This is a genomic window from Gemmatimonas aurantiaca (assembly GCF_037190085.1).
In the GTDB taxonomy this organism is placed as follows: domain Bacteria; phylum Gemmatimonadota; class Gemmatimonadetes; order Gemmatimonadales; family Gemmatimonadaceae; genus Gemmatimonas; species Gemmatimonas aurantiaca_A.
This window is the reverse complement of record NZ_JBBCJO010000002.1, coordinates 115344-173014: the sequence shown is the minus strand read 5'-3', so window position 1 is coordinate 173014 and position 57671 is coordinate 115344. Positions and strand designations below refer to the sequence as shown.

Below are 57671 nucleotides of genomic sequence, written 5' to 3'. Positions count from 1 at the left end.
CGCATGCTTCTCGCCGCCATCGAAGCCGTACACGTAGAACATGCCCCAGCCGGTCTTCTGGGACCACCAGAGGAAATCACCGCCCTTCTTGAGATAGCGGATGGGTTTGGGCTCCAGAGCCGCGCCTTCGATGGCATCGGTGAGCAACGTCTTCGTCGCGCCGGTGGTGACATCCACTTCGATGAAATCGATGGCCCGCTGCGGACGATCGCGACGCACGAGCCGCACCTTCTCGCCGCTCACCGGCCAGTGCACGTCGAGCAGCGTCTGGTCCTTCCACTTGCGCACGTTGATCTGCTTCACGGCCGGTTCGCCACGCCGATAGATCCACAACTCGGTCTGCGTGACGTCTTCCTCCCCCGGCATGGTGTACTTGTAGTGCAGCAGCGCCGGCCGAGGCTGGGCGAGCACATTCACGAGGAAGAGTTCCTTCACCTTGCGCTGATCGCGGCGCAGGAACGCAAAGCTCCGGGAATCGGGCGACCACACGACCGCGGGGCGCACGCGCATGTCGTTGGTATTCCCTTCGTCGCGTTCATCGTCGTTCTCGCCCTGGTTCTGCTGGCCGCCGCTCAGCGCATTGAGCTGACGTCGGTTCTCGGTCGTGTCGCGGAATCCGAACGTGTAGTCCTCCACGCCGTCATTGCTGATCTTCGTGGTGTCGCCGCGCGCGACGTCCACGACGTACAGGTTGTGATCGCGGGCAAAAACGAAGGCCGTGCTGTCGGGCGAAAAATTGCGGTAGTCGCGATTGGCGCCGCCGCCGAAACCACCACCACCACCTCCTCCGCCACCACCGCTTTGTGTATCGCGCTCTTCATCGGCTGGTGGTGGTGCGCCGCGGGGCAAACGTCCGAGTGACGCCAGCGTTTCCGTGGCCAGCGTCCATTCGTACCGCACCGTGTCGACCGTGAACCGGAAGCCCTTGTGGCTCTTCAGGAACGTGATGGTCTGGAACGGCAGGTTCGTCGCGTCGTACGGCTTCTTGCTGAGCAACGTGAGCTGCTCGGCCATCTTGCTCGGATCGAAGAGCGGACGTTTGGTGCCGCCCGTGGCCGAAGGGACGTAGAGCATGAAGCGCGACCCGTTCCGGTCACGCCAGTTGTAGAACATCGTGTCCGACTGGCCCAGGAAACGTGGCTGCAGTGTCTGTGTGTAGGTGATCGCGCGCAGCGCGGCGGCACTGAATCGATTGGCGAGGGCCCAGTTGGCGCGCTGCACGCGGCCGTCGGCCGGTGCGGCGGCGGACGGCCCTTGCGTGGTGCCCTGTGCATTCTGCGCCTGCAGTGCGCTGGTGGTCAGCAGCAATGCCGTGGTCAATGTTCCCAGCGTTCCTGCCGTTACCGCCACGCGACCGCGATGGCGTCGATGAACCGTCATGTCCTGCATCCTCCGGTGAGCGAGTCCCGCGGTCGACCGAAGGCGTGGACACGCCATCGTCGCGCCCTGCACAGGTTGTCGCCACAGATTTACTCACCGGAGACGCTTCGTGCTGGCCGTCGCGTGGGAATCGCCGCCGCCGCAGGGAGTCGCCGTTCTCTTCCTACGCCCTCATTGCACGGATCGGAGCACGCTGCTCAGGGAGCCTCCCTGCGCGAGTTCGCGGATACGGGCCTCCACCCGCGGGAAGATCGTGTCGGCGTCGGTGCGGAAGCGCGCGAAGAGGGCCTTGAGGTCACTGGCGGAGAGTTGGCGTCCCTGCGCGTAGTACTGATCGGCCACATGGCCGAGCGCGTACGTGGCGGCAAACGTGACGGCCGCGCCGGAGGCCAGTCCGGCCACCGAGCCTGCCGCGCCGCCCACCAGGCCACCGAAGGCTCCCAGCAGACCGCCCGCCAGTCCGCCGAATGTGCGGCGGACCGCCTTTTCGAGCACCTGAGCCGCGGCGCCCAGGCCGAGTGTGGCCGCAAGATCCTTGATCTGCGCGGCATCGATCTGCTGCAATCCGTGTGATTGCCCGATGTGGTGCACCAGCCGGAGCTGCAGCGGCAGGATGCCCAGATTGGCCAGCCGGTCGGGAAGGATCTCCAACGCGGCCGTCAGCATGGCCTGATCGAGGATGTACTGATCGAGCGCGGAACGCGGGGCTTGGCCGGCACGCGCACCGGGATCGTCGGTCAGGCGATTCACGGCAGCGATCGCGTCTTCCGTGCCGCCCACATCCGCGCCCACCAGCGACGCGAGTTCGCGCAGGAAGGCCGCTTCGCTGGGATTGATCCAGCCATTGGCGTGACACACGGCGGCGGCGGTGTCGTAAGCCGCCTGCCGGGCTTCCCGGGAAGAGAGGGAGGCGGCCAGCGAGGCCAGGCTGCGTTCACCGGCGGCGGCGCTGCGGATGATGGCGTCCGCGTCGCTCAGGCCCAGCGTCGCGGCGGTTTCCGCGATCCTCGCCTGTTCGGCGTTGTCCTGCTGGCCATCGGCGAGGGCGGCCAGTGTCGCGATGGCCAGAATGGTGGTGGCGTCGTTCTGCGTCATGTTCAGAGGAGGTGGGTATCCAGATGCAAACTGTGCCATACCCCACCCGTTGTGGAAGCGTTCAGGCATTCACGCCGGCCGGTGCGGTGCGCAGATTTCAGGATTCACGGGATACTGACGACGAATCGGGAGGACGCGATGGGATTGCTGGACGACGCACTGGGACAGATGGCGGGCTCGTTGTTGAACGGGCAGGGCGGCGCGAAGGGCGGCCAGGCGCCGCAGGACATGCTGGGCGGTCTGCTGAAGCAGTTCGGTGGTGGCACCGGCGGGGCTGGCAACGCGGGCAACCTCCAGGGACTGCTGGCGGTGGCGATGAGTCTGGTGCAGCAGCATGGAGGCCTCGAGGGCATCGTGCAGAAGCTGCAGGCCGGCGGACTTGGCGATGTGGTCCAGTCGTGGATCGGCACCGGTGCCAATGTTTCGGTGACCGGCGCGCAACTGCAGAAGGCGCTCGGCGGCGATGTCATGCAGAACGCCGCGGCCGAAGCGGGGGTGTCACCCGAGGAAGCGAGCGAAGGACTGGCCTCCGTGCTGCCCGAACTCGTGAATCATCTCACCCCCGGCGGACAGTTGCCGGGCAACAACGGCGATCTCCTCAAGTCGGTCATGGGGATGCTCGGGCGCTGAATTGCGCGTGTGGAATGCGGTGTCGTTGCTCCGCGTCTCCCACCTGATCAGCTCCTGTCTGCTGGATATCAAGAGAAAGCAGGCAGGAGCTGGTCAGGAGGGAGATCGATGGCAACAGCAACTCAGGGGAGATCGATAATAGCTGCACCTCAATGGTAGTCATGCCTCGGCACGTGATCCTCACCGCTGCCAAGTTTCAAGGCGCGGAACTTCCGGGCCCGGATGTGCACCACGCCGCTCTCCACCTGCAGCATCCCGCGGATGAGCAGCAGGGGTTCACGCGAGATGAGGTCCGCGTTGGGCGCGAAGCGGTCGGGTGTGACGACGATGTTGAGCATGCCCGTTTCGTCTTCGAGCGTGAGAAAGACGAAACCGTGGGCTGTCGGTGGACGCTGACGACAGATGACGATGCCGGCCACCGCCACGGTCTCTCCATCGGTGCCCTGGGTGAGGAGGTCTTCGATGGTACGAACGCCGTTGGGTTCGAGCACCGCCCGCGCGTGCTTCATGGGATGGCCCGCCAGTGACACACCGGTCATGCGATAATCGGCTTCGGTGAGCTCCACCGGCGTGCAGGCGGCCAATGATGCGGGTGGCGGAGAGGCACGTCGGGGAGCGAGCGGCAGTGCCGGCTCCTTGGTCATCGCGAGCACTTCCCAGAGGGCCACGCGCCGGCGTCGCTCGGGCGGTTCATGAGTGAACATGCCGTCCAACGCACCCGCCTCGGCGAGGGCACGCCACGCCCGCGCGTCGAGAGTCACACGTCGCACGGCTTCCTCGAGGGTGTGGAACGGGCCTTCCGCGAGTGCCGCTTCGAGTGCGTGACGCGCCTTGGTGCCGAGGTTGCGAATCAGGCGGACACCAAGCCGGACGGCGACCGCAGGAGGTGGTGTCGTGGCGTCGCTGCCTGCGGCCGCTGATGCCGTTGTCGATGCCGTTGTCGATGCCGTCGTCGATGTCGTCGTCGATTCGGCCATCGCGGTGGTCGGTGTCTGCCGCGGCCCCCAGCGGATCACGCCGTCGTTGGGCATGAGCGTCCGGCCGTCGGGCAACTCCAGGGAATGATCCCACCCGCTTCTGGTCAGGTCGACGGGGCGGACTTCCACCCCATGCCGTTTGGCATCCTCGATGAGCGTACCCGGCGCGTAGAATCCCATGGGCTGCGCGTTGAGAATGGCGCAGAGGTATTCCGGCGCGTAGTAGAGACGCAGCCAGGCCGTTGCATATACCACGAGGGCAAAACTCGCCGAGTGGCTCTCGGGGAAACCAAAATCGGCAAAGCCGTTGATCTGCTGGCAGATGCGGTCGATGGTGTCGTCGTCGATCTCGTTGCGCCTCATGCCATCGCGCAGCTGCACCTCGATCTTCGCCATGCGTGCGCGGGAGCGTTTGTGTCCCATGGTCCGGCGCAGTTCATCGGCCTGCTGCGGGGTGAAACTCGCCAGTTTGATGGCCACCTGCATGCCCTGCTCCTGGAAGAGCGGCACGCCCAGGGTGCGCTGGAGAATGGGCTCGAGATCGTCGTGCAGATACTTCACCGTTTCGAGTCCGGCCCGCCGTCGCAGATACGGATGCACCATCTGCCCCTGGATGGGTCCGGGACGGATGAGCGCCACTTCGACGACGAGATCGTAGAAGCACCGTGGCTTGAGACGCGGCAGGGTGCTCATCTGCGCGCGGCTTTCGATCTGGAACACGCCCACCGTGTCGGCGCGGCACATCACGTCGTACACCTTCTCATCGTCCATGTCGAAGCGCGCCAGGTCGATGTGTTCGTCCTGCGTATGACGGATGTACCGCAGACAGTCCTGCACCACGGTGAGCATGCCGAGACCGAGCAGATCCACCTTGAACATGCCCACCGGATCGAGGTCGTCCTTCTCCCATTGGATGACGGTGCGATCCGCCATCGAGGCCGGCTCGATGGGCACGAGGGAGCCGAGCGGTTCCTCGGACAGCACGAATCCCCCCACGTGAATGGAGCGATGCCGTGGCAGTTCTTGCAGCCCGTTGATCACGGGTGCGAGCTGCTGCACGCGAGGATCGGCCAGATCGAATCCGGCGGCCTGCAGATGGGTGCGTCCTTCCGGCGTTTCGAACAGATCGGCGGTGGTGTGCGCGCCGTGGCGGTCGTTGAACGTGGCCAGTGCATCGCCCTGCTGGGGGGAGAATCCCAGCACGCGGGCAGCATCGCGGGATGCACTGCGTCCACCCCAGGTGATCTGTTCACAGACCATCGCGGCGTGTTCACGTCCATACCGGTTGTAGACGTGTTGCAGAATGCGTTCGCGATCCCGATGGGCGAAGTCGATGTCGATATCCGGCGCTTCGTTGCGGTCTTCGGCGAGAAACCGTTCGAAGAGCAGACCGAAGTACACGGGATCGACCGCCGTGATGCCGAGGCAGTAACAGACCGCGGAACTGGCCGCCGATCCGCGTCCCTGGCACAGAATGCCTTCTGCACGCGCATGACGGACGATGCCCCATACAGTGAGAAAGAATCCGGCATACCCCTTCCGACGGATGAACGCGAGTTCGTATTCGAGTTGATTGCGCTGAGCATCGGTCAGCGTGGCGCCCCAGCGTTCCGTCGCGCCGGTGTAGGCGAGATCGGCGAGATAGTCGTCGGCACTCATCCCGGACGGCAACGGATAGGCCGGCATGGTCGGCCGGAGTTCCTCCAGTCGGAAGAGACAGCGTTTCGCGATGTCGACCGTGGCGTGCACGCCCTCTTCCGCTCCCCGCCAGCGCCGGAAGATGAGTCGCGGATCCTTCAGCGCCCATTCGGCGTTCGGACGCAGGCGTGTGCCCATCCCGTCGAGCGTGCGGCCATGTCGCAGGGCATTCAGGGTGTCGTGCACGATGCGTTGTGAGGCTTCCGCGTAATGCACGTTGTTGGTCACCACCCACGGAACGCCCACCTGCTGCGAGAGGGAACGCAACTGATCCACGAGGGCGCGTTCCTCGGGCAGACGATGATCCCAGCATTCGATGGCCAGGTGCCCCTCGAAAGCCGCTGACAATTCCTCGACAGCCGTGCGGGCTTCGTCCTGGCGTCCTTCGGCGAGCAGTTGCGGAATCCAGCCGCGTGGACATCCGGTGAGGGCGGTGATCCCCTTGGCATGCTGTGCCACCAGGGCCAACGGCACACTGGGGTGCCCACGCTCGCTGTCCATGCGGGCGCGCGTGACGAGCGTGGAGATGTTGCGATAGCCTTCACGGGTTTCCGCGAGCAGGACGAGATGCGTGCGTCGGCTGCCACGTCGTCCATCCAGATGCGGCACGCGCACGGTGAGTTCGACGCCGAGAATACCCCGGGTCGCCTGTTCACGGCTGGCCACCCCGAAACGCACGATGCCGCCCATGTCGTCATGATCGGTGAGGGCGAGCGCGTAATACCCGAGTTCCCGCGCGCGCGTGACGAGATGCTCGGGGTGCGCGGCACCATCGAGCAGGGAAAACGCCGAATGACAGTGCAACTCCGCGTATTGGTCGGCATACGGGTTGGCCGATGACGGGATCGTCCGGTCTGCCGTCATCTCTTCGTCATCCTTCAGTTCCTTTTCAGTCATACCAGCCGTGCATGTACCAGTGCACACCTTCGAGATAGAGCAGCAGTTCTCCGTCGTCGTCGGACAGACAACGCCAGTAATCGCGGGCGTACCGGTCACCGCGCCACCAGTCTCCACTCAGGCGTTCCGGCCCCCGGGCCTGCGTGAACGTGATACGTCGTCCGCGCCACCAGATCATTCCGGGGGCTCCGTGCGGTGCGACGACCCGCACGGATTCCGGTGTCGTGAGCAGACGCAGAACGGGAGAGGTGAAGGCCGGGGGCAGAGATGTGGGTGCCGATGCCGACGATGTGTTCGTCGGTGCTGGTGCTGGTGCTGCCGCTGTCGGCAACGCGGCTTCCGCCATGGCCATCGCGTCCACGGGAATCCAGGCTCCGGTTTCTTCCACACGATGGGTGTCCCGTGCCTGGGGACGCACGACGACATCGCCACGATGCTCGGGGTCCAGTGCGGTCCGGAGACGGGCAAACACCGCTTCGGCATTCATGGCGGCATCACGCCATGACGGCACGAGCAGATCCCCCTGGTCGGCCGCGAGCGGTGCCGTGACCGGAATGCTGATGCTGACGCCGATGATCGGCGCCGGAATGCGCCAGCGTTCCAGCAGCGTGCGACACTGATCGAAGAGCGGATCGAAGCGCGCCAGTGGCCGGGCCGGGCGGACTTCACGCGTGATGGTGCGCTGCGGGACATTGAGCAGGTGCGACGGGATCGCGGCCCCGTGGTCGCAGGCACGATGGGATGCGTGAGCGAGCCCGTGATCCGATCCATGACCGAGTCCATGACTCGCCCCGCTCGCTCCCCGGCCCGTGTCGTCGCCGAACTCACTGCCGATCGCTTCGAGTGGGTAGTAGCGTCCCGCGTCGAGAATCAGCGTGATCGCGACGGCGGCGGCCGCCCGGCCATCGCGCACGCAGTCGTTCAGCAGACGCTGCAATTGCGCACGCACCACGAACAGCACGGGTTCGGCGCTTTCCGCGACACCGGGCAGTTCCACCGTGGTGCTGCGAGCCATCTCGGTACGCACGAGACCGGGACGCCGGGGATCATCCCCGTGCGCCAGACGCCACGCGGTCAGACCGTCGGCGCCCCAGCGCTCCTCCACATCACTGGCATCGAGTGCGGCCAGTGCTCCGATGGTGCGGAAGCCCAGGGCCTGCAGCGCTTCGCGCAACTCTTCCGGCATGGGCAGCAGGCCGAGTGGTGCCGTGGCGAGATAATGCGCGCACCGATCCGGTGGAATGCGCGTGATCTGCGTAAGCTGCTGCGCGAGCGGCACCCATGTCGCGGCGCGGGCGGCCACACAGGAATCGGCGATGGCCACACGTGCCTGCGGATGCCACTGCCGCGCGATGTGCAGCAGTGTCTGCGCCAGCATCTCCTCGCCGCCGAGCGCGGCGAACCCCGTGGCTCCCACCCACCACATGCCGGGTGTGCCGATGACGGGAGTGACCTGGGGACTGGCGGTCAACAACGTGGTGGTTCCTGCCAGCACGGCGTCGTCGATCGCGGTGCGATCCCAGAGGCGGACATCCAGCTCGGCGCAGCGGGCACGGGCTTCGTTGATCCGCATGCCGGCACGAATGCCGAGACGGCCCGCGGCCATCGACACCGCGCGCAAGGTCGTATCCACGGCCAGCGCCCTCGGCAGATCATCCCAGTGTGGACGTGAGGGAGACTGACGGGTCGCGCTCGTTGGACGTGTCGGGTGTGTCGATGGCTGACGCGATGTCCGGGGCGTCTTCGACAGCGCGTCGGGATTCCGTGAGCCGGGATTCCGTGAGCCGGGATTCCGCGAGCCGGGACTCCGCGATTCGTCGTTCATCGGCCCGTCGCTGGTCAACGGCAAAGTGAGTTGGTCCGGAAACGCCAATTCCGTACAGGTCGTGGGTGACGACCCCGATCCCGCCTCCGGAGACGGTGGTGGCGTACCGATGCTCCGTGTGGTCGATGTCGCGGGGGACCCAGGGACGGCGCGTGCTGTGCGCCACCCCGCGCCGATCGGGAACCTCGGGATGCGCACACAGGCGATGCGCCATGTTGAACGGGACGTCGACACGATCCACCTCGATGGCAAGACGCTTGCCGGTGATGAGTCCACCTTTTTCCACGGTCACCTGCATTCGAGGCGCTGTGAGAGTTCCAGCCAGAGTTCCAGCCAGCGTTCCTGTCAGAGGTCCAGCCATTGCAGCCCCCTGCCGCGGAGCCCCCTGGAGGGCGATGCGAAGGCGCATCGTGCCGGTCAGGCGGGGAGAGCGGGGCACACCCGGTACGAGGTGGTCGATCACCACACAGGCGGCGTCGCGCTCCCGGGCGAGTTGTGTGAGCCGCACGCCATGGATGCGCGACAGCGGTGGGGCGCCATCGATGACCACGAGTCCAAACACGCCACTGCGCAGCAGCAGATCGGCCGTCCACGCGGTCCGGCGGGGAGCCGGCAGGCGGATCACGACAAAACGTTCCCCGAGCCCCGCCCAGGGCGCGGGTGCCAGGGTTCGGCTCGCATCGATCCAGGCCACCCAACTGCCGGTGGACAACACCTGCCTCACGAGCCGGTGCATCAGCGCGCTCTTGCCCACGGCGAGCGGACCGGTGACCTCGGTGATCCGTCCCCGCGGAATGCCACCGCCCAAAGCCCGGTCGAGTTGGGGCACCCCGGTGGACCAGGGAGCCCCCTGGACGCGGTGACTGGAGACGATGGCCTGGATCCGGGCCACGGTCTGGGGGGAAAGAGCGGGTGACATCGAAGAAAAACCGAATATTCCGGGCGTGGCAGGTTGCAGAAGGCGGACGTCGATGGGCCGACGTCAGAGACCGGTGTTCTGGAAGGCCAACTGCAGTTGCTCTTCGATGTTTGTCTTTATTTCATCCTTTGAGTCTTCTTTTGTGGCATCGCTCTTTCCCAAGGCGTCGCTGGCGCCGGTCACGTCATATCCCGGCTCCAGCCGTCGATACTCCCGCAGCACCAGGCCGTGTTGTTGAGCCAGACCGAGCATGTACTGGCTCAATCCTGTCCGATAAGTGTCTTTGGCATAGACACTTTCGCGATACGTGGACTCGTACCGATCGGCCAGGGCCGGAAACTGCTCGCGGATCATCGGCAGATACCGACGCCGCGAAGCCGATCGCAGGCGGAGGGCGCAGGCGCCAAAGCTCCGGGCTCCGGTCTCGGCGATCCGGGCCACCAGCTCCTGCAGCATCTCCGGGTGGTCCGTGATGCCCGGCAGGACCGGCATGCAGTTCACGCTCACATCGATATCCGAGGCCGCCAATCGCCGCACGGCCCGTAACCGGGCTTCCGGCGTGGGCGCTCTCGGCTCCAGCCGGCGCGCCAGCTCCCGGTCGACCGTGATCAGGGAGATGTGCACGCCCACCGTGTTGTGCCGGGCCAGCCGCTGCAGCACGGGAATGTCCCGCGTGACCAGCGGACTTTTGGTGATGATCACGATGGCCCACCCACGCACGTCGGCCTCGGCCAGGGCCAGCAGCACACCTTCGGTGACCCGGAAACGGCGCTCGGCGGGCTGGTAGGGGTCGGTGGCCGATCCGATCACCAGCGAATCCCCGGCCTTGGGTGCCCGCGATGACCGCAGCGCTTCCCGCACCCGGATGGCCGCATGTTCCTTCACCAGGATCCGTCGCTCGAAGGCCAGCCAAGGGGGCAGGCGATTGGCGATGGCCTGTCCGATGGGACCGGCCCGCTCGAGGGTGTACCGATGGGTGTCCCGCGCATAGCAGTACGCGCAGCCGAAGGCGCATCCCACATAGGGATTGATCGACCAGAATCCCATGTGTGTCGCCGATGGCGGATTGAAGATTCCGCGCGCGGGGGCGGCGTGATACTGCAGATCCGCCTGATGCGTGAGCAGACGCAGAGGCTCGGCGGCAAGCGACGGAAACACCGGCAGCGGGAGCGGCATGATTCCATGTTACCGAATAAATGCCGAAGATGCAATCCGCCGCCAAACACCCTACTCTCCATTCATGTCTGCCTCAGTCCCTTCGGCCCTCTCCGACATCGAGATCCAGCGCGCATTGGGGCCTCTCCCCGGCTGGTCGCGGAAAGGCGACGCCATCTGCAAGAGCTACCATTTCGCGACATTTCCCGCGGGCATCGCCTTCATTGCGCGGGTGGCCGAGGTGGCCGAACGACTCCAGCATCATCCCGATATCGATATCCGATACACCCGGGTTCTGTTTCAGCTCAGCACCCACGATGCCGGCGGGATCACGCAGAAGGATTTCGAACTGGCCAGCCAGATAGAGGCATTGGCCGCCGCCTGACCCGCAATTGCCTCAGTACGGAAGTACGTAGTAATCCCGATTGTTGATGTCGGAATTAGCCGCCAGACTGTACCCCGCTCACTACTCGCAGGGTTCCGTTTACAACCAGTCAGGCGATGAAGAAGAAGAGACACAGTTCGCACAAGGCGCTTACCGGTGTCCTGGTGGCCACGTCGGCCGTCGGGCTCGTGCCGGCCAAGCTGCCTGCGCAGGGGGTTGAAGCCCGCAATCGCGCGCAACAGCCGGCCGCTCGTCCCGAGCGTTTCGATGTTCCGGCCGGTCCCCTCGATGCCGCCCTCAGGCAGTTCGAAGCGGCGACTGCTCTCACGCTCCGCATCGACGCGCCGATCGTGGGCATGCAGACCAAGGGCGTGCAGGGAGATTTCACGCCGCAGCAGGCGCTGGCGCGTCTGCTCGATGGCACCGGGCTGACCTACGTCTTCACCGGTGAGAAGGTCGTCATGGTCCGTCCACGCGGCACCGCTGTGCTGGACGCCGTGAACGTCACCGCCACGCCGCGCGTGTCGTCGGCCAAGTACACCGAACAGCAGGTGGACATCACCCGCTCGATCGCCGTCATCTCGAAGGAAGTGCTGCAGCAACAGGCGGCCACTTCGCTACGCGACGTGATTCGCAACGTTCCCGGTATCACCATCAATGCCGGTGAAGGCGGTAGCATGCCGGGTGACAACTTCAACATCCGCGGCTTCAGCGCCACCAACGATCTGTTCGTCGATGGCGTGCGCGATCTCAGCGGATTCTCCCGCGAGTCCTTCAACCTCGAACAGGTCGAAGTCATCAAGGGGCCCAACTCCGGCGTCAGCGGACGCGGCTCCACGGGTGGCACCATCAACATGGTGACCAAGGTGCCGAGTCTGCGTGCCGAGCGCAGTGGATCCATTGCCCTCGGCTCGGCCGATCAGCGTCGCGCCACGGTGGATGCCAACCAGCCGTTGGCGGTGCCCGGTATTCCGGGGGTCGCGGTGCGCGTGGCGGCCGTCTCCAGCAACAGCGGTGTGGCCGGCAACGATGTCATCGAGTACAACAGCTGGGGGGTCGCGCCTTCGCTGTCCCTCGGACTCGGCACCTCCACGCAGGCCACCATCGCCTACACACGCTCCGAACAGGACAACATTCCGTCGTACGGCGTGGAGAGCTTTGCCGGGGTGCCGACCGTCAACACCCGTCATTTCTTCGGTCTGCGCAGTCTCGATTTCGAGAAGGTCCATGCGAACAACACGTCGCTGAAGCTTTCCCATGTCTTCAACGACCATCTGACGCTGCGCAATCAGCTCACGGACTCTCACTCCGACGTCGGACGTATCGTCACGCCGGTGAATCCCACTACCGGTGTCCGCAGGCCCAAGACGCACGCGGTCGAGAACGACATCCTCGCCAACCAGACCAGTCTCACCGCGGCATTCCAGACGGGTGCACTCGCGCACGACATGGTCATCGGTGCCGATGTTTCGCGTGAGAACAGTGTGCGCGGATCGTACACGATCGCGACGCGCACGTATCCATCGATCGCCGATCTCAACAACCCGACCGCCGATGCCGACTATCGCTCGGAGATCACACGAACGGTCGCCCGCAGGGTGAAGGCGCAGTCGGCCGCGTTGTACGCGTTCGAGACGCTGAAGATCGGCACGAAGCTCGAACTGAACGGCGGGCTGCGCTGGGATCGCTACAAGCCGGAGTACACCGACTCCGCGTCGAAGGCCACGATGGCGAGCACGGGCAACGCGCCGATCGAGACGCGCAATGTCAGCGGCAATGCGGGCATCAACTTCAAGCCGACCGTGGGGAGCAGTCTCTACTTCTCGTACGGCACGTCGTTCAATCCGTCCACGGAAAATCTCTCCAACGATGCGGTGAACGCCAACAGCAAGTTGCCGCCCGAGAAGAGCCGCACGTTCGAGATGGGGGCGAAGTGGGAGCTGTTCAAGCAGCGTCTGCTCACGTCGTTCGCGCTCTTCCGCACGGAGAAGACGAACGCCCGCACCACCGATCCGGCCAACCCCGGTCTCGGGACCATCCTCGCCGGCAAGCAGAAGGTGGAAGGCGGGGAGGTCTCCATGACGGGACGGGTCACCGACGACTGGACGGTGCTGGCCGGATATTCGCGCATGATCGGCAAGTACGTGGAATCGCCGAATCCCGCGCAGACCGATGCGCCGTTCACGAACGTACCAGCGCACAGCCTCAGTGCCTGGACGAGCTACGCACTCACGAAGCGTCTCGAAGTCGGCGGCGGGGGACGGTATGTCGATCGTCGTCTGTTGCGTGCCACCGCCGCGGCCACGGTCTACGTGCCGGGATATCACACCTACGACGCGATGGCGAAGTATCAGCTCAGTCCCACGCTGGGACTGCAGGTGAATCTCCTCAATCTCACCGACGAGCTGTACTACGACAGTGGACGCATGTGGGTCCCCGCGGCCGGTCGTGCGGTGTCGGTGACGACCTCCGTGAAGTTCTGACCCTCACGCCGAGCCTTTCATGTTGTTGCAGGTACCCGAAGTTCTCACGCCCGACGAAGTGCGCGCGCTTCGCACGCAACTCGACCAGGCCGAATGGGTGGATGGACGCGTGACGGCGGGACACCAGTCGTCACGCACGAAGAACAACATGCAGATTCCCGAGGACAATCCGATCGCCCGGCAGGTGGGCGATCAGATCCTCGCGGCCCTGCAGCGTCATCCGCTCTTCATGGGAGCGGCGTTGCCGCTCAAGGTCTTCCCGCCGCTGTTCAACAGCTATGCGGGCGGTCAGTCGTTCGGCATGCATGTCGACAACGCCATCCGCCAGGTGCGCGGTACACCGCATCGCATCCGCACCGATCTGTCGGCGACGTTGTTTCTCACCGACCCCGAAGACTACGAGGGGGGAGAACTCATCATCGAGGACACCTACGGGCAGCATCGGGTCAAGCTGCCTGCGGGGCATCTCGTGCTGTATCCGTCCACCAGTCTGCACCTGGTCGAGCCGGTCACGCGTGGTGCGCGTGTGTCCTCGTTCTTCTGGATCCAGAGCATGGTGCGCGACGATGCCGAGCGAACGCTCCTGTTCGATCTCGACATGGCGATCCAGCGGCTCAATCAGGATGCGCCGGATCATCCGACGGCAGTCCAGCTCACGGGCATCTATCACAATCTGTTGCGTCGCTGGGCGGATGCCTGACCGTCCCACGAGGCGCCCGATGGACTGAGTGCAATGCAGAGAGCCATGGCGATTCGCCATGGCTCTCTGATTTCCCCCGTTGGTGTTTTTCGCCGCGCGTTTCCGCGGTCCGTTCAATCGGGGTGCCTTCAGTTCAGGCGGCGCAGGGTGATGGCTCCGTTCACCGTGCTGGCACGCAGCCGGGTGTGTCCGTTGCCCACCGTTCCCCGCAGCCGACGCGAGGACAGGGTTCCCGACACGGTGATGGGGAAGTCGGTGTTCACGCGGCCGTTGACCGTCGAGAGATCGAACTGCGCGCCGAAGTTGTCCGGCAGTTCGATGGTGATGGCGCCGTTCACCGTAGTGTATTCGAGTTCCTCGGCGCTGCCGACGGAGCCCATGGCCACGTAGATGCTGCCGTTCACGGTGGTGGCCCGCACCGGCCCGCCCGCGCTGCGGGCCCGCAGACTGCCGTTGACGGTCGTGGCCACCACTTCGCTCGTGACGCCGTTCACTTCGATGCCGCCGTTCACGGTGGAGAGATTCACGCGGACGCCTTCGGGCACACGCACCGTGAAATGCACCGAGACGTCGTTACGGTCGCTGTGCCGGGAGCTCCGGCGCGAGCGGATGCCGTCTTCATCGCAGGTCGACTCTTCGTTCCAGAGGGCGCAGATCACGACGTTGTCGCCGGAGCGCTTCTGCTCGATGCGGACCTGTTCCGGATTTCCCCGTCGCCACTGCTTCTCGGCGGTGACTTCCACGCGTCCGCTGCTGCTGCGCTCCACGTCGATGCCGCCATTGATGTTCTTGATGAACAGTTGACGGCCGGACGGGATGGTGCCGGACCAGGTGAAGGCGTTCTCGCGCCGGGAGTCCTGCGCGTGCGCGGGTGCGGCCATGCCGATCAGCGCGAGCGCGAGCACACCGGTGGTGAGACGCGATGCGATGCGGGAACGGGCCGACATGGGCACCGGGGACGAAAACATGTCGAACGTGGGGAACGGGCTGAACATGCTCATGAACGATTGCCTCGCAGAATGCGGACGTCGCCGTTGAAAGTCGTGATATCGAACTGCAGCGGACCACCATTGCCCATCTGGTATCGACGAGCGGAGCGTCCCCCGCGGATGGACGTGATGTTGCCGGGGGCCAGGGTCATCGGAAAACCGGCGGTCAGATTGCCGGAAACCGTGGAGACATCGATGCGGCCATGCAGGGTGTCCGGCAGACGCAACACGATGTCGCCGGAGTGTGTGCTCAACTGCACGCGGGCGTCTTCGGTGAAACTGCCGCCAAAATCCACATCGGCACTCATGGCTTCCACCAGGAGACGGGACAGCAGCGCCTCGTCGATGCGGACATCACCGCTGGTGGAATGCACTTCCACCTCGCCCCGCGCCCCGCGGATGGCGATGTCACCGCTGACCGTGGTGAGTCGCACGGATGTCGGCGCCCCGGTGATGGTGACGTCTCCGGAGAGCGACTCGGCGATGACCCGTCCGCGCACTTCCTGGAGTCGCTGCGTGCCGCTCTGCGAATAGACTTCGAGTTCACCCGTGAAGTCCTGCACGTCGACATCGCCCGACCGGGTGTTGACCACCACCCGCACCCCACGCGGCACATCGATCTCGAGCGCATCACGGTTCCGGGCACGGCTCCGCGTCCGACTGCTCCGGTCATCGTCGTCATCGGCCCGGCCGGCCACCGTCAACGCCACCCCAGTGCTGCGGACCCGCTGATCGCTGCGCAGACCGCGCACGCTGCCCGTGGTGCCGCCGATGCCACGGATGATCACGTTGCCCGAGGCCAGTGTGACATCCACCACCGACGTGCGTGTCATCTCGACCGTCGTATCGCGAACCCGCTGGGCAGCCAGCGGAACCCACGCGCCGCTCAGGAGCAGAGCCGTGGCCACTCCGGCCACCAGGGGTACACGATATCGGGTCTTCATCGTCATCGGATCGATCACAGCAACGCCACCCGGCGCATCAGCGACAGCTTGGCCTGCAGCGCGCGATCGAGTTGAGAGGAAACGACCGCACTGCGGGGATCGCGGGCCAGCGCCGTGCGACTGTCCGCGATGGCCTGGTCGATGATCTCGAGATTGCGGCGCAGCACCGTCACGGTGCCGCTGTCGAGTTCCCCGAAGCGTTCGTCCACGATGTGACGGAGCGCGGAGATCTCGCGTTCGTAGGTGACGTCCACATCGAGGAGGTCGGCGTCGTCGTTGGCCACCGCCGTCACGCCGGCCCGTCGGGCGTTGCGCGGCAGCGGCGAACCGGTCGCGACATGCGTGGTGCCGGTGGCCGAGGGGATGTCGAGGGACACGTCCCGCGGCGCGGACGAATCGGCTGGAGAGATCCCCGCCGGTACTCCCACCGACGCCGGCGTATCGGCCCGGGCGATCACCTGTGCGGGATTCGATCCGGTGGAGTCGGATGACGTCATGCCGGTGATGCCGCGCCGCGCCACCTGCCAGGTCACCACGGAGCTCACGGCCACCAACAGGGTGGCGGCGATGGCGAACCAGCGTACCGTGACGGTGCGTTGACGTGCGGGCGTTCCGGCTGGCGCTCCGACAAATGTCGACGGGATGGGGATGACCGGCGCATCCAGTCGGCCTTCGATCCCCTGCCAGAGATCACGCGGGGGCGTGAGGGGTGGGAGCGTCGACGCGTCCGCGATCACGGTCTCGAGATCGGCGACGAGCCGCGCGCAGGCGGCGCATCGATGACGATGCGTCGTCATCCACTGCTGCGCACTGGCGTCGAGATCGTGTTCCAGCCAGGCGCCGAGCTGCGCTTCGAAGTGCGCGCAGTCGTTCGCGTGGGAAACCGAAGATCCGGTGGTCGTCATGATGAGCTCAGGAAATCGGAGGTGCGTGCGGGCTCGATGCCGTCGGTGAATGGAGCGAATGGAACGTGAGAACGCGTTGGAATGCTCATCGAGTGAGCGCCGTGCGCAGGAGAAGCCGTGCGCGATGCAACTGCGCCTTGCTTCCGCCCGTGGTGATCCCGAGTTGTTCGCCGATCTCTTCGTGCGTGAACCCCTCGACATCGTGAAGCACGAAGATCCGCCGGGCGCCCGCCGGTAGACCGGCAATGGCCTCCTCGAGATCGAGGCGCTCCGACACGCTGTCCGGCCGTGAGGGGGTTACCTCCAGCGTGTCTTCCTCGGCATGTCGTCCATGCTGAATGCCCAGATTCTTCCGCCGGGAGAGGATTACGTTCACCGCCACCCGATGGAGCCAGGTGGAGAACGCGGCCTCCCCCCGAAACCCCGGGAGTTTCTGCCAGACGCGCACGAACACGTCCTGCGTGACTTCCTCGGCCAGCACCCGGTCCCCCAGCATGCGAACGCACACACTGAACACCCGCTCCGCATGTGCCCGGTATACCCGCTCGAAGGCCTGCCGATCGCCCGTCGCGGCCGCAGACACGTCGTCCTCCCCCGGTGAGGACACCGGGGCCGGAAACGGCCGGGATTCGGCGAAGGGATCAGTCACGGCGAGTGCAAGCAAGGGGACTCCGGTAACGTTGCACCGATTGGATGGTCCGGAGCCCCTGATGGTTTGAAAACGCCTGAAATGGCTGGTGATCGTTCGAACGGGCCGCGGGCGGGCCCGCAGCGGGGCCCTGGACGGCTTCAGTCGAGCTGTCGGACGATGTCCGGCAACTCACGAAACGACGTCATCCAGAAATCGGGAGCGGCCGGCATCAGGGCCTCCCGGGAGAACGGGCCCCAGAGGGCGGCCGCGGTTTTCACCCCCGCCGCCCGGCCGGCATGCATGTCGTGGGGCGAGTCGCCCACAAAAAGCGCCCGGTCGGGGGCAGCGTCGAGCCGGTCGAGTGCCAGCAGCACGGGGTCGGGCTGCGGCTTGTGGCGGGCGGTTTCCTCGTAGGTCACCACGGTGTCGAACAGCGCGCTCAATCCCACATGATCCAGGGAGCGGGCAGTCATGCCGCGTCCCTTGCTGGTGACGATCGCCGTGGGATGCCCCTTGGTCCGGGCCCAGGTCAGGATGTCCAGCACGGCGGGATAGGGGGTGGTCAGGCGCTCCAGATGGTGGTCCTGATACTCGCGGTACCGGGTCACCAGCCCCTCCGCTTCCTCGTCCGACGTACACCACTCGGCCAGTTGTGTGCGCAGCGGCGTGCCGATGCCCGCTACCCACTCGTCGCGGGTGGGCGCCCGGAGGCGGCCGTCGAAGGCATGCTGCATGCTCTCCAGCAGCAACTGAATGGAATCGATGAGCGTGCCATCGAGATCGAAGAGCAACGCGCGTGGGGGACGACCGTAAGACATTCCTGAAGACTAATCCATATGCCGATTCACGAGCAGGATCATGGCGGTGATCCGCCAGTGCGTCGTACCGACGGGCGCGGATGCATTGGCCGGCAGGCGCCCCCGCAGGGGATCGGCGGTCCATGCCACGAGCCATGACTGCACCTCTGCCGGCGAGGCCTGCGGGAAAGCCGGGGCCTGCGCACACCAGGCCGACACGGCGGCCGCGGTCCCGGCTCCCCGCATCCCGTCGATGCCGCGGCGGATCGTGGTCACCTGCTCGCGCCATCGCGTGCGTTCGGGCATGGGCAGGCTGGTCATGACCTGATTCATCAGACGATGGGCCCGCGTCTGGATGTGTGTCTGCATATGTGTACGCCGTTGCCGGGATGCCGGGTCGTGATGCCCCATGCTCGCGGAGACGCGCTGTCGCTCCAGCCAGGCCATCGTGTGGCGATACACCCGCGCGATGAGCCGGTCGATGCGCTGACGGACGACTGGTGCAAGGTCGACCTGCATCGCCTGCAGCTCCAGCGACCGCATGGCTGCCAGCAGCGCTTTTGTACCCCGGGCAACCGGATGAGTAGAACCGGGAACCACGTGAATCATCATCGCGGCCGCAGGGTCCGTGTTCGGCACACGCGACTCGAGCAGCACCAGAGCGCTGTCTCCCCGGCCGCGTGGCCGCGCGCCGCGTCGACCGATGGCCGCGATGATCGGCACAGCGGTCGATGTTCCGGGCCTCTCCGGGTGCGCTTCGTCCGACGTTTCAGCGGACGCTTCGGTTGACGCTCTGGTTGACGCTCTGGTCGATGCTGCGGCTGATGCTGCGGTCGATGCTTCCTGATGCCCGATGCCGACTCCATCGCTCCATGTCTTCAGTTCTGCCCGCAGCAGTGTCAGGGCCTCCGGTGCACTGGGTCGTGGCGGAGTTCCGGTGATGTGGCGACGCATCAGGCGGGCCTTGTGAAGAAGACGCGCTTCCATGCGCAACGCCCGTGCGACATGGCCGGACGGCATGAGCCGATACACATGCACGTGTTCGTGGGGCGAGCCGAGGCGTGCGCATCGGCCCACGCGTTGAGAGAGCAGTGCGTCGGTCCAGGGCAGATCGAGATGGACGATCACACCTGCGTCCTGCAGATTGACCCCTTCCGCCAGCAGGTCGGTGGTGAGGAGGAGTCGCACGACCTGATGGGGCGCCGGTGGTGCGCGTCCTTGTGCACGCGGAGCGAAGAGACCCAGGAGTTCATGGCGATCGATCGGTCCGCTGGCGATGTGTCCGCGCTTCCCGGTCAGCGCACCAATGCCGGCGATGTCCCGCAGTGCACGGTGGAGTGCCACGACGGTCCGTTCGAATTGTGAAAACGCAATCACCGGCCGATCGGGATGGCGGCGCAAGATCCGGCGCAGCACATCGGCCCGTTGCGCATCGGATTTCGCGTGGGTGCGGTGATGATGCGCCAGAGCGGTGACGGCCTGGAGATGGTGCTCCAGCGTGGCCAGTATCGCGGACGTTCCCGAACGGTCGATCCGATGATCGATCAGCAATTCGGGAAAGCCGAGTTGGCTGTAGTCCTCGCCCACGAGCCACGTGCGGAACTCGCGCCGTGATGGATGACGCCCGACGCGCAGCGCATCCCGGAGTGCTTCACTGCGCAATCGTCGTGACCGCAGCGTCTGTGTGAATGCCGCATCGCTCGAACACCAGGCCCGCAGCAGACCGAGCCGGATGAGCGCGCCCGTGGCGGCACCATCGCGCAGAGGCAGTGGCGGCGGCAGGGTGAGGATCTGCTCCAGCGTTTCCCGATCCTGCGGTAGGCGGAATGGGCGGTGTTGCCGGATGGAGGGACGACGTGCGCGCACATCTGTGGCTGCATATGTGTGTCTGTCTGCACCCGTATCCACAGGCGTATCCACCGGCGTATCCGCCGCGGCGCCGTTCACCGGGCTTCGAACGATCACATCGTTTGGTGTCGCACGCGAACTGCTGTTGCTGCCACCGGACGCACCGCCGAATGCATCCGGTGGCAGGAACAGCGCACAGAGGGTGTGCACATCGTCCACCCGGTTGTGCAGCGGTGTTGCGGAGAGCAGCAGCGTGTCGGCGCCGGCGATGACCCGGGCAATGGTGCGGTACCGCGCGGTGTGTGCGTTCCGGAGATGGTGGGCTTCGTCGATGATGACGAGTGCGGATCGTGAAGCCGGCAACGGTTCGTGAGAGCCGAGCGAGTAGCTGGTCAGCGATTGCAGCTGCACGGGAGGGCCATCGGGCAGTCCATCCCGTATGGCATCGCGCCACATGGGGAGCAGCGTGGCGGGGGCGATGACGTGCACGTGTTCGTAGTCTCGTGCCACGGCGAGGGCCACGAATGTCTTGCCCGATCCGACATCGTCGGCGAGCAGGGCACCCCCGAATTGCCGGATGACGAGTTGTACCCGTCGTGCGGCTTCGATCTGTGCGGGAAGGAGACTGATGACGCCGAGGACTTCCGGAACAGGAGCAGCCGGATGTCGGACGCCGAGCAGTGCGGAGGCAAACCGACGCCGGACGACCGGCAGCGGTTCGAACACTGCGCAGAGTGTATCGATGGAGGCATGGAGAGGCACATGCGGCACACGCGGCACATGCGGAAGTTCAGACATGCCGATACCAGTCGAGCAGCGGTTGCAGGTCGGAAAGGCGGAGTCCGAACGACTCGGCGACCGCTTCGTCGAGCGCGCTGGTCAATGCCGCCGTGTCGGAGGCCGACGGCCTCGTGCCCGTGGCACCGGCGCTCACTCCCGAAGTGGGTGCACAATCCGTGGTCGATCGATGAAGACGCTCACCCAGCGGCGCGAGCGTTTTTGTGGCCCGCGCCCAGTCATGCGGTACGGGGAGAGAGGCGACCGTCCAGCCCAGGAAGCGTCGGAATCCTCCGCGGGCGGGTTCGGCGAGAGGATCGAGCCACGCGGCGGCGATGGACGATTGCAGCAACGCGTGCAGCGCGAACGCGTCGGAAACGGAAGGCACACGCACGACATAACAACTGTTGAGCGGAATGGTGGGATCACCCGCCGCGAGCACCTGTGTGCGGAGCCGTTTGCCGATATCCGCCCAGACCACCCGCGGGAGATCGCTGCGCGCCGCTTCGGTGCGGAACAGTGTCCACCACGGGGCGCGACGACGGGCATCGCGACGGGCCTGGAGCCGCGGTCGCCATTGGGCGAGCCATCGTGCGGACGCCGGCGGCAATACGGAGAGCGGGCCGCCATCCCGTCCGTGCGTCCAGATGATGCGCAGATCGGGGTGTCGGTCACGCACCATGCCGGCGGGGACGCCGAGTGAGTCGGGAACGGATTCACCACGCAGAGCCGGTCGTAGCAGATGCCGCTCGATGACCCCCTGCCGGGGGTGATCGACATCCAGTGAGGTGACGGTCGCCGAATTGTCGTCGTGTTCGACGGCTTCGACGAGGAACGCCGCGTTGCATCCACACTTGACCCCGAGCAACGGACGCCCGATGGGTGAGAGCGACAGCGGCTGGCCCGCGTGGCGGAGGAGATGAAACGCCTCGCGCGCTTCGGGCGGCAGGAGCAACCATGGTGCGCCGCCATCGTCCTCGAGTGGAAGCGTGTCGGCGTGCGTGAAAAAGCGACGGGCGCTGCGGCGAACCACGGTGATCCGCAGCGCCGGTGAGGGGGACGTCTGGCCATGGCTGGAGGTGTTCCCGTTCGTTGTCACCGGGCCCGGTTCGGCCGTGCGTCCCGTGCCGGCGCGCAAGAGAGCCGGCGCCGTCATGCGCGGGACGCCGTCGTGCAGACGTGGACGTTTGGTGGCGACGATCAGGGCGGGGTAGGTGGCGGCCTCGAATTGCGCGGGGGCATCACTCCAGTCGTGCAGGGCCCGGAGCGTGGTGTCCTGCTGCAGCAGGCGTCGGATGCCACCACCGGAGAGGGTGCGCCAGAGCTTGGCCGGCACGAGCAGGGCCAGGGTGCCGTTGGGCGCGAGGAGCTGGACACTGCGTTCCACGAAGGCAACGGCGAGGTCGGCCTGGGCAGCGAAGCCGGCTCCGGCCCCGGCTCGAGCGGCGCCCGATCGCCAGCCCGCATGACGCATGGTCCGGAACTCGTGACGCAGCCACTGACGGTCGTTTTCGCGCAGGGCGTGCGGACGCACCCAGGGTGGATTGCCGACCACGAGACAGAAGCCCGATGCCGCCCCCACGTCGGCGAACATGGCCCCGAACCGGAACGGCAGGGCGCCGCCCTGTTGGAGACGCTGCCGCTGGGCGACCAACTCGCGTGAGGAGACCCGCAGGGTCTCGAGGCGGGACCGATCGGTCCGCGATGCCCGCGTACGCTGGCCAAAAAGATCGCGTCCCCGCAGCGTCAGCAGCAGTTGACGGCGTTCGTGGTGCAACGCCGAGATGCGGCCGGAGAGTTCGGCGATACTGCGTCGCCGTTCCTCCTGGTCGAGCGCCGACGCGATGGTGAGTTTGCGCGCGCCGCTGGCGCGACTGTAGCGGGTGCGGAGCGAGGTGAGTACGCGTCCCGCCGGTGGTGCATGGCGGAACGTGCCACCGGCGAGCGAATCCCCGATGCGGATGTGATGATCGAGATTCGGCAGCGGCGCGAGGTGTTCGATATCCGGGTCGTGACACTCGATGACCACCGACAGCCACAGGCGCAGTTCGCAGAGCCACACCGCCATGGGGTCCCGGTCCACACCGAAGATGGACTGTGTGAGCAGCGCGCGTCGTCGTTCGTGCGTCGGGCGTTGATCGCCGGCCCGTCGCAGGAGCGCATCGAACCGTTCGAGGGTGCGCACCAGAAACGCCCCCGATCCACAGGCCGGATCGAGCACCCGCGCACAACTCAGGCGATGCGTGACGGTGAGGGCACCGTCGATCGGCAGCGGGTCGCTCAGATGCTCGTCGAGCAGCGCCGGCGGGATGCTGGGCAGCAGCGCGACGAGCGCTTCGGAGATGGCCGCATCCACCAGATGCGGTGGGGTGTAATACGCGCCGGAGCGATGCCGTTCGTCGGGAGCCATGAGATTCTCGAAGGCTCGGCCCAGCATCTCCGGATCGACGGCGGCCTCCGACCAGGCGGTGGAGTCTTCGTGAGCGGTGAACCGATAGCGGTCGAGTACACCCGTGATCAGGGTGGTGAGGGCTTCGTCGCTGAAGTTGAGACGATGCGCGCGTCGCTCGAGCGCTGTGGGCGCGAACAGCCCGCCATTCAGAAACGGCACCCGCCCGAATTGTCGTGCCGCCGGCGCCCGTGAGCGGCGCGGTGTATTGAGTGTGCCGAAGAACAGCGGCCGCAGGAAACGATCATGCAGGCCGCCGCCGGCTTCGAGGACCCGCAACGTGTGATGCAGCAGAAAGTCGCGCCGGTCGTCCAGCCATCCCTTGGCTTCGAGGAAGCCGAGGAAGAGGCAACGGGACACGCAGAGAAGCGCGAGCTCGCGGCGGTGTGGCGCCGAGAGCGCCGGCGTGAGCGATTCCGCGAGGGAGTGCACACTTCGTTCGAGAGCGCGGTAGAACCGCATCGACAGGGCATCACGCTGCAGAATCTCGGTGAAGCGCACATGACGGAGTTCCGGATCGTCACCTGGGATCGATCCCGAGGCCGATCCCGATCCTGCGGCCGACGCGAGTGCGCGGAAGGTATCCGCGTCGGAATCGAGTACACGCCGGCGGTCGATACGGAGTGCGGCGATGCGGGGGGCATCGACGCCGCTGCGCAAGGCGCCACTGCGCACGGTGGCGATGCAGAGGGCGAGCCCGTCGTGATCGAGCACGCAGAGGCACCAATGTCGGGTGGGGGCATGCCGCGCCAGGGCCACCCCTGCCCGGCGGGTCCGTTCCCGGAGATCGGCGCCATCGTCCAGCGTATCGGGAGGCATGAGTTCGACCGTGAGCAGGCGGAGGGGACCGGCGCCCTCGAAGAGTTCGGCCCGACGGACCAGCCCGTGCAAACCAAGTTCGCGGCGGATGGGGGCCGGGACGACGATGGGAGGCGCCTCGAAGCCCAGGTGGGGGGCGAGGAGTCGTAACGCCGAGTGGGAGTCGGCGCGGGCGAGCAGTCGGGCGGCGGCGCGGAGGGTGAGCACGACGGCATGATGTGGCCATCGGGGCATTCGTGTGTCATCAGAATCGTGCGACCATGATCATGGGAACGCATTGTGTATCTTTCCGGGATCGCGATCAGATATCACGATTCCACGACCCCATCATTTTTCCGGTCCCCGCCATGCGCACCTGCTGGATCAACGGTCAGTTCGTTCCCGAGTCGGAAGCGAAGCTCTCCATCTTCGATCGTGGCGTTCTCTTCGGTGACGGGGTCTACGAGGTGGCCGCGGTGTTCCAGGGACGGTTGCTCGATGCGGATCTGCACCTGGCCCGTCTGACGCGCTCGCTGGGAGAGATCGGCATGCCGGCGCCGTTGGCGAACGAGCGCTGGCTGGAAGTGATGCAGGAACTCGCCACGACCAATGGCATCGACGAAGGGCTGGTCTATCTGCAGGTGACGCGTGGGGAGGCGGAGCGCGACTTTCCTTTTCCGGCCACGGTCAAGCCGTCTGCCTTTGCCTACGCGCGCCCGAAGCGTCTGAGCGACGACCCCAATGCCGGCGGCATCGCGGTGCATGTCGTGCCCGATCTGCGGTGGTTGCGGTGTGACATCAAGTCGACGTCGATGCTGGCGCAGGTGCTGGCCAAGCAGGCCGCGCGTGCGGCGGGCACGTACGAGGCCATGATGCACGAAGACGGACTGGTGACCGAAGGCGGTTCGAGCACCCTGTGGATGGTGAAGGACGGGGTGCTCCATACGCGTCCGCTGTCCAGCGACATTCTGGCGGGCATCACACGCGATGTCGCCATCCTCCTGGCGGGAGAACTGGGCATCCGTCTCGAACAGCGGGCCTTCACGGTGGACGAAGCCCGTTCGGCCGACGAGTGTTTCCTCACCAGCGCGACGAGCTTCGTCCTGCCGATCACGCGCATCGACGACGCGGTGGTGGGCGGGGGCACACCGGGGGCGGTGACCTCGCGCCTGCGCGAGGCGTATCTCGACCGTGCCTGTCGTCTCACGTCCTGAGCCGGCGTCTCCCTGGCGATGTCCCTGTGACGGTGCTCGTATGACGGTGTTCGTATGACCGCATTCGCGTGCGGGCTGCGGGAGCCGCCTCCGCTCGGACCGGGTGCGCATGTGGCGCTCGTTTCTCCCTCGGGACCGCTCGCCGGGCCACACGAGGTGGAGCGGGCCGTGGCGACGGCCGAGGGGCTGGGGTGGCGTGTCTCCGTGGGAGCGCATGCCCTGTCGCGCACCGGTTACTTCGCCGGTGACGATGCACAGCGGGGCGACGATCTGGTGGCGGCATTGCTGGACGAGTCGGTCGACGCCATCTGGTGCCTCCGGGGAGGATATGGCGCGGCGCGCCTGCTGCCACGCATCATGCCGGCGCTGACGCAGATGGCGTTACGTTCCACACCGCAGGCGTTGATCGGATATTCGGACATCACGGCCCTGCACGCCGCCTGGCAGAAGGCCGGACTCGTGAGCTACCACGGACCGACGGCCCGCTCGCCTCTCACGGCGTTCACACGCGCCTGGTTCGAAACCGTGATGATCCCGCCGCGTCAGCCGATCATCTTCGAGGCGCGGGACGCGGTGGCGGTCGTGCCTGGGCTCGCCACCGGTCGCCTCGCCGGCGGCAATCTGGCACTCGTTGCCTCCCTCTGTGGTACACCATGGGCAATGGACTTCCGTGGGGCGATCGTCGTACTGGAGGACATCGACGAAGCCACGTATCGCATCGACCGTATGCTCACGCAGCTCCAGCTGGCCGGCGCGTTCGACGGGTGTGCGGGGTTCGCGTTCGGACAGTTCACGAATTGCCTGGACACGACGTCGGACGGGACACGCCCCCTGCCCACCGTCATCCAGGACGTTGCCGACTCGTTGCAGGTTCCGATACTGCTCGGCATCCCGCTGGGGCATATTGACGACCAATGGACACTGCCCCTTGGCGCACTCGCGACGCTCGATGTGGATGGACGAACGCTGCACGTGCATCGTGATGGATGATCAATCACCGGCAACCGGATCCCGCAGATGAAAACCGCTCAACAGCTCATCGCCGAAGCAAAGGCGCAGATCAGTGAAGTCACGGCGCGTGAGGTGCAGGATCAGCTCGCGCGTGGAGAATCGCTGGCCCTGATCGATATCCGTGAACAGAACGAGTGGAGTCTGGGTCACGCCAAACCGGCGCAGTACATCGGCCGGGGTGTCCTGGAGAATCAGATCGAAGCAAAAGTGCCGCGTGACGCCCGGGTCGTGCTGATGTGCGCCAGCGGCAATCGTTCGGCGCTGGCCGCGCTGACGCTCCGCGAGATGGGCTACACGAACGTCGCATCGATGGCAGGTGGGTTCCGCGATTGGGTGGCGTCGGGCGGTGAGGTGGCGGACTGAGGCCGCACGATCGCCCGGAGGCGTCCGCGGCGGCGGCGTTCGCGACCCCGTTCGGAGAGACGCCTCCACATCCGGTCCGGCCGGAGCTCGGACACGCGCTCCGGCAGGCCGATGTGTCGCGTCTGACGCATCGCCTGGCGACCCGGATCCCGGTCGACGCCGACGATCTGTCGGGGGTACGTCTGGCCGCGGTGACGGCCGTGTTGCGGGTGGTGGAGGAGGAGCCGGAGCTCCTGTTCATCAAGCGGGCCGAACGTGCCGGAGATCCCTGGAGTGGCCATATGGCCTTTCCCGGTGGACGCCATGAGCCCGGTGACGCCTCGCTGGAGATGACGGCGGTCCGGGAGACGTTCGAGGAACTGGCTCTGGATCTCCGGCAGGGGCTGATCGTGGGACGCCTGGACGATCTGGCGCCGCGCAGTCCGTCGCTGCCCCCCGTGGTCATTCGCCCGTTCATTGCCGTGGTCGCGCCGGATGTCACGTTCGTGCCCAACGTCGAGGTGGCGTCCACCTACTGGGTGCCCCTGTCCATGCTCCGGCACCCGGACACGCAGGCCGAACATGTCATGACCATCAATGGCGCCCGCGCCCGGTTTCCCGGATTCCGCGTCGATCGCTATATCGTATGGGGGCTGACCGAGCGCATCGTCAGTCAGTTGCTTCCCCTGTTCGATCCTGTGTTCGATCCCTGAGGGCGCATCGTCATGTCTTCCCGTACTCTCTCCGTCGCACTGCTGGCCGGTGCACTCACGGTCGCCTGCGCCAAGCCCACGGGCGAAGGTGCCGTGGCCCCCATGGCCGGCAAACGTGTCGAAGGACGCGCCGGCATGGTGGCCGCATCGCACCCCGATGCCGCGGCCGCGGGGGTCGAGGTACTCCGCCAGGGTGGCAACGCCATCGATGCCTTCGTGGCCACCGCGTTCGCGCTCTCGGTGACCGATGTCTCGCAGACCGGTCTGGGCGGCGGGGGAGCGATGACGTTCTATGACGCGAAGCAGAAACGCGTCGAACATCTGTCGTTCTATCCACGCACCGGTGGCGATCCCGCGTGGGGACGCGCGGACACCTCACAGGGGCGGGCGATGGGGCGCGCCGCCGCCACGCCGGGTATGGTGGCGGGATTGCTCGAAGCTCACGGCAAATGGGGAAAGCTGACGCGCGCGCAGGTCATGGCGCCCGCCATCCGTCTCGCGCGCGATGGTTTCATCGTCTCACCGCTGCTGGCGCGGACGATCGTGTCGTCGCGGCAGAAGCTCACCGCCGATTCGTCGGCGATGGCGCTCTTCATGCCCGGTGGTCAGGCGCTGCGTCCCGGTGACCGGCTCGTGCAACCCGAACTCGCGGCCACGCTCGAACGCATTCAGCAGGAAGGACGGGACGGGTTCTATCGTGGAGCCATTGCCGAGCGTCTGTCGGCCAAGGTGAAATCGAAGGGCGGGTTGATCACCGTGGAAGACTTGAACAGCTATCCGGTGACGAGTCTCCGGCCGCTGTGCACGACCTGGCACGGGTACACCGTACTCGGCGCGCCGCCGCCGATGGGCGGATCGGCCGTGCTGGAGATGCTGCAGATGGCCGAGGCGTCGGGTATGAACGGCAGCTTCACGAACACGCCGGAGTCGGTGGTGAAGATGGCCGATATCCTGCGCATCGCGGGTGCCGATGCGAATCGGTGGCGCGGTGATCCCCTCGTGATGCAGGTGCCGGCACGTGGGGTGTCCGCTCCCGGTTTTGCGAAGCAGCGGGCTGGCCTGGTGGGAGGCGCGCTGCCTGACACGTCGGTGGCCGGTGACGCGATGGCCTTCGATGGCCAGCCCGTGCCCGATGCCTGCACCCGATTCGATCCCTATCCCACGTCACGCGCCATCCCGACCGCGCCGGGCGAGGACATGAACGCGGCCGTGGAATACGACGAGCGCCACATGCAGAGCTTCACGTCGCATCTGGCCGTCGTGGATGCCGATGGCAGTGCCGTATCGGCCACGACGACGGTGGGGGTGTTGTTCGGATCCGGCGTGTACACCAGCGGATTCTTCCTCAATTCGTCGGGCAGCAACTTCGATGCGCGCACGCGGGGCACCCACCGCTACGCCAATTCGACGATGTCGCCGACCATTTTGCTCGCCGGGGACAGGATCCGGCTCGTGATCGGCGCGGCCGGTTCGCAGTACATCCAGCCGGCCATTGCGCAGGTGACGTTGCGCATGCTGGCTTTCGGCGAAGATCCGTGGGTGGCCATCGCGGCACCGCGCATCAATGCGTCCGCGACGCAGAAGGATGTGGAAGTGGAGGCCGGCTACGCACCGTCCGTGTACCAGGCATTGGTGCAGCGCGGCTATCGTCCGCTGAGCCGCGTGTCCGACATCAGCTTCGGCGGGGTGCACGCGGTGTACGTGGCCCCCGATGGCCGGCGGATCGGTGTGGCGGATCCCCGCCGCGACGGGGTGGCCGCCGGAAACTGAGAAGGCGGTCCGGGCTTGAGAAATTTTTAGCGTGGCCTAAAATTTCAGTATGGCCATGCGGAAGGCGGAATTGCCGGCGGAAACCGGTACGGACGGCAAAGAGCTCGCGGAGGGTACCGGCGAGGCGGGGTGGCGGCGAGCCCGTCTCGCCCCCTCGCTCGCCGAGGTGCACCGCTCGGTGGAAGTGCACGGAACCTCGTGGTTCCGGAAGCTGCTGGCCTTTGCCGGGCCGGGATACCTCGTGGCGGTGGGCTACATGGATCCCGGCAACTGGGCCACGGATCTGGCCGGTGGCTCGCGGTTCGGGTATGCGCTGCTGTCCGTCATCCTGCTGTCGAACCTCATGGCGGTGCTGCTGCAGGGGCTCGCCTCGAAGCTCGGGATCGTCACGGGGCGGGATCTTGCCCAGGCCTGCCGCGATCACTACAGCCCGCGCGTGTCGTTCGTGCTGTGGGTGTTGTGCGAGATCGCCATTGCGGCCTGTGATCTGGCCGAGGTGATCGGATCGGCGATCGCGCTCAATCTGCTCTTCGGGATCCCGCTGGCGTGGGGGATCGCACTCACCGCGCTCGACGTGCTGCTGGTGCTGTATCTGCAGAACAAGGGGTTCCGCATGCTCGAGGCGCTCGTGATCGCGCTCGTGGCGGTGGTGGGCGGCTGTTTCCTGTTCGAACTGATCATCTCGCGCCCCGATCTCGGCGCCGTGGCGCGCGGCTTCGTGCCGTCCACGGAGATCGTGCGCAATCCCGAAATGCTCTACATCGCCATCGGCATTCTGGGAGCCACGGTGATGCCGCACAATCTGTATCTGCATTCGTCCATCGTGCAGACGCGGAAGTACGCCGAGAATGCCGAAGGTAAACGGGAGGCGGTACGCTTCGCCTTTGCCGACTCCACCATCGCGCTCACGTTCGCGCTGTTCATCAACGCCGCGATTCTCATCGTGGCCGCCGCGACGTTCCATCGCACGGGCAACACGCAGGTGGCGGAGATCCAGGACGCCCATCAACTGCTTTCTCCACTGCTGGGTGTCACGGGCGCGAGCGCGGTGTTCGCGCTCGCGCTGCTGGCGTCGGGTCAGAATTCGACGCTGACCGGTACCCTGGCGGGGCAGATCGTGATGGAGGGGTTTCTCGATCTGCGCATCCGTCCCTGGCTGCGGCGGTTGATCACGCGCGCGATCGCGATCGTGCCGGCGGCGATCGTGGCGGTATTTTACGGCGAGAGCGGGACGGCCAAGTTGCTGGTGTTCAGCCAGGTCATCCTCTCGTTCCAGCTGTCGTTCGCGGTGTTCCCGCTGGTGCGCTTCACCTCCGACCGGGTGAAGATGGGCTCCTTCGTGAATTCCACGCCGCTGCGTGTGGCCGCGTACGCGGTGGCCGCGCTCATTGCGGTACTCAACGTGTGGTTGCTCTTGCAGACCGTCAGGGAGTGGATGGCCTGATGTATCGTCGCATTCTCGTTCCGCTGGAGCACTCGTCGTACGACGACGTGATCATCGCACACGTGCGGCAGCTGGCGACGTTGTGCCGGTCGTCGCTGTTGCTGATTCACGTGGCCGACGGGTGGGCGGCCCGGCATCAGCGGTCACTCAAGCTGCGCGAATCGGAAGAGATGCGCGTCGATCGGGAGTACATCGAAGGGTGGTGCGCCAGGCTGCGGGGCGAGGGGTTCGAGACCGATTCCATTCTGGCCGGCGGCGATCCGGCCTCGGAGATCGCCGCCGCGGCGGATCGTGAACATTGCGATCTGATCGCCATGGCGGTGCACGGACATCGTGGGCTGCAGGACGTGATTTATGGCACCACGGCCAATACGGTGCGTCACCGGACGATGGTGCCGGTGCTCATGGTGCGCGGTCCCGCGGGTGGACGTCCCCGCTGAGTACCGCTGGGTACCGCCAAGTACATTTGACGCACCGCGCCGCGCTAGATTGCTGGCATGCCACCCCGCGCCACCGCCGCCCCGCTGTCACTGACCGAACCGGTCGAAGACTATCTCAAGGCGATCTACGAGCTGGAAACCCGCATGGGGGCGGCCGCGACGTCCGATGTCGCGCAGGCGCTCAATGTGGCACCGGCGTCGGTGACCGGGATGATCCGGCGGTTGGCCACGCAGGGATTCGTCGATCACGAGCCGTATCGGGGCGTGCAGCTCACCGAGCTCGGACGTCGCACGGCGCTCCGCACCATCCGGCGGCATCGCATTCTCGAGACCTATCTCACGCGCGTGCTGGGGTACGCGTGGGACAAGGTTCACGATGAGGCCGAGCGTCTCGAACATGCGGCGTCCGACGATCTCATCGAGCGCATGGCGGCAGCCCTGGGGCATCCGGTGGCCGATCCCCATGGGGCACCCATTCCCACCGCCGATGGCGTCGTGGACGAACGGTCGCATCGCACGCTGGCCGATCTCGAGGTGGGCGAGTCGGCGTGCATGGTGCGGGTGAGCGACAAGAACCCTTCGCTGTTGCGCTACCTGGCCGAGATTGCTTTGCAACCCGGCGCGCACGTCACGCTGGCGGCGCGGGCGCCGTTCGATGGACCGCTGACCCTGCGGATCGGTGCGGCGGAACAATCCGTCGGCCCCGGTCTGGCGGCGCAGATTCTCGTGGAACCCGTGCCCGACCGGAACATCGTCCCCGATCCCTCGCGCGCGCAGCCGCCTTCGTCGACACGATCGCAACCACGCGCGCGCAGGAAATAGCGTCAGGAAACCGCGGTGGGCCCTTGGATCAGGAGGTCCGGTCCGCGATCAGCTTGCGGGTCTCGGCGGTGAGCGTGTTCCGCTTGCGCAGCTCCAGCAGACGGGCGGCATCACGCTCGGCCCTGGCCCACTGCTTGGCATCCCGGTTGAGCCAGAGGGCGTCGAGGAGTGCGCAGGCTTCCGTGTTGTCGTCACCGCGTTCCGCGGCGTCGCGCGCGAGAGCGTTCATCACCTGTGCGGCATCGCGGCTGTTGTCCTGCGAGAAGAGCACACGCGACAGACCGAAGGACGCGGCCACGGGCAGAAGACCCGCATCACGATCGAGCGCGGCGGCGATGACAAAATCCCGTCGGGCCAGTTCCAGATTTCCCTCGCCAAGCGCACGTCGCGCCCGCGCGACATACTCGTCAGATGGGGTGTCGTGCGGAGGCGCGACGGTGGAGACCGGTGGCGGCGTGGTGGCGGGCGCGGTCGCCGCAACGATTCGGGCCGGGACCGGAGTCGCGACCTGGAACGCCGCGAATGCAGTGAGGACGATTGCCAGCATGGGACAGCTCCTCGAGTAACTCGAATATCAGGATGGAAGAAACAGGCCGTCGTTCCGCCTGTATCCCCTTAGACGGAATCTGACCCGGGGGAGATTCGTGGCAGGGTCCACTGGCACCCCGGCGTGACCAATGGCGTTGGCCATGCTCCCGTCGGCGGTTCAGGGGCTCGTTGCCATCGGCTCTCCGACCTCCGCGTTTCGCTCTATACTTCACACATGTCTGCGCACACACCGCCTCCGGTTTCCGCCGACGACGCGATCCGCCTGGTTCGAGGGGAATCGGTCGCGCCGCACGACCTCCTCGGCGCTCACGCTCTGGTCGTCGACGGGGTCGAGGGCGTCGTGATCCGGGCCTGGATGCCCCGGGCCCGCAGCATCGATGTCCTGATCGGCGATCATCGCACGACCATGGAACGGGAAGCTTCGGGAATCTTCTCGGTGTTTCTCCCGGATCGCCGTCTCCCGCTGCGCTATCGGTTCGAAGTGACGGACGACGAGGCGCAGGTGCGGCTCGTCGACGATCCGTATCGCTTTCTGCCGACCATCGGAGACGTGGATCTGCATCTCTTCAACGAGGGACGCCATCTGCGTCTCTGGGAGAAGATGGGCGCCCATCCGCGGACGATCGACGGTGTGGAAGGCACGGCATTCGCGGTGTGGGCCCCCAACGCCACGCGCGTCGGTGTGTCCGGCGATTTCAACCGATGGGATTGTCGCGCGCACACGATGCGCCGCCTCGGATCGAGCGGTGTGTTCGAGCTGTTCATCCCCGGTGTGGAAGCGGGCGCACTCTACAAGTACGAAATCCGCACACGCACGGGATCGCTGCGCGTCAAGACGGATCCCTTCGCCGCAAAGCTCGAACAGGGACCGGGACATGCATCCATCGTGCAGGCCCGGAGCCGCTATCCGTGGCGCGATGGCCGATGGCTTGCGCAGCGTGCCGAATCGGATGTGCGGCGCGAGCCCATGCTCGTGTACGAAGTGCACCTCGGATCGTGGATACGTGGAGAGGACGATCGTCTGCTCTCCTATCGTGAAATCGCGCCGCGCCTGGCCGCTCATGTCTCGACGTTGGGATTCACCCACGTCGAACTGCTGCCGGTTCAGGAGCATCCGTTCGGGGGGTCGTGGGGATACCAGGTGGGTGGGTATTTTGCGCCCACCTCACGTCATGGATCGCCCGACGACTTCCGCTATCTCGTGGACACGCTGCACGAGGCGGGGATCGGTGTGCTGCTGGACTGGGTGCCGGCGCATTTTCCGAAAGACGACTGGGCGTTGCGTCGGTTCGACGGCACCGCGTGTTACGAACACGAAGATCCCCGTCTCGGTGATCACCCCGAATGGGGGACGCACATCTTCAACTACGCGCGTCACGAGGTGCGCAACTTCCTCCTGGCCAACGCGCTGTACTGGATCGAGGAGTTCCACATCGACGGTCTGCGTGTGGATGCCGTCGCATCCATGCTGTATCTCGACTACAGCCGCGAAGCGGGACAGTGGTTGCGCAACCGGTTCGGCGGGCGGGAGAACCTCGACGCGATCGCGTTTCTCAAGCAGCTCAATCACGCCGTCCAGTCGTTGCATCCCGGTGTGGTGACGATCGCCGAGGAAAGCACGTCGTGGCCCAAAGTCACCGCGCCGATCCGGGAAGGCGGGCTCGGTTTCACGCTGAAGTGGAACATGGGCTGGATGCACGACACGCTCGACTACTTCGGAATCGATCCGTTCTTCCGCAAGGGCGCGCACGACAAGCTGACGTTCGCCATGTGGTACGAATACAGCGAACGATTCATGAATCCGCTGTCGCACGACGAGGTGGTGCATCTCAAGCGTTCCTTGCTCGAGAAGATGCCGGGCGATCTGTGGCAGAAGTTCGCCAACCTGCGGACACTGATCGGCTACTCGGTCACGCGGCCCGGCAAGTCGCTCTTCTTCATGGGTACCGAAATCGCGCCCCATCGCGAGTGGAATCATGATGCGAGCCTCGACTGGCATCTGCTCGAGGATCCCCGCCGACGTGGACTGGTCGATTTCATGACGGCGCTCGGTGGGATCTATCGCACACGTCCGTGCTTCTGGCGCGCCGACTACGATCCGTCGGGTTTCCGCTGGATCGATGTCGCGGATCGCGAGCAGTCCGTGTTGTCGTACGCACGGGTCGACGGGCAGAGCTCCACCCCGTCGCATGCCCTGGTCGTGCTGAATCTGACGCCCGTGCCGCGTGACGCTTATCGCCTGGGGGTCCCGCAATCCGGCCGGTATCGCCTGCTGCTCAATTCCGACGCCGCGGCTTTTGGCGGCAGCGGGTATTCGGTGTTCGAAGAGGTGGCCACGGAGCCCACAGCCTATCACGGGTTCGAACAATCCATCGTGCTGTCGCTGCCGCCGCTGGCCATGCTGGTGCTGGAACCCGATGCCGCAACGACGGCGCCCGCGCCACTGCTGGTGGTGCCGGACGAGACGATGATCGTGGTTGACGTGGAAACGCCGGCGCCTGCACGAAAGACGCGTGCGCGTGGGAGCAAGACCGTCGGTGATGCGGCGCCTGCTTCGGCGACAAAGAAGAAGGCACCCGCAAAGGCGGCGCCCTCGGCCAAGACGAAGAAGGCAGCCAAGTCGAAAGCCAGGCCGGAGGCCGCGCCACAGGCCGCGCCACAGGGCACGCCACAGGCGAAGTCGAAAGCCGGCCCGGAACCGCAACCTGAAACCACCCACGCGGCACAACCGGAGAGCCGGCCGAAGACCAGGCCGCGCACCCGCGGGAAGTCACCCCGAAAGGATCAACCGGAATGAGTCGCGGCAAGCTGCTGGGCTTCGGCCTGCTGACGGCGATCGCCGTGTTCGTCTGTGTGCGCCTCGGGATCTGGCAGTTGCATCGACTCGGTGAACGGCAGGCGCAGAATGCCGTCGTGAGCGAACGCGGAGCGATGCCACCGCTCGATCTCGCTTCGTTGCAGGGGCAGGACACCACTGTCACGCATTGGCGGCGTGTCCGCGTGCATGCGCTGGCCGACTATGCGCACGAGGCCGTGCATGCGACACGTTCACAGGCCGGTGCGCCGGGCGTGCATCTGCTGACGCCAATCATCGCGCTGGATGGTGGATGGGCCGACACGGCCATCGTGCTGGTGCGGGGCTATATCTACTCACCCGATGCGCGGACGATCGATCACGACAAGGTGCGGGAAGGCGATACGCTGACGCTCGACGCCCTGGTGCTTTCCTATCCGCCCGCGCGCGTCGAACGTGTCACACTGCCTTCGAACCCGCGCGCGGTGCGTGTGCTCAACCACGACTCGCTGTCGCGCATCATGGGACAGCCACTCGCGCCGTTCCTGCTGCTGGCGCTGGGCGATACGACCGTCACCGATGTCGCGAAACTGACGCGCATTCCTCCCCCCTCCCTGGGGGAGGGGCCGCATCGTTCGTATGCGTTCCAGTGGTTCGGCTTCGCGACGGTGTTTCTGGTGGGCTTCGTGGCCGTGGCGCGCAGCAAGCGTCCACCGAAGGCATGACCGGAGTGAAGGCCGGCGCGTAGGGAACTCCATCGCGCACATTGTGCCATTTCGTGCCGCATCGCCGGCCGGATCAGTTCCGCCCGATGCTCCGGTACAGGAAGCCATGCGCCCGCGCTTCGTGGGGGCGATAGACGTTGCGCAGATCGACCAGCACCCGCTGGCGCATCATGCCGCCCAACTGCTCGAGATCGAGCGCGCGGAACTCGTTCCACTCGGTGATCAACACGAGGGCGTCACAGCCGGTGGCCACGTCGTACGCGTGTCCACACCAGGTCACATCGGCGATCAGCTCCGCCGCTTCCTTCATGGCCGCCGGATCGTAGGCGCGCACCGCCGCACCGGCATCCTGCAGCGCCGGAATGATGGACAGACTGGGCGCGGCGCGCATGTCGTCGGTGTTGGGTTTGAACGCCACGCCGAGTACCCCGATCGTCTTGCCGCGCACACTGCCGCCGCAGGCCTGGATCACCCGTGACGCCATGGCCCCTTTCCGGGTCTCGTTGACCTGCACGACCGCTTCCACCAGCCGCGCCGGTGCCCCGTATTCCTGCGCGGTGCGCACGAGCGCCACGGTGTCCTTGGGAAAGCAGGAGCCGCCGAATCCCGGGCCGGCGTGCAGGAATGTGCGACCGATGCGTCCATCCAACCCCATGGCCTGGGCCACGTCCTGCACATTCGCGCCCACCTTCTCGCAGAGATCGGCCATCTCGTTGATGAACGTGATCTTGGTGGCGAGGAATGCATTGGCGGCGTACTTGGTGAGTTCGGCGGTCTCCAGCGTCGTCACCACCATCGGCGTTTCCAGCAGATAGAGCGGGCGATACACCGCACGCATGACCTCTTCCGCCCGTGCCGACTCGGCGCCGATCACCACCCGGTCGGGTCGCATGAAATCGCCGATGGCCGACCCCTCACGAAGAAACTCCGGGTTCGACACCACGTCGAAATCGGCATCGGGGTTCGTGCTCTTGATGATCTCCGCCACCCGGCGCCCCGTCCCCACGGGCACCGTGCTCTTGGTGACCACGACCGTGTAGCCCGTGAGGTGTCGCGCGATATCGGCGGCGGCGGCTTCCACGTATCGCAGATCCGCATGGCCATCGCCGCGGCGCGACGGTGTGCCCACGGCAATGAAGACGGCGTCGGCCGATGAGACGGCCGATGCCAGATCGGTGGTGAACGTCAGGCGGCCGGATCGCAGCCCCTTCTCCACCAGTTCGTCGAGTCCCGGTTCGTAAATGGGAATCTCGCCACGTCGGAGTCGCTCGATACGCGACTCCGACACATCCACACACACCACATTGGGTCCGAATTCCGCGAAACAGGCCCCGGAAACGAGTCCTACATATCCACTGCCGACCATGGCGATCCGCATGCCACCACCCCGCGTGTCATCTCAGGCTCCGACGCGGTAGTAGTCGCGGTACCAGGCCACGAAGTTCGCTACACCGGTCTCGATGGAGGTGCGGGGCGCGAAACCCACGTCCTGCACGAGTGCATCCACATCGGCATAGGTCGCAGGCACGTCACCTGGTTGAATCGGCAGCATGCGCTTCTCCGCCGTTCGCCCCAGCGCCTGCTCCAACGTGGCAATGAGATGCATCAATTCGACCGGGTTGTTGTTACCGATATTGTAAATTCGGTACGGCGCTTTGCTGGTGGCGGGATCGGGGTGGTCGGAATCCCAGTCGGGGTTCGGGGCGGCGATATGGTCGCTGGTGCGGATCACGCCCTCGACGATGTCGTCCACGTACGTGAAGTCCCGCTGCATCTTCCCGTGGTTGAACACGTCGATGGGTTGGCCTTCCAGAATGGCTTTCGTGAACAGGAAGAGCGCCATGTCGGGGCGTCCCCATGGTCCGTACACCGTGAAGAATCGCAGGCCCGTGGTGGGCAGGCCGTACAGATGGCTGTAGGTGTGCGCCATCAGTTCGTTGGCCTTCTTCGTCGCGGCGTAGAGGGACACGGGATGGTCGACGTTCTGATGCACCGAGAACGGCATCGCCGTATTGGCACCGTACACGCTCGACGACGAGGCATACGTGAGGTGCTGCACCCCATGGTGCCGGCAGCCTTCGAGAATGTGCAGAAAGCCGACCAAGTTGCTGTCGATGTACGCGTGCGGGTTGGTGAGGGAGTAGCGCACGCCAGCCTGCGCGGCCAGGTGAATCACCCGGTCGAACCGCTCCTCGCGGAAGACTCGCTCGACGCCATCGCGGTCGCCCAGTTCAAGGCGCATCATGCGGAACCCCGGGTGCCGCGCGAGACGGGCGAGGCGGGCTTCCTTCAGCGTGGGGTCGTAGTAGTCGTTGACGTTGTCCAGTCCAACGACTTCGTCACCACGCGCCAGCAGGCGTTCGCTGGTATGGTATCCGATGAAGCCGGCGGCGCCGGTCACGAGAATCCTGGCCATGAAATCAGTATCCGGGAAAAAGGCGATCGATCAACGTTCGGAGAGTGCCGCGCGGGGCACGGGCCGACGCTGCAGCAGCAGGACGGCACTCATGATGGCGATACCACCGATGATGGTGCCAGCCCCGATTCCCTGACCGAGCAGCAGCACACCAAGTAACGTGGTCCAGAAGGGCTCCACCGTCGATGTGATGGCCGTTCGGACCGAACCCAGGAGCCGGAGGCCCACCAGAAACCCCAGAAACGCTCCCGCTGAGATCACGCCCTGGATCAGACTGGCGAGGAGAGCGATGGGCGCGGAAGGCTCCAGCAGAGCGCCACTCACGAGTCCCCAGGTGACGAAACACACCGAGCCACCCACCGCGATGGCCCGTGCAACGTCCAGCGGATCACGATCGACCTGCAGGCGTCCCAGCAGCGGAATGTAGAGCGCATACACGATGGCGGCCGCGAGAATCACCAGGACACCCAGGGGAGCGAGGGACGCCGCATCCGGCGCGCCCACCATGGCGCCCAATCCCACGAACGACAGCAGGAGCGCCCCCACCCGGTTGCGGTCGAGCGGCTCGGTGCCGCGCACCGCGGCGATGAGCGCGACCCATGCGGGGTAAGTGTAGAAAAGAAACGACGCCGTCGCTGCCGGCAGCCAGCGCAGGGCCGCCAGTGCCAGAGTGGCAACGGTTGCCTGACCCACGCCGGCCAGCATCAGCATGCGGGGACTGAACCAGGGCGCTTTTTGTGGGGCGCCCGCATTCGCCGAGGGCGTCCCCGACCGTTGTTTCCAGAGACCGAACACGACCAACAGCGCCGCCGTGGTCAGATATCGCCACGATTGGATGCTCTCGAGCGCCATGCCGTGATTGGTGGCAATGACGGTCAACGGCGAGATGGAACCGAAACAGCAGGCGCTCACCACCACGGCCACCGTCCCGCGGAGCGCGGTGCGGTGGTGCCCGTCCGACATCACAACAGCGTGCCGCTGAGCATCATGTAGGCGACGCTGAAGTAGATGCTGATGCCGGCCACGTCCACCAGTGTCGCGACGAACGGCGCGGAGGCACTCGCCGGATCGAAGCCGAGTCGACGGAGCACGAAGGGCAACATCGAGCCCGTCAGCGAGCCGAACGTCACGATGCCCACCAGCGAAACCCCCACCGTGAGCGCGATCAGGAGGTGGTGTACGCCGTAGTCGTAGAGCCCGAGCTCCTGCCAGGTGAGAATGCGTGCCACCGCGAGCAGGCCCAGAATCACGCCCAGCGCCAGCCCCGCGGGCAGTTCGCGCAATACGATGCGCCACCAGTCGCCGAGGCGCACTTCGCCGAGTGCCATGGCACGGATGATGAGGGACGTTGCCTGCGAGCCGGAGTTGCCGCCGGAGCTGATGATGAGCGGCACGAACTGCGCGAGCATCGTCGCCCGGTCGATGTCCGTCTGATAGTGCGCCATCGCCGATGCGGTGAACATCTCGCTGACGGCGAGCACCGACAGCCAGCCGGCCCGTTTGCGGACGTTCTGCCACAGGCTCACCTGCATGTAGGGCTCTTCGAGCGCCTGCATACCGCCGAACTTCTGCGCGTCCTCGGTCTGTTCTTCCTGGATGACGTCGATGACGTCGTCGACCGTGACCACACCCAGCAGGCGCCGGTCCTGATCGACGACGGGCAGCGCCACGAGGTCGTAGTTGGACGTGAGTTGCGACACCTCTTCCTGCGGCGTGTCCGGCGACACGCTCACCACGTCGGTCCAGGCATGCTCGCTGATGCGTGACCCTTCGGGGGCGGCCAGCAATTCCCGCAGCGACAGCACGCCGCGCAGCCGTCCGCCCGTATCGGTGGTGTAGATCGTGTACATCGCTTCACGACGCCCCGCCCGGGCCATGGTCCGGACGGCGCGCAACGACTCTTCCACCGTCAACGTCTCCTGCACCGAGACGAACTCGGTGGTCATGAGGCCGCCGGCGGTGTATGGGTCGTACTGCAGCAGGCGTTCGGTCTCGGCCTTCTCCGCGGGCTCGAGTTCCTGCAGGATCTCGTCGATGGTCTCGTCGTCGAGTTCCTCGAGCGCATCGGCGCGCTCGTCGGGATCCATCTCGGCGACGATCTCGGCGGCCTGCTGGGCCGGCAGCTCCTCGAGCACCTGCGTGCGGAGATCTTCGTCGAGATACTCCATCACCTCGGCCGCACGCTCCCTCGGGAGCGCGGCGAGGAACGCACGCACCTGTTCCTCCGGCAGCGCCTCTGCCACGTCGGCGAGGTCGGCCGGGTGCATTTCCTCCGTTTGCGGGCCGATGCTTGCCGGGTGCTCTTCGAGAAGCTCGAGCAGGTCCGGTACGATCAGCGCGGCAAGCGGCCGGTCCTTGTTGGCGCGTGGCGTCATCGGCGAAGGGGCGGCGGTCTGGCGCGCAAGTTAGACAAGGCCGGGCGGGAGGGCCATAGCCCGGTATTTCCAGAGAGCGGCCGGCCTGCCGTCAGACGATGGGTAGCGAGCCCCGCTCCTCGCGCACCGAACGCAGGGTCACACCGGCCAGTGTGAGCGCCGTGGCCAGAGCCTCCCGGTCGACCGGTGTCTCGGTGTCGAGCACCGCGCCAGTCATCGACACCTCGGCGGAGAGGATCCCGGGGACACCGGTCAGTGCCGTCCACACCGCCCGCACGGCATGGACGGAGAGGAGGCCGTCGATCTCCACGTAGGCACGGTAGCGTGGCATCTTTACAATCTCGACGACGTCGAGAGGTCGCTCAACTCCCGCGAATCGTGGATTCGCCTCCTGTTTTTGTCCCGTTGCCGCCTGCTGTATGCCTCGTGTCGCCTTTCTCGGATTGGGAGCCATCGGAACGCCCATGGCCCGGCACCTCGCCCGCCCGGAGTACGATCTCGTGGTCTGGAACCGCACGACGGCCCGTGCCACGGCCTTCGTGGCCCAGCATGGGGCTGCACAGGGCGTGCGGTTGGCGGCCACTCCCGCAGAGGCGGGGCGCGACCGTGACATCATCGTGACGTGCCTGCCGGTTTCCCGCGATGTGGAAGGGCTGCTGGACGGTCCTGACGGCCTCCTGGCCACGCTGCCATCGGGTGCGGTGCTGGTGGACTGCACATCGGGTGATCCGGTGACGTCGCGGCGCATCGCCGAACGTCTGGCGGCGCGTGGTATCGGTTTTCTCGACGCGCCGGTATCGGGGGGCGTGAGCGGCGCCGAGCAGGGGGCGCTCACGATCATGGTGGGAGGCGACGAGACCCTGCTCGAACGGGTGCGGCCGGTGCTCGAATGTTTCGGCAAGCGTATCGTTCATTGCGGTGGCATCGGGGCCGGCGACGCGCTCAAGGCCGTGAACAACGCCCTGCTGGCCATGCACATCTGGGGAACGGCCGAAGGGCTGGTCGCACTCGAGAAAGCGGGTGTGCGTTCCGACGTGGCCCTCGATGTGATCAACACCTCGAGCGGCCGGTCCAACGCCAGCATGAATCTGTTTCCCGAGCGGGTGCTCACGCGCGCCTTTCCGCGTACGTTCCGTCTGGCGCTGCTCGACAAGGACGTCGGCATCGCCGCCGATCTCGCGCGCGAACAGCAGATCGTGTCGCCTTTGCTGCAGCTCACGGCGGAGCTGTTCCGGCAGGCGCATCGCGAACTGGGTGAAGACGCGGATCACGTGGAGTCGGTGCAGGTGGTGGAGCGCCTCGGCGGTGGAACGATCGGCGGTAAACGTGATGCGGCGGAGTCGACATGAGCGGAGTTGGCAGCAGAGTCGGCCGCGAGATCGATATGACCGGCACCGACACGCCGGCACAGTCGTCCCGGATCGCCCCCGTCGAGGAAATCCGCGCCCGGTTTCCCGCCTTGCGTCGCCGCGAAGGTGATCAGACGGTGGCGTACTTCGATGGCCCCGGAGGTACCCAGGTGCCGCAGCGTGTCGTCGACGCCATGGGTGAGTATCTGCTGCATCACAACGCCAACACGCACTGGGCCTATCCCACCAGCGCGGAGACCGATGATCTGCTGCTGCGGTCGCGGGCGATTCTGGCGGATTTTCTGGGGGCGACTTCCAGAGAGATCGCCTTCGGCGCCAACATGACCACGTTGCTCTTCCACGTCGCCCGCGCCATCGGACGCGGATTGCGGGAAGGGGACGAGATCATCGTGACCGAACTCGATCACCATGCCAACGTCGCACCATGGCAGGCACTGGCACGGGAGCGCGGCGTGGTGCTGCGTTGGTTGCCCCTCGATCCCGCCACGTTCCGTCATGAGGAAGGAGCCTTCGAGCGGCTGCTTTCCGCGCGGACGAAGGTGGTGGCCGTCGGCGCGGCTTCGAATATCCTCGGTACGGTGAGTGATGTGAGCGGCATGGTGGCCCGCGCCCGCGACGCCGGTGCGCTCACCGTGGTCGATGCGGTGCACTATGCCCCGCATCACCTGGTCGACGCGGAATCCCTGGGCCCCGATTTCCTGTTGTGCAGCGCGTACAAATTTTACGGTCCGCATGTGGGCGTGGTGTATGGCCGCCGCGAAGCCACGGCGGCGCTCGATCTGCCGCGTCTCGAGCCGGCGCCGGATTGGGTGCCGGAATGCCTCGAGACTGGCACCCAGAATCACGAAGGCATCGTGGGGGCCGCGGCGGCCGTCGAGTTTCTGGCATCGCTCGCCGAGGGCGATGTCGTGGGATTCTCGCGACGCGCCCGTCTCGCGCAGGTGATGACCACGTTGCAGAATCGGGGGGATGTGCTCTTCGCGTATCTCTGGGAGCATCTCGCGCGCATCGATGGCGTGACCCTGTACGGTCCACCGCCGGGCACGCCACGAACCGCCACGTTGTCGTTCCGTGTACGCGGGCACACCAGCGAAGAGGTGGCGCGTGCGCTCGCACCCCGCGGCGTGTACGTCTCCCACGGCGATTTTTACGCGACCACGGTGGCGCGCAAGCTGGGTTTCGCCGACGAAGGCTTCGTGCGGGCGGGGTGTGCATGTTACACGACCCTCGACGAGATCGAACGGCTCGTCGACGGCGTGCGGGCGTTGTCGCACGGGGCGGTCTGAATGCGCCGGTTCGTCTGGCGATCGACACTCCGATCGACACCGCAATCCATGCAACGCTCGATGCCGCGATCGTTGCAACGCTCGATACGGCGACGGCTGCGGCTCGGCATCACCGGCATGGCATTGGGACTGACGGTGCCGCTCGCCGCCTGCGAGGAATCGCGAACCACCCGGCAGGCGCTGCCCGCCGCCGAATTCCTGTTCGCCGCCGGCGACTCCACCTACTGGGTGCGTAGCGGCGGCGAAGGCATGCGCGTGCGCAGTGCGCCCATTCTGCTCACACAGGTCGACGGGCGGCTGTTCGAGATTTTCATCGGCGACGATGGCGCCGAATACCCCGACGCGTCGTTCGCCACGGCACGGCTCTGGGCACGTTCGCTGCAGGGGCAGGACAGCACACTGCTCTTCGCCGACAGTACCGTGCTGCGCGAACTCGCCTCCTGGCGACGCCATCATCCGCGGGAAATGGAGATCGATCCCGCCGATGAGGAAGTGATCGACGATCCGCGCACCGTGGTGCAGGACGACATCGAGATTCTCGATGTGCATGGTCCCTACCTCACGTTCGAACATCTGCTGAATGTCGATATCGACGGAGGGCCATCGCATCGGCACACCGGTCGCCGCTACGTTGTGGATGTGCGCACCGGGCGTCTCATGGGTTTGGGCGAACTGCTCGGCGGCGCGGAAGCCACGCGGGTGGTGGGACAGGCCCGCACCTCACTCCGGCAATTGCTCGATTCCATTCGTATCGCCGGCGCGGGAGGGGACGATCGTGCGGCGGTGGCCCTGGAGACGCTGGAGAGTTTTGTCTTCGATTCCACGTCGTTCGGTGTGACCGATGTGGCGCGCGCGCCGGCCGTGGCCTTCATGGTTCCGGGCAATGGCGTGGATGGCGAGGCGCTGGCATTGCATCTCCCGCCGATCGCCGTGAGCGAACCGGTCTGGTGGAAGGCCGTCAGACCCGCACTCCCCGAATGGAGCGCGGATTCGTCCGTCGTGCGCTGGGAGCGTGGCAGCTATCAGGTGACCGCACGCCCCTCGGCGGACGGCGATGCGTTGGCGCTCGTCCTGAACGCCGGCGGTGGAGCGCAGGGGCGTCATGAATGGCCGGTGGCGACCGTGGGAGCCCCGGCCTATCAGCTCATCGCACTCGAATCCCCGCCCCTCGACAGCGCGTCACGCGCGGCTCTGGCGCGGGCGTTCGATGTGTCCACCGCACTCGATGGCATGGTGCAGCGGGCGCAGTATCGCCGGGTGCCCCGTCGCACGGCACTTCCCTCGTCGATGTGGCGTCGGGTGAACAATGCCACGTCCCGTCCGACCTCCTTCCGTCCTGCACCATGAGTGCCTCATGACCGAACGCGCCGTGCGTCCCGTCTCCGCATCCCAGCATGAAACGAGTGAGCTCATCATGCCGCACGATGCCAATATCCTTGGTCACGCGTTCGGCGGTGCGATCATGGCCATGGTCGACAAGGCGGCGGCCGTGGCGGCGTTCCGGCATGCCCGCACGGCGTGCGTGACGGCATCGATCGATCGGGTCGATTTCCGGGAGCCCATTCACGTGGGTGATCTCGTGACCTGCAAGGCGTCGGTGAATTTCGTGGGCACCACGTCCATGGAAGTGGGAGTGCGTGTGGAAGCCGAGGATCTCATCGGTGGCACACGGCGCCATACCAACACGTGCTATCTCACGTTCGTGGCCATCGATCGCAATGGACGTCCGGTACCGGTGGCGCTGGTGCAACCGGAGAACGAGGAGCAGGAGCGTCGCTACGAAGCCGCGCAGGCGCGCCGCCAGCGTCGGCTCGAGGAGCGGCAGGCGGAAGCCGCGTCCGACGAAAGGGTACACCAGCGTTGATGCGACATCCATGACATCTGCGTCCGATGCGCCCGCGGCACACGATACATTCGCCGCGCTGCGGGTGCCGAATTTCCGATGGTACATCCTGGCCCTGTTCACACTGACGCTCGGTGTACAGATCCAGGGCACGGTGGTGGGATGGCAGGTCTACGATCTCACACGGGATCCGCTCGCCCTGGGATTCATCGGACTGGCCGAGGCGCTGCCCGCCATCAGTCTGGCGTTGTTTGCCGGTCATGTGGTGGATCTGCACGATCGACGCCGCATCGCGATCGCCGCACTCATGGTGCTGGTGGGGTGTTCGCTGGGACTGTGGTGGCTGGCGCATCCATCGCCGTACCTGCTGCACGCTCTCACCTCCGCCGCGCGTGTACATGCCATCTACGGCGTGATCATCGTCAGTGGTGTGGCGCGGGCCTTTCTGCAGCCCGCACGGCAGGCACTCAGCGCGGAGTTGGTGCCGCGCACGCTCTATTCCAATGCGGTGACCTGGCGCAGCGGCACCTTCCAGCTCGCGGCCGTGCTTGGACCGGCGCTCGGCGGCGTGTTGTACGCCATCGGAGGCACGGTGCTCGGCTATTCGGTCGACGCCGCGCTCATGGTGTTCGCGGTGGGCGTCCTGGCCACGGTCCGGCATCGTTCACCCATCCGTGAGGTGTCCACGGAACCGGTGCATGTGGCCATTCTGAGCGGCCTGCGTTTCATGTGGAGCGAACCGCTGCTGCTCAGCGCCCTGACGCTCGATCTGTTCTCGGTGCTGTTTGGCGGCGCCGTGGCGCTGCTGCCGGTGTTCGCGGCGGAGATCCTGCGTGCCGGACCGTCTGCGCTGGGTATGTTGCGGGCCGCGCCCGCCGTGGGCGCCGTGCTCACCAGCATCGTCCTCACGAGGTGGCCGCCTTTCGCACACACGGGACGCAATCTGTTGATCGCCGTGTCCGGATTTGGCATCTGCACCATCGTATTCGGCCTCAGTCGTTCTCTGCCGCTGTCACTGGCCGCGCTGGCCGTGGGCGGAGCCTTCGACGTGGTGAGTGTGGTGATCCGCAGTCTCATGCTGCAGATGCGCACGCCGGAAGCCCTGCTGGGGCGGGTGTCCGCCGTCAATCAGATCTTCATCGGATCATCCAACGAGATCGGCGCATTCGAATCGGGCGTGACGGCCCGGTGGTGGGGCGCGGTCACCGCCGTCGTGGTCGGCGGGATGGCCACCCTGGCCGTCGTAGCCACGGTGGCCTGGCGTGTTCCCACATTGCGCCGACTGAAACAACTGACACACTGATCGTCCGTCGCACACCGGTGATTCATCCGATTCATCGAAGAATCTCCAGCGCGCGACGGGTGGGTCAGGTGTCAATCGGGACCGAGTTGTGCGTGTGCCGTGCGTGTGTCGTGAGCGGGCCTTTCCCGCGTCATCCGTGAGTCACTGCACGTTGACGCGATTGGTCGTCGCGGTCACGTTGAAGGTCTGGGCGAGAGTACCGGGAGTGTACTTGCCATCCGTGTACAGCCCGTCCACTGCGGTGCCCGATTCGCTGCCGCCCGTGTAGAGGCGGTATCCGTTGCCTGCCGTGAGCAGCGGCGAAGAGATCACCAGCGACTGATACGCCTTGATCGGTGCGATGTCGAGAATGGCCTGATCGCCGCTCGACTGCAGGTGCACGATGCTGCCGGCACTGCGCGCACTGCTGAACGTGAACTGCACCGAGCGCTGCGTCGAGGTCGTGCCCGGGGCCTGGGCCATTCCGGAACTGCCGGTCGCCACCAGGAAGCCGCCGGTCATGGTGAACGTGCCGTCGTAGTCGATCGGCGCGTTGTTGTTGGCCGTCGGGCCGGCCACCACCAGGCAACCGCCACTCATGGCAACGTTGGCGTTGGAGTCGAAACCATCGCCGCCCGCAATACTGGTGATACGTCCACCGGTGATGCGGATCGTGTAGTTCCCGGTCGGACGCCCGGGTGCGGTGTCGCCATTGCCTGCCAGGTTGATGCCGTCATCGCTCGACACCACGCGCACCCGCCCGCCGTTGAAGGTCATGTCGGCCGTGCCGGCTTCGATGCCTTCGTAACTCTTCGTCACGTCGATCGTGCCGCCGTTGATGGTGACCGCCGAATCCGCATGCACACCATCGTCTCCGGTGCTGATGCTGAACGCGCCGCCGTTCACCACGAGGTTGGCATTGGAGTGCAGGCCATCGTCGGCGGTATCGAGCGTCACGGTGCCGCCATCGGCCACCAGTATCACGCCGGCCTTGAGTCCCTTGGCGGAGAGGGTGTCGGGAATGGTCACCGCGCTGCCGCCGTGGGTGACGGCCTTGAGGGTGCCACCCGTCATCAGCAAATCCGTTTCCGCCTGCACCGCATCATTGCCCGCAGTCAGTGTGAACGTGCCACCGGCCAGCAACACATACCCGAGGGCGGCATCGCCGTCTTCCGTGGACTTGAGCGCATCACCACCGGCCGTGACGTCGAGCGTGCCGCCCCGCACCACGAGGTAGTCCTTGCCGCGGATGCCGTCTTCCTTCGCATTCACGGTGATACGCCCCGAACGGATCACGAGACCGTCCTTGGAATGAATCCCGTGCTTCACCTTTCCGGTGATGGTGAGTGCACCTTCACCACCGATGGACAGGTCGACTTTGCTGTAGAGCGGCGCATTCTGTTCGGCGCCCGACGGATACGACGTGCCGTCCTGCAGCGTGTTCGTCGAACCGCTGGCCAGTACGATCGCCGCGCGTTTGGCCTTGGAGATGAACAGCGGAACATCGGTCGTGCGGGTGATGGAGGCCCCATCGAGCACGAGACGAACGAGGCCGGTATCGGACGTGCTCACGAACACCTGCCCGTCGGTCATGGTGCCACTGAGTCGATAGGTACCCGCGGCATTGATGGTCACCGTGCCGCCACTGACCGATGCCCCGGATCCGGTGATGGTCGCGCCCGTGCCGCTCAGCACGATCGTCGTCGCCGTGACCCCATCGATGGTGTAGTCGGCGGTGACTTCATGATCGGCCGTGTTCGTCGACATCGCCGACGCCACCGTGTAGGCATTGGTGAGTTTCGCGTCTTCACTGCAGGACAGCGAGGCCACGGAAAACGTCGACGTGGATCCGCTGCCCGTCCCGCCGGTCGATGAGGTGTCCCCTCCGCCCGTGGGAGCGGTGGCGCTGTCGCTGTTGGTACTGCAGGCGCCGAGCAGCAACGCTGCAGCGATTGCCATGACAGACAATCGACCGCGCGTCGGGCTCGGATTCTCGAAGAAAGACAGTGGCATATGGGGCTCCGTGTGTTGCGCAGATGCTTGACGCAGGTGCTCATGCAGATGCGGGTGAGTGCATGTGCCTGCGCAACACGTGAGTAACGGACGCCCCTACGGCACGACCTCGGCCAGTTCTTCGGTGAGCGCGAGTTCGATTTCGGTCCCGTCACGCGCGATCATGGTGTTGGCGAACACGGAGCGCGCTTCCTGTTCGAGATCGCGCGTATCGCGGGAATACCGCGCGGAGATGTGCGTGAGCACGAGACGTCGGGCGGAGGCCTGCAGTGCGACCTGCGCGGCTTCCCTGGCCGTGGAATGCCCGGTCTCGAGCGCGCGGGCGCTCTCCTCGTCGGCAAACGTGGCTTCGTGAATGAGCAGATCGGCGTCCTGCGCCGCGGCGATGGTGCTGTCGCAGGGGCGGGTGTCGCCGGTGATGACGATACGCCGACCACGCCGACGCTCACCAACCAGCACCTGGGGTTCGATGACCCGGCCATCCTCGAGCGTGATGGACTCGCCCCGGTGGATGCGTCCCCACAGCGGGCCCTCCGGAATGCCCAGCTCCCGCGCCAGATCGGGGTTGAACCGTCCGCGCCGCTCCTCCTCGACCAGGGCGTAGCCAAGCGCCGCCGTGCCGCGGTGATCGACGGCAAAGGTGTCGATCCGATAGTCACCACGCTTGAGGCTGGCACCGGCTTCCAGCTCGGTGATGTCTACAGGAAACGTGGTACGTTCGCCACCAATGTTGATGCACTGACGCAACGTTTTGCCCGTGCTACGCGGTGTCCACAGTCGCAACGGCTCAGTCCGCCCCTGAAGTGCCATCGTACGGATGAGTCCGGTTATCCCCAGCAGGTGGTCCGAATGGACGTGCGTGAAGAAGACCTCGGCCAGGGCGAACGAGACGCCATAGCGCATCATCTGACGTTGCGTGCCTTCACCGCAGTCGAACAGCAGCGTTTCCCCCTCGCGGGTGATAGAAATGGCGCTGACCCCACGTTCGACGGTGGGGCGGGAGGCGGCGGTGCCAAGAAAACGGACGAGAAGCGGCATGGTCCGAATATAGACCGCTCCGATCGAAGGACGGGGACCGGCCCGGGGATGCCGCTGCTGTGATAGCCGACGTCTCAGCACCGAGAGGGTGATCTGTGACGTCGGTTCCAGCCGAGCACATGTACGGCCCGGGGCTTGCAGTGCATGGAAGACGGTTCGCCGCGGTGGGCTGCTGCTGTAATGGATCCGGTGTCGGGTTCGATCACCAGCCGCTCATCGCCTTCAACAGGGACTTCCGGACGGCCGGGGGGCGTATGACCGGAAAGAGCCGACGTGGTTTTGCCTCGATGGATCCAGCGCGTCAGCGCGAGATCGCCAGCAAGGGCGGGCGTGCTGCGCATGAAAAAGGCACCGCACACGAGTGGTCGTCAGACGAAGCACGTGAAGCGGGGCGCAAAGGCGGGGTCGCGGTGAGTCGCGATCGCGCGCACATGGCCGCAATCGGCCGCGAGGGCGGGGAGTCGCGCAGCGCGGCTGCCCGCCAGGCGCGTGTCGGTCGTGTCTACGATCCCCGTATGTCGGAGCGGGAAGTGCCCATGCATGTCGCGCGTGAAGGAATGCGCGATGGTGTGCGGGAAACGGATCGCCCACGCCTGATACCGATGGATCGTCCGAGGACGATGCCGATGCGGAGCGACGAAACGTCGTTGCGCTGAGGTGTTGCGCCGGACACAGGGCTGAACGGCCGGTCGGGAAACCCCGGCCGGCCGTTTTCATTGTGCCTGCATTGGTGTGTGGTGTTCGCGTGACGTCTCCCTCAATACGTCGCGAGCAGCGTGGCCAGGCGTGAGTCGTCGATGTTCTGCCCACTGACCACCACCGCGATCGGTCCCGTTTGCGGCGTCACGCGCCCATGGCGCAGCGCGGCGACAGTGACGGCACCGGCGCCTTCCACCTTCATGCCCGTGGTGCGGTGCAGCCAGGCGATGCTCTCGCCGATCTCCGCTTCGGTCACGAGCACCAGATCGTCGGCGCAGCGTTGGCCGATGTACAGGGCCTCTTCGTCGATCTGACCGGCCAGGCCGTCGGCCAGTGTCGGTGTCACCGTCGTCTCCTGCACACGGCCGGCGCGCACGGAGTGTGTCATCGCCGCGGTCTCTTCGCTCTGCACACCGATCACGTGTACGTGCGGAGCGAGGGTGCGCAATACGGCACCCATGCCACCCAGCAGTCCGCCGCCACCCGTGCAGATCAGCACGGTCGTCACCGTCGGCAACTGCTCCAGCAGTTCGAGCGCGACCGTGCCCTGACCCGCGAGCAGATCGAGACCGAGACAGGGATTGATGAACCGGATGTCGTGCTGTGCCGCATGGGCTTTGGCCAGCACCATCGCCGCGTCGTAGTCCAGTGCTTCGTCGTTGACGATCGCGCCCAGTGCCCGAATACCGTCCTTTTTCACCTGGGGCGCGGTGCGCGGCACATACAGCATGGCTGGCGTATCGAACGCTTTGGCCGCGTACGCCACACCCAGTCCATGATTGCCGGCGCTCGACGCCACCACGCCCTTGCGTCGTTCCTCTTCCGTCAGCTCCGCCAGCACGTTGTAGGCTCCGCGGACTTTGAACGAACCCGTCGGATTCTCGAGTTCGAGCTTGAGCCACACCTCCACACCGAGCTGATCGGACAGAGATTCGTTTCGGACCAGTCTACTGGGCGGCATGATCGTGCGCACGTGCCGCTCGGCGGCGCGGACCGCGTCGACGGTGGGCAGGATGGTGGGATCGAGTGATGACATCAGAAGCCCGGCAACGGGAGAGGATCGTTGGACGCATCCGGCACGCGTCCCTGCGAAGGAGAGTCGGTGTCGTGTGAGGCGTTCACCCGCGCAATGTATCCGTCGACGTCGAACTTCGTCTTCGCCCGGGCCGTCGACATGGGACGCAGACCGCCCCAGATGGGCCGATTGCCCCAGGGGCGATCCCAGAGTCCCAGACACCACATGATACCGCCCACGCTGTTCGCGTCGCGTCCATCGAGCGCGTACTTGTCATTCAGGTGAAAGAGCCAGCGGCGCGCCGCTTCAGGATTCGCGGTCCAGAGCAGCATGGTCTTACCCCACAGCATGCGTGGGTAGTTGTGGATCACCCCCTGCGTGAGCAACTCGCGCTGCGCCGCGTTCCAGAGCGTGTCGCCGGTTTCCGCGCGTTCGAGCTGCTCCAGGGTGTACTGCACGGGACGTTCGTCGTGTGCATGTGCTTCCATGGTCCGCTGCGCCCAGGCGGGCAACGCGGCAATCTGATCGAACGCGGGGGTACGCAGACACCAGTTGAAGGACAGCTCCCGCCAGGTGACGAGTTGCTGGACGAAGGCATCGAGCGGCGGCGCGCCGATGCCCGCGGCACGCGCTTCGCGTACGAGTCGCGCCGGTGCGATCTGTCCGTAGTGCAGATATGGCGAGAGACGGGATGTGCTCCCGGCGTCGCTGGCTTCGTTGTGCTGCGTGTCGTATCGGGGAAGTCCGGTGATGAGGAACTGCTGCCAGCGGGCTTCGGCGGCCTCGCTGCCTCCCGCGAGCGTCACCGCCGGCACGGTGTGATCGATGGTGCAGGCGCTGACGATATCAGCAATGTCGGCATCGGTCATCGTGGCGATCGGCAGCGGTCCGCGATTTCCACCCTCACGAATCAGGGCACACAACGATTGCCGGAGCGATTCGGACACGGCCCGTTTCGGAGCGCGGTCCTCCACCGGTTCGATGGCATGATCGAGCAGGCGCGCAATTTTGGGGCGGATCGTGCGCGCCGCGTATTCGGCTTTCTCGAAGAGCCCACTGGGAACCGTGCACACGCTGTCCACGGCCAGCACGCGGCACTGCACGCGCTCGGCGAATCTGTTCAGGCGTTCGCGGACGCCGGCCGTGGGGAGGAGATCCGTGAACACCACGTACGCCCGCGCGGCCAGACGATCCACCACCCGTCGGTCATCGTCACGATGGGCGCGCAGCACGAACTGATAGTGCCATCCATGTGCTTCCGCACGTCGGGCGGTATCGCGGGCACCCTGCAGGATGAACGTATGGTGGCGCGCCGAAGCGTGGGGATAGGTCGGGTCCAGTCCCTGATGAATCACCACCGGCAGACCGAGGCGATCGGCCGTACGGACCGCCGCGCGCAGCCCCCAGTTCTCATCCAGCCGATGGGTGGACTGCATCCAGTACAGCACGTATTCCCCGTCCGGCCGATAGCGTTTCCCGTTCAGATCCACCGTCCGCGGCACGAGCTGGTCGCGCACATAGTCCGCCCCGAGGGGATGTGGTGTGGTCGACGGTGTGCGATCGGAATGCGGGAGGAATGCCATGGATGCACATAAATACCATGGAGCGTATCGGCGGCCAGTCTTCCGCATGCGTGCGCGTGCGCCTTGACACCACTCGTATGCCGGCTAGCTTCCCGTGCGTTACCCGATCGGCCCCGCGCTACCGGAGCGGGGCCATTTTTGTCGGGTCGACACACCTGGGGCTGTAGCTCAGCTGGGAGAGCGCTGCATTCGCATTGCAGAGGTCAGGGGTTCGAGCCCCCTCAGCTCCACTCGATATCTACGGAACCTTTTCGGGTTCCAGGGTATCAAATACGACCGGATCGTGACGGATCCGGCACTGGTGTGACGCAGGAACCTACTGCATCGTCCAGTGTATGTAGCGCCAAGCCCGCCGCCGATCGGTAGGACGGAGAGTTCCAATGACGGCGAGCGTGGCACCTTTTTGAGCCCTCGGCTGCGAAAGCGGTCGGGGGCTCTTTGTTTTGCGGCATCCGGGTGGCGGCATCCCGGGGGGCCGCATCCCGGGGGGCCGCATCCCGGGGGGCCGCATCCCGGGGGCCGCATCCCGGGGGCCGCATCCCGGATGCGGTCGGAGCCGTCTTCGGAGCCGTCCGCGGGTCAGAGCCCGGCCAGATCGGCGCGCATGGCCCGGAACACCTCGGCCAGGAACCGGTTCTCCTCTTCCTCCACCGTCCCGGCGAAGTCACTCATGGCGGTGAAGCCCAGATTGCCGAGAAAGCGCATGATCGCACTCTCCCGAACGGGCAGGTCGAGGACCCGCTCACTGAGGGTCTGACCATCGGGACCGGTGCGGAAACCCAGGGTGAAGACGATACCCCGCCCGGCAAAGAGATGCTGCAGGGGGGACCGCATCAGTCGCTCGGTGATGAGCGGCAGATGCCACTCCGGATCTTTGGTGAAGCGCAGCTCCCAGGCGCGTTGGCGGGGGGTGTCGATGTGCACGAAGGTCCCCTGGATGTTGGTCGCGCCCACGGTGAACAGGCCGAATTTTGCGAGCGCGTCCGCGGTGATCAGCAGGGTATCGGGCATGGCCCGCGCGGTGCCTTCCATCGGCTGCAGGTGACCGTCATGCGACCGGAAGCGCATGGAGACCCGCTTGTTGGCCGCTTGGACGTCGAACCATTCCGCGCCCGAGCGATCGGTCAGACGATACCGCCAGCGGGAGGACTCCACGTATTTGCGCAGGAACTTCGCGTAGGCCGGATACGCGCCCTGGATGCGGCTGGCGTCCACGCGGAATTGCAGGGCCACGAGTGTCGATCCGTCGGCGTGGGCCGTGGTCGCGACCGAGTCGAGCAGCAGGAAACGTCCGAAGGCGGCCGTGGTGCGGGGGAACGTGGTGCGGTAGTCGCTGCGGAGCGCGCCGGCCGGACGTTCCGCCGAGAGCAGGAATCCCCGCATGAGATCATTGAGTCGTGCCGGTGGCATGGTCCCCACGTGGTGCTCCACCGCCGTGTGCCACAGCCAGTCGTTTTCGCCCCGCTGCGACAACGCGATGATATGCCGCTGTTCACCCAGGCGTGAAGGCACCGGCACGTCGGAGCGCGCCGTGAAGAGATACTCGTTGTTGGCCAGGAGGGCCTGCACCTCGAGCTCACGCTCCGAGCCGGTGGTGGTGGAGCGCATCCCCGTCCAGAGGGCGGTGTCGTTGACCAGCTTGGAGGGCGCGAATGCGTATCGGGCGAGGCGCATGCGGGCGTTCGCGAACTTGGGCGTGCGCACCACGTTGGTGAACCGGTACTCGAATGCGGATGCCACCGCGTCCAGATTGGCTCGCGCCGACGCCACGTCGCCGCCGGCCCCCACCACGGCAGCCCGGCAACCGGCCATGACGGCGAGCAGCAGAACGCTCACCAGTGGGCGCAGGGCCCTGCTGGCGTGAGCGCGTGGGGGCGTCTTCACGAAGGCGGTATGGAGCAAGCGTGTCAGCGGGGTAAAGAGGCGGAACGGGGAGCCGGCGCTCGTATGGAGCGAAGGACGCGAAGGTACGCTGCGGAGGCACACGGGAGGTACCCGCATGTATACCCCGCCGGGTTAAATTGAAGGTCCTCTTTACCCGTACATCCGTGTCCGATTCCGTGCTTCACGATACAACACCCGCTCCGCGCCGCGATTTCATTCGGGAGATGGTGGCCGACGACGTCGCCACCGGCCGTTTCGGTCGGGGGCCCGCCACGCGCTTTCCGCCCGAACCGAACGGCTTCCTGCACATGGGGCATGCGAAGTCGATCTGCCTGAACTTCGGCATCGCGAAGGAGTTCGGCGGCACCTGCAATCTGCGCTTCGACGACACCAATCCGGCCACGGAAGACGTGCGCTATGTGGAATCGATCAAGCGGGACGTGCAGTGGCTGGGCTTCCAGTGGGACGGGGAGTACTACGCGTCGGACTATTTCGAGCAGCTCTACGAAATCGCCGAACGACTGGTGACGAACGGCAAGGCCTATGTCGACGATCAGAACGAAGAGGAGATCCGCACCAACCGCGGCACGGTGACCTCGGCGGGCACGCCGAGTCCGTGGCGCGACCGGTCGGTGGAAGAGAATCTCGATCTGCTGCGTCGCATGAAGGCCGGCGAGTTCCCCGACGGTTCGCGCGTGTTGCGGGCGAAGATCGACATGGCGCATCCGAACATGGTGATGCGCGATCCGCTGCTGCTGCGTATCCGTCATGCGCATCATTACCGGCGCGGCAACGACTGGTGCATCTATCCGCTGTACGACTTCGCGCACGGACTGAGTGATGCCATCGAAGGCATCACACGTTCGTTGTGCACGCTGGAGTTCAAGGACGCGCGCGACATCTACGACTGGCTGGTGCACGAAGCCGGTTATGTGAACCCGCCCACGCAGATCGAGTTCGCACGATTGCAGCTCGACTACACGGTGCTCAGCAAGCGCAAGCTGCTGAAGCTGGTGAACGAAGGCCGTGTGAATGGGTGGGACGATCCACGCATGCCCACGATTGCCGGCCTGCGCCGTCGCGGCGTGCGTCCCGAAGCCATTCGTGCCTTCGCCGAAACGATCGGTGTGGCGCGCAAGGATGCGCGGGTGGAGTACGCCACGTACGAGCATGCCGTGCGCAACGATCTGAACATGGAAGTGCCGCGCCGACTCTGCGTGCTCAATCCGCTCAAGGTCGTGCTCACCAACTACCCGGAAGGGCAGGTGGAGGAGCTCGAAGCGCAGGACTATCCGCACGACGTGCCCAAGACCGGCAGTCGGTTGGTGCCGTTCTCGCGCGAGTTGTATGTCGACCGGGATGACTTCATGGAAGACCCGCCGAAGAAGTTTTATCGGCTGGCGCCGGGTCGTGAGGTGCGGTTGCGGTTCGGGTATCTCATCACCTGTAACGAGGTGGTGAAGAACGAGGCGGGTGAGGTGATCGAATTGCGCTGCACCTACGATCCCGCCACGCGCAGCGGCAATGCGCCTGATGGCCGGAAGGTGCAGGGCACGATTCACTGGGTGAGTGCCCCGCACGCCGTGTCGGTGGAAGTGCGGCTGTACGACCGGTTGTTCAGTCAGGCCGATCCCGACGATGTGCCGGACGGACAGGAGTTCTTCGATACGCTGAACCCCGATTCGCTGGTGGTGATTCCCGACGCGAAAGTCGAACCGAGTGTGATGGCTGATCCGGTGGGGTCACGCTATCAGTTCGAGCGGGTGGGGTATTTCTACGCCGAACCCGAAGGCAGCACAGCGGAGAAGCGCGTGTTCAATCGCATCGTCGGTCTGCGTGACAGTTGGGCCAAGGAAGTGAAAAAGAGCTGACGCGCGTGCTGATGCGCTCTGATGCGCTCTGGTGCGTTCTGATGGTACGCGGTGCGTTGCGGGGGTGACGGAGATCCGTCGCCCCCGTTGCATAGTGGGGCATGTCCCCGCCGAGTTGCGCAAAACGTCGAGCGCCGAGCAGAATATGGGTATGCCAAACGTGCAAGAACGCCGTTGGTCCGTCGAGGACGTGTGGGCGCTTCCGGATGACGGCAACCGTCATGAGACCGTGGACGGGGAGCTGCTGGTGAGCCCTGCGCCGCGGGCAGGGCATCAGGTCGTGGCGTTCGGAATGGCGTCCGCATTGCGGGAGTGGGTGCGCGCCCGCCGGATCGGTGTGGTGTTGGTGGCACCGTCGGACGTCATCCTCGACTCCTACACCCTGGTGCAGCCTGACGTGTTCGTCTTGCCGCCTGTGGGCCGCGATGTGCTGTGGGGTGAGACCCCGGTGCCGACGCCACTGCTGGTGATCGAAGTGTTGTCGCCGGGCACGGCGCGCGTCGATCGCCTGAAAAAACGTCCGCGATTCCAGCGGGCTGGCATCGAGTGCTGGCTGGTCGATCCGGAATCGCAGTTGGTGGAGCGGTGGTTGCCGGATGCGGATCGGCCGGAGATCTGCGTCGAAGCCGTTCGCTGGGCGCCGGCTGGTGTCGGCGAGATGTTCGAATTGCGGTTGGCGCCCGTGTGGGAAGAGGCTGGGTTGCCGGCGCAGGCGTAACGGGAGGGACACGCGTCGGGAGGATGATACACGCGTAATTGTGGTGACGAAGATTGATCGCCCCCGTTGTATGGTGGGGCATGTCCCCGCCGAGTTGCGCAAAACGCCGAGCGCCGAGCAGAATATGGGCATGCCGAACGTGCAAGAACGCCGTTGGTCCGTCGAGGACGTG

At 65.8% G+C, this 57671-nt stretch carries 47 protein-coding genes and 1 tRNA gene (2 of these 48 cut by a window edge); 24 read left to right on the top strand and 24 right to left on the bottom strand.

Annotated elements, in window-relative coordinates; all coding sequences use genetic code 11:
- On the bottom strand, positions 1-1380 hold the 5' portion of the coding sequence (locus WG208_RS02370) for a DPP IV N-terminal domain-containing protein (RefSeq protein ID WP_337169710.1). It extends 1272 nt beyond the left edge of the window; 1380 of the gene's 2652 nt are visible here — the first part of the coding sequence; its start codon is at positions 1378-1380; its stop codon lies off the left edge, out of view.
- 171 nt (positions 1381-1551) lie between these two features.
- Positions 1552-2475 (bottom strand): hypothetical protein, encoded by a 924-nt coding sequence (locus tag WG208_RS02365; protein ID WP_337169709.1) that lies wholly within the window; start codon positions 2473-2475, stop codon positions 1552-1554.
- 138 nt (positions 2476-2613) lie between these two features.
- On the opposite strand from WG208_RS02365, the gene WG208_RS02360 reads away from it, so the two are divergent.
- On the top strand, positions 2614-3105 hold the full coding sequence (locus tag WG208_RS02360) for a YidB family protein (RefSeq protein ID WP_337169708.1): 492 nt from the start codon (positions 2614-2616) through the stop codon (positions 3103-3105).
- 149 nt (positions 3106-3254) lie between these two features.
- Here WG208_RS02360 and WG208_RS02355 read toward each other — a convergent pair whose 3' ends face one another.
- The 4 genes from WG208_RS02355 to WG208_RS02340 all read right to left on the bottom strand — a co-directional run bounded on the left by WG208_RS02355 (position 3255) and on the right by WG208_RS02340 (position 10597).
- Positions 3255-6644 carry an error-prone DNA polymerase gene (locus WG208_RS02355; RefSeq protein WP_337169707.1) on the bottom strand — a complete coding sequence of 1130 codons (3390 nt, stop codon included), beginning with the start codon at positions 6642-6644 and terminating at the stop codon, positions 3255-3257.
- Positions 6645-6669: 25 nt separating this feature from the next.
- A complete protein-coding gene (locus WG208_RS02350) occupies positions 6670-8316 on the bottom strand; it encodes a hypothetical protein (RefSeq protein WP_337170014.1) in 1647 nt (548 codons plus the stop codon).
- Positions 8317-8329: 13 nt separating this feature from the next.
- Entirely contained in the window at positions 8330-9421 is a 1092-nt protein-coding gene (locus WG208_RS02345) for a hypothetical protein (RefSeq protein ID WP_337169706.1), read from the bottom strand.
- A 63-nt stretch (positions 9422-9484) separates the two neighbouring features.
- Entirely contained in the window at positions 9485-10597 is a 1113-nt protein-coding gene (locus tag WG208_RS02340; protein WP_337169705.1) for a radical SAM protein, read from the bottom strand.
- Positions 10598-10661: 64 nt separating this feature from the next.
- On the opposite strand from WG208_RS02340, the gene WG208_RS02335 reads away from it, so the two are divergent.
- The 3 genes from WG208_RS02335 to WG208_RS02325 all read left to right on the top strand — a co-directional run bounded on the left by WG208_RS02335 (position 10662) and on the right by WG208_RS02325 (position 14144).
- A complete protein-coding gene (locus tag WG208_RS02335; RefSeq protein ID WP_337169704.1) occupies positions 10662-10961 on the top strand; it encodes a 4a-hydroxytetrahydrobiopterin dehydratase in 300 nt (99 codons plus the stop codon).
- 116 nt (positions 10962-11077) lie between these two features.
- The gene (locus WG208_RS02330) at positions 11078-13444 is read left to right on the top strand and encodes a TonB-dependent siderophore receptor (protein ID WP_337169703.1); all 2367 of its coding nucleotides are present in this window, start codon (positions 11078-11080) and stop codon (positions 13442-13444) included.
- Between the two features lie 19 nt (positions 13445-13463).
- Positions 13464-14144 (top strand): Fe2+-dependent dioxygenase, encoded by a 681-nt coding sequence (locus WG208_RS02325; protein ID WP_337169702.1) that lies wholly within the window; start codon positions 13464-13466, stop codon positions 14142-14144.
- 128 nt (positions 14145-14272) lie between these two features.
- Here the strand turns inward: WG208_RS02325 and WG208_RS02320 are convergent, their stop codons facing one another.
- The 7 genes from WG208_RS02320 to WG208_RS02290 all read right to left on the bottom strand — a co-directional run bounded on the left by WG208_RS02320 (position 14273) and on the right by WG208_RS02290 (position 24537).
- Entirely contained in the window at positions 14273-15145 is an 873-nt protein-coding gene (locus WG208_RS02320) for a DUF4097 family beta strand repeat-containing protein (protein ID WP_337169701.1), read from the bottom strand.
- A complete protein-coding gene (locus WG208_RS02315) occupies positions 15142-16083 on the bottom strand; it encodes a DUF4097 family beta strand repeat-containing protein (RefSeq protein ID WP_337169700.1) in 942 nt (313 codons plus the stop codon). The genes WG208_RS02320 and WG208_RS02315 overlap by 4 nt, the downstream gene beginning before the upstream one ends.
- Positions 16084-16091: 8 nt before the next feature.
- A complete protein-coding gene (locus WG208_RS02310; protein ID WP_337169699.1) occupies positions 16092-16982 on the bottom strand; it encodes a hypothetical protein in 891 nt (296 codons plus the stop codon).
- Positions 16983-17067: 85 nt separating this feature from the next.
- Positions 17068-17565 (bottom strand): RNA polymerase sigma factor, encoded by a 498-nt coding sequence (locus WG208_RS02305; RefSeq protein ID WP_337169698.1) that lies wholly within the window; start codon positions 17563-17565, stop codon positions 17068-17070.
- 206 nt (positions 17566-17771) lie between these two features.
- Positions 17772-18431, bottom strand: coding sequence for an HAD-IA family hydrolase (locus tag WG208_RS02300; RefSeq protein ID WP_337169697.1), 660 nt, complete (start codon positions 18429-18431; stop codon positions 17772-17774).
- 9 nt (positions 18432-18440) lie between these two features.
- Positions 18441-21056, bottom strand: a complete 2616-nt coding sequence (locus WG208_RS02295) for a DEAD/DEAH box helicase (protein WP_337169696.1) — start codon at positions 21054-21056, stop codon at positions 18441-18443.
- Positions 21049-24537 (bottom strand): N-6 DNA methylase, encoded by a 3489-nt coding sequence (locus WG208_RS02290; RefSeq protein ID WP_337169695.1) that lies wholly within the window; start codon positions 24535-24537, stop codon positions 21049-21051. Before WG208_RS02290 ends, WG208_RS02295 begins: the two co-directional genes overlap by 8 nt.
- A gap of 113 nt (positions 24538-24650) precedes the next feature.
- On the opposite strand from WG208_RS02290, the gene WG208_RS02285 reads away from it, so the two are divergent.
- The 8 genes from WG208_RS02285 to WG208_RS02250 all read left to right on the top strand — a co-directional run bounded on the left by WG208_RS02285 (position 24651) and on the right by WG208_RS02250 (position 32038).
- On the top strand, positions 24651-25496 hold the full coding sequence (locus tag WG208_RS02285) for a D-amino acid aminotransferase (protein ID WP_337169694.1): 846 nt from the start codon (positions 24651-24653) through the stop codon (positions 25494-25496).
- Positions 25497-25550: 54 nt separating this feature from the next.
- Positions 25551-26486, top strand: a complete 936-nt coding sequence (locus WG208_RS02280; protein WP_337169693.1) for an LD-carboxypeptidase — start codon at positions 25551-25553, stop codon at positions 26484-26486.
- 27 nt (positions 26487-26513) lie between these two features.
- Positions 26514-26870, top strand: coding sequence for a rhodanese-like domain-containing protein (locus WG208_RS02275; RefSeq protein ID WP_337169692.1), 357 nt, complete (start codon positions 26514-26516; stop codon positions 26868-26870).
- A 113-nt stretch (positions 26871-26983) separates the two neighbouring features.
- On the top strand, positions 26984-27562 hold the full coding sequence (locus WG208_RS02270) for a CoA pyrophosphatase (RefSeq protein WP_337169691.1): 579 nt from the start codon (positions 26984-26986) through the stop codon (positions 27560-27562).
- A gap of 12 nt (positions 27563-27574) precedes the next feature.
- Complete coding sequence (locus WG208_RS02265) at positions 27575-29332, top strand: gamma-glutamyltransferase (protein WP_337169690.1); 1758 nt, start codon at positions 27575-27577, stop codon at positions 29330-29332.
- Between the two features lie 49 nt (positions 29333-29381).
- A complete protein-coding gene (locus tag WG208_RS02260) occupies positions 29382-30776 on the top strand; it encodes an Nramp family divalent metal transporter (RefSeq protein ID WP_337169689.1) in 1395 nt (464 codons plus the stop codon).
- A complete protein-coding gene (locus WG208_RS02255) occupies positions 30776-31216 on the top strand; it encodes a universal stress protein (protein ID WP_337169688.1) in 441 nt (146 codons plus the stop codon). Before WG208_RS02260 ends, WG208_RS02255 begins: the two co-directional genes overlap by 1 nt.
- 57 nt (positions 31217-31273) lie before the next feature.
- Complete coding sequence (locus WG208_RS02250; RefSeq protein WP_337169687.1) at positions 31274-32038, top strand: metal-dependent transcriptional regulator; 765 nt, start codon at positions 31274-31276, stop codon at positions 32036-32038.
- Between the two features lie 28 nt (positions 32039-32066).
- Here WG208_RS02250 and WG208_RS02245 read toward each other — a convergent pair whose 3' ends face one another.
- Positions 32067-32585: a hypothetical protein gene (locus WG208_RS02245; protein ID WP_337169686.1), complete on the bottom strand. Its 519-nt coding sequence runs from the start codon at positions 32583-32585 to the stop codon at positions 32067-32069.
- Between the two features lie 216 nt (positions 32586-32801).
- On the opposite strand from WG208_RS02245, the gene glgB reads away from it, so the two are divergent.
- Positions 32802-35384 carry a 1,4-alpha-glucan branching protein GlgB gene (gene glgB / locus WG208_RS02240; RefSeq protein ID WP_337169685.1) on the top strand — a complete coding sequence of 861 codons (2583 nt, stop codon included), beginning with the start codon at positions 32802-32804 and terminating at the stop codon, positions 35382-35384.
- A complete protein-coding gene (locus WG208_RS02235; RefSeq protein ID WP_337169684.1) occupies positions 35381-36106 on the top strand; it encodes an SURF1 family protein in 726 nt (241 codons plus the stop codon). The genes glgB and WG208_RS02235 overlap by 4 nt, the downstream gene beginning before the upstream one ends.
- 73 nt (positions 36107-36179) lie before the next feature.
- Here the strand turns inward: WG208_RS02235 and WG208_RS02230 are convergent, their stop codons facing one another.
- From WG208_RS02230 to WG208_RS02210, 5 genes are all read right to left on the bottom strand, one after another.
- On the bottom strand, positions 36180-37484 hold the full coding sequence (locus tag WG208_RS02230) for a UDP-glucose/GDP-mannose dehydrogenase family protein (RefSeq protein ID WP_337169683.1): 1305 nt from the start codon (positions 37482-37484) through the stop codon (positions 36180-36182).
- Positions 37485-37505: 21 nt separating this feature from the next.
- Positions 37506-38522 carry an NAD-dependent epimerase gene (locus WG208_RS02225; protein ID WP_337169682.1) on the bottom strand — a complete coding sequence of 339 codons (1017 nt, stop codon included), beginning with the start codon at positions 38520-38522 and terminating at the stop codon, positions 37506-37508.
- Between the two features lie 30 nt (positions 38523-38552).
- On the bottom strand, positions 38553-39485 hold the full coding sequence (locus WG208_RS02220; protein ID WP_337169681.1) for a DMT family transporter: 933 nt from the start codon (positions 39483-39485) through the stop codon (positions 38553-38555).
- Positions 39485-40897: a magnesium transporter gene (gene mgtE / locus WG208_RS02215; protein ID WP_337169680.1), complete on the bottom strand. Its 1413-nt coding sequence runs from the start codon at positions 40895-40897 to the stop codon at positions 39485-39487. The genes WG208_RS02220 and mgtE overlap by 1 nt, the downstream gene beginning before the upstream one ends.
- A gap of 91 nt (positions 40898-40988) precedes the next feature.
- A complete protein-coding gene (locus WG208_RS02210) occupies positions 40989-41228 on the bottom strand; it encodes a hypothetical protein (protein WP_337169679.1) in 240 nt (79 codons plus the stop codon).
- 88 nt (positions 41229-41316) lie between these two features.
- On the opposite strand from WG208_RS02210, the gene WG208_RS02205 reads away from it, so the two are divergent.
- The 5 genes from WG208_RS02205 to WG208_RS02185 are packed head-to-tail and all read left to right on the top strand — an operon-like array spanning position 41317 to position 46699.
- Positions 41317-42246, top strand: coding sequence for an NAD(P)-dependent oxidoreductase (locus tag WG208_RS02205; protein ID WP_337169678.1), 930 nt, complete (start codon positions 41317-41319; stop codon positions 42244-42246).
- A 35-nt stretch (positions 42247-42281) separates the two neighbouring features.
- On the top strand, positions 42282-43553 hold the full coding sequence (locus WG208_RS02200; RefSeq protein WP_337169677.1) for a cysteine desulfurase-like protein: 1272 nt from the start codon (positions 42282-42284) through the stop codon (positions 43551-43553).
- Positions 43554-43601: 48 nt separating this feature from the next.
- Positions 43602-44900, top strand: coding sequence for a hypothetical protein (locus tag WG208_RS02195; RefSeq protein WP_337169676.1), 1299 nt, complete (start codon positions 43602-43604; stop codon positions 44898-44900).
- 7 nt (positions 44901-44907) lie between these two features.
- Positions 44908-45417, top strand: coding sequence for an acyl-CoA thioesterase (locus WG208_RS02190; protein WP_337169675.1), 510 nt, complete (start codon positions 44908-44910; stop codon positions 45415-45417).
- 10 nt (positions 45418-45427) lie between these two features.
- Positions 45428-46699, top strand: a complete 1272-nt coding sequence (locus WG208_RS02185; RefSeq protein WP_337169674.1) for an MFS transporter — start codon at positions 45428-45430, stop codon at positions 46697-46699.
- Positions 46700-46840: 141 nt separating this feature from the next.
- Here the strand turns inward: WG208_RS02185 and WG208_RS02180 are convergent, their stop codons facing one another.
- On the bottom strand, positions 46841-48637 hold the full coding sequence (locus WG208_RS02180) for a carbohydrate-binding domain-containing protein (RefSeq protein WP_337169673.1): 1797 nt from the start codon (positions 48635-48637) through the stop codon (positions 46841-46843).
- A 150-nt stretch (positions 48638-48787) separates the two neighbouring features.
- The gene (gene rnz, locus WG208_RS02175) at positions 48788-49729 is read right to left on the bottom strand and encodes a ribonuclease Z (RefSeq protein WP_337169672.1); all 942 of its coding nucleotides are present in this window, start codon (positions 49727-49729) and stop codon (positions 48788-48790) included.
- Between the two features lie 254 nt (positions 49730-49983).
- Here rnz and WG208_RS02170 point away from each other — a divergent pair, with 254 nt between their 5' ends.
- Positions 49984-50385 carry a KGG domain-containing protein gene (locus WG208_RS02170; protein ID WP_345786954.1) on the top strand — a complete coding sequence of 134 codons (402 nt, stop codon included), beginning with the start codon at positions 49984-49986 and terminating at the stop codon, positions 50383-50385.
- 101 nt (positions 50386-50486) lie between these two features.
- On the opposite strand, the gene WG208_RS02165 is transcribed toward WG208_RS02170, so the two are convergent.
- The gene (locus WG208_RS02165; protein WP_337169671.1) at positions 50487-51464 is read right to left on the bottom strand and encodes a threonine/serine dehydratase; all 978 of its coding nucleotides are present in this window, start codon (positions 51462-51464) and stop codon (positions 50487-50489) included.
- The gene (locus tag WG208_RS02160) at positions 51464-53026 is read right to left on the bottom strand and encodes a deoxyribodipyrimidine photo-lyase (RefSeq protein ID WP_337169670.1); all 1563 of its coding nucleotides are present in this window, start codon (positions 53024-53026) and stop codon (positions 51464-51466) included. Before WG208_RS02160 ends, WG208_RS02165 begins: the two co-directional genes overlap by 1 nt.
- A gap of 157 nt (positions 53027-53183) precedes the next feature.
- On the opposite strand from WG208_RS02160, the gene WG208_RS02155 reads away from it, so the two are divergent.
- Positions 53184-53256, top strand: a tRNA-Ala gene (locus WG208_RS02155).
- A gap of 349 nt (positions 53257-53605) precedes the next feature.
- Here the strand turns inward: WG208_RS02155 and WG208_RS02150 are convergent.
- Positions 53606-54862, bottom strand: a complete 1257-nt coding sequence (locus tag WG208_RS02150) for a hypothetical protein (protein ID WP_337169669.1) — start codon at positions 54860-54862, stop codon at positions 53606-53608.
- Between the two features lie 212 nt (positions 54863-55074).
- Between WG208_RS02150 and WG208_RS02145 the strand changes: the two genes are divergently transcribed.
- The 3 genes from WG208_RS02145 to WG208_RS02135 form a co-directional block, all read left to right on the top strand.
- Positions 55075-56781 (top strand): glutamine--tRNA ligase/YqeY domain fusion protein, encoded by a 1707-nt coding sequence (locus WG208_RS02145; RefSeq protein WP_337169668.1) that lies wholly within the window; start codon positions 55075-55077, stop codon positions 56779-56781.
- Between the two features lie 151 nt (positions 56782-56932).
- The gene (locus WG208_RS02140; protein WP_337169667.1) at positions 56933-57499 is read left to right on the top strand and encodes a Uma2 family endonuclease; all 567 of its coding nucleotides are present in this window, start codon (positions 56933-56935) and stop codon (positions 57497-57499) included.
- 130 nt (positions 57500-57629) lie between these two features.
- Positions 57630-57671, top strand: the beginning of a protein-coding gene (locus WG208_RS02135; RefSeq protein WP_337169666.1) for a Uma2 family endonuclease. The gene runs 531 nt beyond the window's last position; only the first 42 of its 573 coding nucleotides appear in the window; it begins with the start codon at positions 57630-57632; its stop codon lies off the right edge, out of view.

Excerpts from the sequence above, each read along its gene's own strand:
- WG208_RS02260 (WP_337169689.1), top strand. The coding sequence starts at position 29,382 with ATGGCCATGCGGAAGGCGGAATTGCCGGCGGAAACCGGTACGGACGGC.
- WG208_RS02235 (WP_337169684.1), top strand. The coding sequence starts at position 35,381 with ATGAGTCGCGGCAAGCTGCTGGGCTTCGGCCTGCTGACGGCGATCGCC.
- rnz (WP_337169672.1), bottom strand. The coding sequence starts at position 49,729 with ATGCCGCTTCTCGTCCGTTTTCTTGGCACCGCCGCCTCCCGCCCCACC.
- WG208_RS02295 (WP_337169696.1), bottom strand. The coding sequence starts at position 21,056 with ATGTCTGAACTTCCGCATGTGCCGCGTGTGCCGCATGTGCCTCTCCAT.
- WG208_RS02325 (WP_337169702.1), top strand. The coding sequence starts at position 13,464 with ATGTTGTTGCAGGTACCCGAAGTTCTCACGCCCGACGAAGTGCGCGCG.
- WG208_RS02195 (WP_337169676.1), top strand. The coding sequence starts at position 43,602 with ATGCAACGCTCGATGCCGCGATCGTTGCAACGCTCGATACGGCGACGG.
- WG208_RS02300 (WP_337169697.1), bottom strand. The coding sequence starts at position 18,431 with ATGTCTTACGGTCGTCCCCCACGCGCGTTGCTCTTCGATCTCGATGGC.
- WG208_RS02185 (WP_337169674.1), top strand. The coding sequence starts at position 45,428 with ATGACATCTGCGTCCGATGCGCCCGCGGCACACGATACATTCGCCGCG.
- mgtE (WP_337169680.1), bottom strand. The coding sequence starts at position 40,897 with ATGACGCCACGCGCCAACAAGGACCGGCCGCTTGCCGCGCTGATCGTA.
- WG208_RS02220 (WP_337169681.1), bottom strand. The coding sequence starts at position 39,485 with ATGTCGGACGGGCACCACCGCACCGCGCTCCGCGGGACGGTGGCCGTG.
- WG208_RS02205 (WP_337169678.1), top strand. The coding sequence starts at position 41,317 with ATGCCTCGTGTCGCCTTTCTCGGATTGGGAGCCATCGGAACGCCCATG.
- WG208_RS02340 (WP_337169705.1), bottom strand. The coding sequence starts at position 10,597 with ATGCCGCTCCCGCTGCCGGTGTTTCCGTCGCTTGCCGCCGAGCCTCTG.
- WG208_RS02170 (WP_345786954.1), top strand. The coding sequence starts at position 49,984 with ATGACCGGAAAGAGCCGACGTGGTTTTGCCTCGATGGATCCAGCGCGT.
- WG208_RS02315 (WP_337169700.1), bottom strand. The coding sequence starts at position 16,083 with ATGACGATGAAGACCCGATATCGTGTACCCCTGGTGGCCGGAGTGGCC.
- WG208_RS02275 (WP_337169692.1), top strand. The coding sequence starts at position 26,514 with ATGAAAACCGCTCAACAGCTCATCGCCGAAGCAAAGGCGCAGATCAGT.
- WG208_RS02245 (WP_337169686.1), bottom strand. The coding sequence starts at position 32,585 with ATGCTGGCAATCGTCCTCACTGCATTCGCGGCGTTCCAGGTCGCGACT.
- WG208_RS02140 (WP_337169667.1), top strand. The coding sequence starts at position 56,933 with ATGCCAAACGTGCAAGAACGCCGTTGGTCCGTCGAGGACGTGTGGGCG.
- WG208_RS02365 (WP_337169709.1), bottom strand. The coding sequence starts at position 2,475 with ATGACGCAGAACGACGCCACCACCATTCTGGCCATCGCGACACTGGCC.
- WG208_RS02210 (WP_337169679.1), bottom strand. The coding sequence starts at position 41,228 with ATGCCACGCTACCGTGCCTACGTGGAGATCGACGGCCTCCTCTCCGTC.
- WG208_RS02355 (WP_337169707.1), bottom strand. The coding sequence starts at position 6,644 with ATGACGGCAGACCGGACGATCCCGTCATCGGCCAACCCGTATGCCGAC.
- WG208_RS02180 (WP_337169673.1), bottom strand. The coding sequence starts at position 48,637 with ATGGCAATCGCTGCAGCGTTGCTGCTCGGCGCCTGCAGTACCAACAGC.
- WG208_RS02190 (WP_337169675.1), top strand. The coding sequence starts at position 44,908 with ATGACCGAACGCGCCGTGCGTCCCGTCTCCGCATCCCAGCATGAAACG.
- WG208_RS02250 (WP_337169687.1), top strand. The coding sequence starts at position 31,274 with ATGCCACCCCGCGCCACCGCCGCCCCGCTGTCACTGACCGAACCGGTC.
- WG208_RS02225 (WP_337169682.1), bottom strand. The coding sequence starts at position 38,522 with ATGGCCAGGATTCTCGTGACCGGCGCCGCCGGCTTCATCGGATACCAT.
- WG208_RS02335 (WP_337169704.1), top strand. The coding sequence starts at position 10,662 with ATGTCTGCCTCAGTCCCTTCGGCCCTCTCCGACATCGAGATCCAGCGC.
- WG208_RS02265 (WP_337169690.1), top strand. The coding sequence starts at position 27,575 with ATGTCTTCCCGTACTCTCTCCGTCGCACTGCTGGCCGGTGCACTCACG.
- WG208_RS02200 (WP_337169677.1), top strand. The coding sequence starts at position 42,282 with ATGACCGGCACCGACACGCCGGCACAGTCGTCCCGGATCGCCCCCGTC.
- WG208_RS02310 (WP_337169699.1), bottom strand. The coding sequence starts at position 16,982 with ATGACGACCACCGGATCTTCGGTTTCCCACGCGAACGACTGCGCGCAC.
- WG208_RS02165 (WP_337169671.1), bottom strand. The coding sequence starts at position 51,464 with ATGTCATCACTCGATCCCACCATCCTGCCCACCGTCGACGCGGTCCGC.
- WG208_RS02290 (WP_337169695.1), bottom strand. The coding sequence starts at position 24,537 with ATGCCCCGATGGCCACATCATGCCGTCGTGCTCACCCTCCGCGCCGCC.
- glgB (WP_337169685.1), top strand. The coding sequence starts at position 32,802 with ATGTCTGCGCACACACCGCCTCCGGTTTCCGCCGACGACGCGATCCGC.
- WG208_RS02320 (WP_337169701.1), bottom strand. The coding sequence starts at position 15,145 with ATGAGCATGTTCAGCCCGTTCCCCACGTTCGACATGTTTTCGTCCCCG.
- WG208_RS02280 (WP_337169693.1), top strand. The coding sequence starts at position 25,551 with ATGACCGCATTCGCGTGCGGGCTGCGGGAGCCGCCTCCGCTCGGACCG.
- WG208_RS02255 (WP_337169688.1), top strand. The coding sequence starts at position 30,776 with ATGTATCGTCGCATTCTCGTTCCGCTGGAGCACTCGTCGTACGACGAC.
- WG208_RS02160 (WP_337169670.1), bottom strand. The coding sequence starts at position 53,026 with ATGGCATTCCTCCCGCATTCCGATCGCACACCGTCGACCACACCACAT.
- WG208_RS02360 (WP_337169708.1), top strand. The coding sequence starts at position 2,614 with ATGGGATTGCTGGACGACGCACTGGGACAGATGGCGGGCTCGTTGTTG.
- WG208_RS02330 (WP_337169703.1), top strand. The coding sequence starts at position 11,078 with ATGAAGAAGAAGAGACACAGTTCGCACAAGGCGCTTACCGGTGTCCTG.
- WG208_RS02230 (WP_337169683.1), bottom strand. The coding sequence starts at position 37,484 with ATGCGGATCGCCATGGTCGGCAGTGGATATGTAGGACTCGTTTCCGGG.
- WG208_RS02285 (WP_337169694.1), top strand. The coding sequence starts at position 24,651 with ATGCGCACCTGCTGGATCAACGGTCAGTTCGTTCCCGAGTCGGAAGCG.
- WG208_RS02345 (WP_337169706.1), bottom strand. The coding sequence starts at position 9,421 with ATGTCACCCGCTCTTTCCCCCCAGACCGTGGCCCGGATCCAGGCCATC.